Raw genomic sequence first — 57,671 nt, forward strand, 5'->3', positions numbered from 1 at the left:
AGAAGGGCAAGCACCTTTCTATTTTCGGCAGTTTTTAGCCTTTTTTTCATAGCCTGTTCTGGTTCAGAAACAGAATCGAAACCAGAAGCTGAAGGCCACGGAGAAGAAACAGAAAACCACACAGAAGAAAAGGAAAGCCACGCAGAAGCACCGGGCAATAGAGTAGAATTAACTGCCCGCCAGTACGAAGTTGCCGGAATTGAACTTGGTAAACCTGAAATGAAAAACCTGAGCCAGGTGCTGCAGGTTAACGGCGTTTTGGATGTACCACCACAAAATATGGCCAGCATCAGTGCCCCGCTGGGCGGCTTCGTAAAAAGCACCGACCTTCTGCAAGGGAAATTTGTAAAAAAAGGCTCCGTAATTGCCATTATTGAAAACCCTGAATTCATTCAGATTCAGCAGGATTACCTGGAAAATAAAAGCCAGTTAGATTACCTGAGCATGGAACTGGCAAGGCAAAAAGAATTGCGGGCCGAAAATGTAAACTCCGCTAAAACCTTGCAACAAACCGAAGCTGAGTATAAAACCATCCGGGCAAGAGTTAATGGCTTAAAAGAACGGTTGGCCATGATCGGCATCAGCCCGAAACAAATCCAAGCTGGCAATATTTCCCGAACTGCTCCGCTGATTGCTCCGATTACCGGCTATGTAACCGATGTAAATGTGAACATAGGAACGTTTGTAAACCCTACCGACGTTTTATTTATGATCGCCAATACCGAACATTTGCACGTTGAGCTAACCATTTTCGAGAAGGATGCGGCCAAAATAAAGATGGGCCAGAAAGTACGATTCACCCTGCCCAACGAAAACCAGGAACGCCACGCTACCATTTACCTGATCGGCAAAGCCGTTAGAGAAGATCGTACGATTCGGGTGCATGCCCACCTGGACGAAGAAGACCACGAACTGATCCCCAACACCTATGTAAATGCGCTGGTAGAACTAAAAGGGGCTTCGGTTTTGGCTTTACCACAAGAGGCAATTGTTCACGCTGATGGAAAGAACTACTTGTTTTTGGCCAAGGGCCAACGCAAGGAAAACAACGTGGTAATGTATGACTTTGAGCGGCAGGAAATAATGACCGGTGTATCGGAATTCGGTTTTACTGAGGTCTTTTTACCCGAGAATACTGCCGATACCGCAAAGGTGGTGGTTAAAGGGGCTTATTCGTTGCTTGCTAAAATGAACAATACCGAAGAAGAAGGAGAAGGCCACGGCCACTAATAAAAACGCTATGGTTAAAGAACTTGAAACTGATCTGCTGGCAAAAGGCATCCGGCCTACGGCTATGCGCTTGCTGGTGCTGGATTATCTTCTGAAACAGTCTGCTGCCGTTAGCCTGAACGACCTGGAAACGTATTTCCTGAAAGCTGACCGCATTACGCTTTACCGGACGTTAAAGAAATTTGAAGATAAAGGCATCGTTCATAAAATTGAAGACGGCACATCATCCGTAAAATATGCGCTTTGCCCGGAAAGCTGTTACGGCATGGCTTATTGCGATCTTCATCTGCACTTTTATTGCACCCAATGCCAGAATACCTTCTGCTTACCAAAAACCCGGATTCCGGAACTTCAATTACCTGAAAATTACCAACCGGAAGAAATAAGCCTGACCGTGAAAGGCAAGTGCAGCAACTGCAGCTGATAAAATGCAATGCAGTTGCACATGCTTACCACGTAGCTTTGTACAGCAAACAATTAAATGTCTGTTGTATGAAGTTCAATTGGGAAATGCCTTATAACCTTCAGCCATTTTATAAAACTGAGTTGGATAATTACCTGATAAACTGGCAAAACGGAGAGCCTGCCCTGGCCTTTCATCATCTGGAAAGAGCACATATCCTGGGGCAGGCTTTCCCGTATCAGCATACTTTTGTGCACTGGGAAATGCTCAAATTCGGTTTCCGGATAAAAAGCTGGCAAGAAGTAACCGGCCAAATCCCCCGTTTGTTGGTTGGTGGGGTTAAATCCTTTATCGGTAAAATTCCCGTAGGCAATACCGGTGGTGCTAATGTTCATCCGCTTCAACCAATGGAAATTTCTGCTGATCTGAAGGCAATACTTTCTAAATTAAAAACAAATGAAAATTAATACAAACCTAAGCACCATTGGCACATGTAGTTTATTTCTTACTGCTTTGGCCTCGCCTTGCTGCTTTCCCTTATTTGGCTTTATTCTGGCCGCACTTGGGCTTGGTACGTTCGAATTATTCGGCGGCTGGACGATGTGGGTTTTCCAGGTGCTGGTGGCTTTATCAATTGTGGGGCTGTTTATTTCATACAGGAAGCACAAATGTATGTACCCTATATTGATTGCCATACCAAGCGCACTTGTGATTTTCTATAGTTATCATTTTCTGGAAAACGATAACTGGATTTACCTGATGTACCTGGGTATGTTTGGCCTTGGAATTTCAGCAATTGTAAACCATTACCGCAACAGGTTACATTATAGTTGCTGCATTACACAAGAAAAAATCGTTAGCGAAATCAACTTAAAAAGTACCATTACCTGTCCAAATTGCGGGCATAGCAAAGAGGAAACGATGCCGACAGATGCTTGTCAATACTTTTATGAATGTGAAAATTGCCACCTGGTTTTAAAACCAAAGGCTGGCGATTGTTGCGTGTTTTGCAGTTACGGCACAGAGAAGTGTCCACCCATCCAAACCGGAGCAGGCTGCTGTTAATTAATTCTTATCCCGATTTTTATGAACCTCAACGATAAAAGAAATCAAGACGAGCCGAAAGGCTTGGAAATCACATCTCCACGCACTGCTGAGCATCCTGGCCCCCAAATTCCTAAAACCGGTCTTCAGTACGAACCAGGCGGCGATGCCTGTTGCAGTACGGATGCCAAACCGGAAAAGAAAACAGATGAAGATGGCCACGACCACGAAACCACTTCTTACCTTCCAGCTATTGGCAGTTTGGTTTTATTGCTCACTGGTATTGCCCTCGACTACTTTGAGGTAAGCTGGTTTAGCGGTTATATCAGGTTAGCAGTTTTTATGATTGCCTATTTGCTGGTAGGTGGGAAAGTGCTTTGGCATGCCGTAACCAATTTTTCCAAAGGCAATATATTCAACGAGTTCTTCCTGATGGGTATCGCTACGCTGGGTGCCATCTACATCGGAGAATATGCGGAAGCGGTAGCTGTAATGCTGTTTTACGTGATTGGCGAACACTTTCAGGAAGCAGCAGTAGCCAAATCCCGGAAATCCATAAAAGATCTGATTGATAACCGGCCGGAAATTGTAACGGTACTAAGAAACGGTATTGCTACCGAAGTTAACCCGAAGCAGGTGAACCTGGGTGATGTGATCCAGGTAAAAGCCGGGGAAAAAGTTGCCCTGGATGGGGAAATGCTCACCGAAAGTTCATCGTTCAATACGGCAGCACTAACCGGAGAGTCAAAACCGGATACGAAGCGCAAAGGTGAAAAAGTACTGGCTGGTATGATTAACCTGGATAAAGTAATCGAGCTGAAAGTTACTGCTGGTTACGAAGACAGTGCCTTGTCTAAAATCCTGCAAATGGTAGAAAATGCCGGAACCAGGAAAGCCAAAACCCAGCTCTTTATTACCCGATTCGCCAAAGTTTACACACCCATTGTAGTTTTCCTGGCTTTGGGTATAGCCTTGCTGCCATACTTCTTTGTAGACGATTACATCTTTAACGATTGGCTTTACCGGGCGTTAGTGTTCCTGGTAATTTCCTGCCCTTGTGCTTTGGTTGTCTCTATCCCATTGGGATATTTCGGCGGCATTGGAGCAGCTTCCAGAAACGGGATTTTATTCAAGGGTTCGAATTTCCTGGACTTGATCACAACCATCGACACTGTTGTAATGGATAAAACCGGAACGCTTACAGAAGGGGTTTTCAAAGTTCAGGAGATTAAAACCAATGGACTTGAGCAAGCTGATTTTTTAGCCACCGTGGCAGCTCTGGAAAGCAAATCAACCCATCCTATTGCCTCAGCCATTGTGCAGCACACAGGCCTGAGTTACCAACAAAAAACGGTATCGGAAACGGAAGAAATATCGGGCCACGGTTTAAAAGGTAAAGTTGATGGACAGGAAGTGTTGGCAGGCAACGGCAAACTGATGCACAAATACAACATTGCCTACGATCCGCAGATAGATGCCATTGTCGATACAATTGTGCTGGTGGCTATCGGAGGGAAATTTGCCGGTTATATTACCATTGCCGATCAGATAAAAGAAGATGCGCCAGGAACCATAGAAACTTTGCACCAAATGGGCATTAAAAACATCGTAATGCTTTCCGGCGATAAAGATTCTATTGTTCAGAAGATAGCAAAACAGCTTAAAATAGACCTGGCATTTGGCGGGCTGCTACCTCAGGATAAAGTAACCAAAGTGGAAGAGCTGAAAAACCAAGGGAAACAAGTTGCCTTTATAGGCGATGGCATAAACGATGCGCCGGTAATAACCCTGGCTGATGTAGGCTTAGCTATGGGCGGTCTGGGTTCTGATGCGGCAATCGAAACTGCTGATGTAGTAATTCAAACCGACCAGCCTTCCAAAATTGCTACGGCCATCAACATCGGGAAGAAAACGAAACAGATTGTGTGGCAGAATATTGGTTTGGCCTTTGGCGTAAAAGCCCTGGTTCTGATCTTTGGGGCATTTGGCGTGGCTACTATGTGGGAAGCAGTTTTTGCGGACGTAGGCGTAGCGTTTCTGGCAATATTAAATGCAATCCGGATTCAGCGCATGAAGTTTTAAATTATAACCTTCCATGTTAATTTTTGTACCTCCGAATTTTATAACTCTCTGCTAAAATCCTGTAACGCTTTCGGTAAGGCATGTCGGTATCTTTGAATAGAACTTAAATGCTTTAGTTATGAATTATTTAAAATTTAAAACCAATATTAATTGTGGTGGTTGCGTTGCCAATGTAACCCCATTCCTGAACAAGGAAGCAGGTATTTGCAAGTGGAACGTTGATACAACTAATGCTCAAAAAGTGCTTACTATTTCTACTGATAAACTTAGCGAAGAGGAAGTAATTAAAATTATTCAGGAAGCTGGATATAAGGCCGAAAGGTTATAGTCAATCCTTGCTTACCAATAAAAAAGGCAGCCATTTAGCTGCCTTTTTGTTTAATTCAAATCACTTCTCGTCTTAAAAGCTGAGCATTTATTGCCACGATTATAGTACTTAAGCTCATTAAAACCGCACCAACAGCAGGAGAAATCATAATGCCCCAATTGTACAGCACGCCTGCTGCCAGCGGTAAAGCAACAACATTATAACCAGTTGCCCAGATTAAGTTTTGGATCATTTTCCGGTAGGTGGCTTTACCGAACAGTATAAGCGAAGCAATGTCCTGCGGGTTGCTGTTCACCAGGATAATGTCTGCGGTTTCGGCCGCAACGTCGGTTCCGGAACCAACAGCAATACCTACGTCCGCTTGGGCTAAAGCTGGTGCATCGTTTACCCCGTCGCCAGTCATGGCTACGAACTCGTTTTTGGCTTGCAGCTCTTTTACCTTTTCCTGTTTCTGGTGAGGTAATACATTGGCAAGGAAGCCATCCATTTGCAGCTTTTCGCTCACGCTTTTGGCCACCCGTTCGTTGTCCCCAGTCAAGAGCAGGTTTTTGATACCGTTTTCTTTTAATACCTTAATAGCCGTTGCTGATTCTTCCCTTATCTGATCCCGTAGTTTAATGTAGCCTACTGGTTGCTGATCCACAAGCACGTAAACCGCTGTTTCGACACCTTCTTCTGCTTTATTCTGAGGCACTTCAACCTTAAATTCCTCCAGGTAATTCGGGCCTACCACTTTTACATCCCGACCCTCTACCGTTCCTTCCAGCCCTTTACCAGGCAAGTAATTAAAGTTTTCAGAAGCTGGCACCAGAATATTCTGCTCTTTGGCTTTGCGTAATATTCCCTGCGAAATGTAATGCTCTGAATGTTGCTCTACTCCTGCTGCCAGCCTGAGCATTTCTGTTTCAGAGATATTGTTACTAAATGTAACCACTTCGGCAACTTCATGGGAGCCTTTGGTTAGCGTACCGGTTTTATCAAAAATAATGGTGGTTATCCTGCGGGAATTTTCGAAAGCGGTACGGTTCCGGATCAACAAACCATTTCGGGCAGAAACGGCTGTAGAAATGGCTACCACCAGCGGTACAGCTAAACCTAAAGCATGAGGGCAGGATATTACCATTACAGTTACCATTCGCTCCAGTGCAAAAGCGAATTCCGCTCCCATTAGTAACCAGACTGCCAGCGTACCAAAACCTGCAAAAAGGGCAATATAGGTAAGCCATTTGGCAGCTTTGTCCGCAAGGTTCTGCGTTTCTGATTTGGTTTTCTGAGCTTCTTGTATCAGGTTAATTACCTTGTTCAGATAGCTGTCCTTACCGGTATTTTGCACTCTAACCTGCAGCGAACCGTTACCATTTATGGAGCCACCAATTACTTTATCGCCTTGTACTTTCTGGGCAGGTTTGCTTTCCCCGGTAAGCATACTCTCGTTCAGATAACTTTCTCCACTTTCAACCAAACCATCTGCCGGTACTTTTTCTCCCGGCTTAACCTGAATCAGGTCATCTTTCTGTAGTTCGGCTATTGGAATATTAACCATCTGGCCGTTTCGAATCACATGGGCTTCAGAAGGCATCATGCTCACCAGCAATTCAAGGGCTTTGGAAGCGCCCATTACTGATTTCATCTCGATCCAGTGGCCCAGGAGCATAATCACGATCAGCGTAGCCAGTTCCCAGAAAAAGTCCATGCCTTTCAGGCCAAAGACAATTGCGGTACTGTATACATATGCTACCGAAATGGCCACGCCAATCAAAGTCATCATGCCCGGCGATCCTCTCTTTACTTCATCTAACAAACCAGTTAGAAAAGGCCAGCCACCATAAAAGAAAATGACTGATGAAAGCACAAAGGCAATGTACATGGCGTATGGCACATCCAGGGTATAGCCCAGAATGTGTTGTACCATTGGGCTTAGAACAATAACCGGTATTGACAATGCCAATGAAATCCAGAAACGCTTTTTAAAATCGTCGATCCTCATAGCGTGGTGATCGTGGCCATGTTCGCCGTGACCAGCATGACCACCTGCTTTTTCATGGGCATGCACTGTTTTCTCTGCAAGATCCGTTTTAAGCTTTCCTGCTGTACTGTGAGCATGATGTTCTTCTGGATGATGATGGGTATGATCCATAGATTCTCAGCTATTTATTAAATCAAATTATTTAAGACCATTCATTTTGGCACCTCCACCCTAATAAGTAATGGTTACACCAGCTCCATATTTCATGTCGCTATCGTAATGGGTAGATAATGAAAAGTATTTGGTTACTATGTAGCGTAAGCCTGCCATGTACTCTTTATCGGTGTTAGCCATTAAGTTAAGGCGTAGACGGCTGGTAAGCGGAATGTCTTCCCGGCGCAGTTGCAGCCGGAATTTACCTTTGCTATCCACCCTGGCTTCAGCCTGTACCAACATCGGCAACATATACTGAACCCCGGCCACAAAAGCCTTCCTGTTATTTTGGTTGCTGGTCTGTCCTAAAAGCGTTTCTTCCGCTTCGTTTTCTACGCTGTTGTGATGATAGTCAAAACCGATGAACGGAAAGAGCCACTGCATTTTACCAAAATACCGGCCAAAGTAGGTTTCGCTTTCAATGCCATATTCCTTTTTGAAGCCGACCCGCCATTCGGTTATAGCTTGCCAGCGGGTAGTGCTGAGGGAAAATTCCCCATCGCTGCCATTTGTTTCAATGCCAATCTGCCCCGATTTTGTAATCATTCTTTCATCCATGTTCAGCATTCTCCAGTTCATTTTCGGATCGTGCAGTTCAGGATTGTGCGGTGAGTTTTCGTAAGAAAATACCCGGCCCATACCGGTCATCATGTGGTAAAGAATGTGGCAGTGGAAAAACCAGTCACCACTTTCGGAAGCTGCAAATTCCAGGGTATCTGTTTCCATAGGCATAATATCAACCACATTTTTTAAAGGCGCATATTCTCCTTGTCCGTTCAACACCCGGAAATCGTGGCCATGCAGGTGCATGGGGTGGCGCATCATGGAATTGTTGTACATGATTATCTTTACATTTTCGCCCTTTTTGATCAGGATTTTATCCGTTTCCGATACCGTTTTATTATCGATTGTCCATACATAGCGGTTCATATTACCGGTAAGTTCAAAGCGCAGTAACTTTTCCGGTCCGGGTTTTAAAGTGGTTTTTTCTGTAGCCCGCAGCATGCCGTAATTCAGCGTAACCAAGTCACCCTCATCGGCAGCCATATCCATATTATGGCCTTCATGCCCCTCCATGTTGTGGCCTTGCATAGATTGGGTTTTCTGCGTGGTATCAGTTTTTTGCTCCATTGGCATAGCATTTCCGGAAGCAGGCTTTGAGGTTTCTTTACCCTTCTTACCTGTTTCTTCTTCTCCGGTAACCTCCGGATACATTACCATGTTCATGTCCATTTGCTGCAGGCTCATCTGCATGCCCATAGGTTCCATGTCGCCATTCATCTTCATCATGCCGTTCATCATCTTCATACCTTCGAAATATTTGAGACGGCCTAAAGGTTTTGCAGGCATTTTATGGCCGCTGCCCAGCCACAAAGAGGTGGAATTGGTGCGGTCTTCGGCAGTAGCTAAAAATTCGTATTGCATATCCTCCGGAATGGTCACGATGAGGTCATAAGTTTCGGAAGGCGCGATGATGAGGCGATCTACTTCCACGGGTTCTACATCGTTGCCATCGTTGGCTACAACCGTAATTTTGCCTCCGGAATAGGTGAGCCAGAAATACGTGGAAGCGCCCCCGTTCACAAGCCTAAGTTTTACCTGGTCACCACCCTTAAATTGGGTTTGCTCATTTATAGGCTTGCCGTTGGTCAGGAATTTTTCGTAAGCCACATCGCTTACGTCCATAGCCGTCATCCGCTTCCATTCGTTGGTGAGTTTGGTTTTGAAGTGTCCTTTCCGGATCGCTTCGGCATACGCCTGGGCAGCTCCTTTCTGAATCCCAAACCAATCGTTAGCACTGCGCAGGAAACGGAAAACTTCTTCTGGTTTCATATCCGTCCAATCGCTCAATACTATTGGAATGGCCGGAATTTCTGGTTCATTAACCTTATTAAAAATCAATGCTCCGTACATACCACTCTGTTCCTGCAATGCGCTATGGCTGTGGTACCAGTAAGTGCCGTTCTGAATGATCGGGAATTTGTATAAATAAGTGGAATGGGGTTTTATGGGCATTTGAGTTAGCCAGGGCACGCCGTCGAAGCGATTCGGCAGAAAAACCCCATGCCAGTGAATGGACGTTTCAACATCCATTTTGTTGTGCACGTAAATTTCGGCGGTATCGCCTTCGGTAAAGGTTAAAACAGGCGCTGGAATCTGACCATTTATCGCTACAGCTTTCCTAGGTTTACCAGAATAATTTACAATGGTATCTTCTACATAAAGATCGTACCGGACTTTTTTAGGTTTATAAGTTGGCCCAGGACTTTCTACTTTATGTCCTGATGATTGTGCAGGCGCATTTTTTACGTCTTCGTTTAGAACTGGTGGCTTAGGTTTTTCTGCCTCATTCTCTACCTTTTTTCCGGCTGGTTTTGTGGGCCTAACGGTTGGTTTCGTTGCTGGTTTGGCTGCCTCCTTTGGGGTAGGCTTAGCAGCTGGTTTCGGAGCTGGTTTAGGTATAGCTTTGGGCTTTTGGCGCACAAGAGCCATACCACATTTCGGGCAGGTACCGGGCTTGTTGCTTTGCACTTCGGGGTGCATTGGGCAGGTGTAAATTGTCGATTGCTGTTGTTGCTTGACTGGCATGTTATGCCCTTCGTGCTGGGCAAATGTTACTTGACCAAAACTTAAAAACAGCAGGATTGCTATAATATTTTTCATTTTAATTCTTGTTTTCAAGGTCTTCCTGAATTTTTTCCGACCAATTAATCAGTGCCAGTTTTTCCTCGTCTGAAAGTTTGGCTTTAGGGTGCAATAGCAGATAGGATTTCAGAGGCATTTCATCATCCTGAATGCTATTTACTATGGATTTTAACTTGCTTTTTTGTCTCCGGGTAGAGTAATCGCCAAAAGTGCTGAAGTTTAATTCATCCTTACCTTCTCTGATGTGAGAAGCCAGCCACCAGCCTCCCGGCTGAATCTTTGCATACCAGGGATAATGCGTATTGTTGCTATGGCAGTCATAACAGCTGTTCCTGAAAATGGTCTGGACATTATCCGGGATGGCATAGACTTTAGTTATTTCGGAAGGCAAAACCTGCCCGTTTTCATTACGGGCAGGTTGAATGAACTGAATTGCAATGAACAGGATTACCAACCCCAACAATATTTTCTTTGTCCAGGTCATTCAGGTTTACTTTAATTCTTCTTTAACTACGCCGCAAGTAGGCATAGATTTGCCTAAATACGGATTTTGGATCGCTTTGCTTTCGCTTACCCAATAGCCGCCTTTGTTTTTGTTGTACATCGGGCAATGATCGTAATAAAGCGGCTGGCTGGTGCCAAAGGTTTTTACCAGCTGGTATACATCCTGGCTTAGGGTTTCGAAGTGCTCACGCTGGTGTTTCAGGTTGCCGGCGTTCGTGCTGATATGCTCCGCGTGCTCTTTGGCATCCTCTTCAATATCAGCGTAGGTTTTAGCTTGTTCGGGCGTAAGGGCACTTTTATTAAAGTTTTGGATAGCGTTTACCAGTTCTTTACCGCCGGAAGCAGCAAGTTTATCATTGTCCTTCGCCAGAGCATTTTTTACTTTTATGTAAGCATCCACTATACCTTTGATTGAAACTTCACTTTGCGCTGGTGTTTCATTAGGCTTGGCTACTTCTGTTTTTTGAGATTGATCAGATTTTGTGACCTGGTTCTTTGGAGAGTCGGCATTGCAGCTGGTCAAGAATATGGTTGAAAAAGCAAAACTTAGGATTAAGGCTTTCATCGGTTTTTTATAATTAGAGTTAAAAAATTTACAGGTAGCCGGAATCCTTTCCAAATGATCGATAAATCATATGGAATGAACATGGCTGTAATTCCAAAGCCAATAGCGTTACGTTCTACCAAAACTTCAGAATAAAGGTCTAAAAGTGATGGACGCTGTTTTTCATCTTGCGTTGGGCAAGATCCTCCTGGCAAATGAATAATTAAATTATTGGGATGGGTGGAGTAAAACTCCAGTGCAGTAAAATATGGGCACAGGGATTTGCCTCAGTTATTTACTGCGGTAGAACTGAATTGTAAATCAAATTATGAGGGAGCAAATAAATATCCTGATGTCCGGAATTTTTGGTTTTAGCCCAACATCGGGGAAAAGATTTACCGGTAAATCGGCGTGTGAATTGGCGTGAGAGCCTGTAAAAGTAAGATGATCAGGAACTATGAATTGGAAATCGTCAGGGGCAAACTGAAACTTCTGTAGCCCAGAACCTGATGCATAAAAGAAATTAGTCTGATCACAGCAGTCCTCTTTCTCCTTGGATGAACCTTGATGCGGGCATTTATCTTCGTGCTTCTGTAATTCAGAATTTATGAGAGCAACATGGCCTTTTTGGTCATGATTGGCGGCTAAGCCTTCATGATGGTGATCTACAGGACTTTCACTATGTACAAGTCCAGAACCTTTTCCCTGATGATGCCCAGGTGCCATGGATATGCTGCACCATACTTCTAAAGCATAGACATTGAAGATAGATGCAATCAATGCAAATACCATCAATTGTTTGCTTATTTGTTTCAGGTGCTTGTTCATAAACAGGTTTACATACCCAATTACAAAGAAAAGGTTTCTTATGGTGGTTTTCGTTACAGAATTTGGGAATTGTTTTGCAGAATTATACAAAATATAAAAGAGATTACCTTTTATCATTGTTTCCAACTTTCCTATGTTTTTAATATATTGAAGAACAAATTAACCGGCAAGTTTCTATGGGGAAGATTACATTTTTCTGGGCTTTAGATAAGAAATTGGAGCGAATATCCATAAATGACGCAGAAAGTGGCGCTAATGGTTATTATTGCGAGGGCTGCAAAAATGAAATGGAAGCCTGTAAAGGCCAGGAAGTCAGGCCTTATTTCAGGCACCATACAAAATTAGGTTCTAAGGATATTCAAGAATGTAACTGGTCAAATGAAAAAGCCAGGCATGCCATAGGAAAAGACATTCTCCAAATGGAGAAGCAAATTAAGGTTCCAAGCCTTTACATTGAAGTTCCTCCTGAATATAGATACAAGCGCAACGAAGTTGAATTTACTAAAATCAGGAGTTCACATATAATCCAGGCTTATGAGGTCCTGAAGGAAAAATATGTGTATGAAAATGAGTTTGGTGAGGTCAAATATGCTTCCGGAGAGAATAAAGAAATTGAAAAAAAGTATCTGTATGTTAAGCCAGATGCCCTTTTTCTGGATCGAGAGGGTAAAATAATTTTGTTGGTTGAGCTACATGCAACTCATAAAGTAGACCACGAAAAACAAGCAAAATTATTTCGGCTAGGAATAGATGCAATTGAAGTAAAAATTCCGAAGGCGCACGACAGTACAGAAATTGGAAACAACTTTAAGATTACTAAAAATACCAAATGGCTTTATAATCATGAACAAGCAACCACGAAATTTAACGCCAATACCCACCTTGCTGGAAAGAGAAGTAAGAGAACTATTGTGGACGGAGGAGACTTTATTCCAGAAGAGGCTTACGAGTGCAGAGCGTTCAGGATTAATGAAGCTATACGCACAATTAAAGGAATATTGGGAGGAGCTGAATTTAACGAAAGTAGAAACGCAATTGAAGGAGAGTTCCTTAGAATTGAACAAGCTAAAGAAGGATTTAGAGAAAGACTTTCCGACCGTAATTCAAGAGCAGAAACAGAAGCTAGGACTATTCTTGCAAGGCTTGAAAAGCTCGAAGTCCAGGAAATTGATAGCCTTACAAAACAGGAGGCTGAAATTGCAGGAGAAGAAGTTGGAGAACAAGAAGCTTATAGAAAACGCTATTCAGGATTGGAGCAAAGATATAAAAACAAGAGAAAAGAACTTGAACGAGAGGAAGGAACAGTTGCCGATTCAGAAAATGAATATGGAGAAGGAATCCAAGCTGTTAGAGACAGACTGGATGATGAGGAAAGCGACCTTAGAAGAAAATTTGAGCCAAGAATTGCAGAACTTAGAAGATCAATACAGCAAGTATTGGGATCAATTAACCTTACTGGAAAAAGAGGAACTGGACTGGCAGATAGAGAACGAAAGATTAAACTTGATGCAGAAGAAGCTCAGCGAGACCTTGAAACAGAAATCGGAAATCTTGAAGCAGAAAGAGGAGCTCTCGAAGCTACACAAGAAAGACTTAGAAGAGTTAGCATGGCTAGAAAAAAGTTCAGTGACATTCAAAACGCGACTCGTTAAATACGGCATGATTAAAGAAACTGATTTCCCTGAAGTCCAGATCAATTATGATATTATGGATTCTATTTAAAAATTTCCAAAACTAAAAAGCCTTCTTTAAAGGAAGGCTTTTTTATTAAGCATTGCAGCCATCCCGGTCAAGATTGTTAGGCTTACCGGCGAACCGCAATGCTTTCTATATTAACATATCAAATGCCTGCAAAGTTACAAATTTCCCTTTTGAAGCTTTTTTTTTAAATAAACCTCGATGATATTTTTGTGAGTTGACAAGAAAGATCTATTTAAATAGATTTATATAGCCTAAAAATGATCTATTTTAAAGGGTTCAAACACTTCATTTTTTTGCAAATTCTGCGAATTAGGAAAGTCAAAAAAAACAGCTGTAACTATTTGTAACAGCTGCTTTTTAGTTAAAATAAGACGTATGTTCTTTTTGTAAAATTCTCGCATTTTAGATCCCAGAAAATGGATAGATTTTGCAGTTTCAAATTGTAACTTCTCTTTTATTTCTATCCCTTTTGAAAAGCTCTTCATCGCAAACAATTTTTCATTTGGTTTAAAGCCATTACAAAAAGTAACCAACTGTTACAAAAGGTTACAATTAAAAATTTGGAGTTTCAGAACATAGTTCCGGATAATTTAAACCAGGAATACTGTTTCCTATAACCGAGCACCCATTCCCCGGATGAATGTTTCTACAAAGCCAATCATTTTAGTGGTAATCCGTTCCGCAACGGGTTTCCGTTCCAATAGTTTGGGCATAGCTGGAAGCATACTTAGCACTTCATCCCTAAGTGGTTTTCGTTCGGTAAACAAGTAATTTCCTAAAACAGCTTGTAACTTTACAGGATCTAGCTTTTCTTCGGCAGTCAGGGCATCAAACGCTTTCATTTGTTCCGCAGCCCAGAAGTTTTCAAAGGCCTCCTGAACATCGTCGGTATCTTCAATGTGTGGCAGGTTTTCTTCGATGAATTTCCGGATCAGTTCCCGTTTGCTACGAAGGGTGGTTTCACCTGTAAGGATTTCCAGGATGGCTCGTTTTTGCTTGTCTTGTTCTTCTGGTTTTGCGTTGCTTAGTTTGGCGAGAAGCTTTAAGATATAGGCTACATTGATCTCGTCGCGGTGAATTAATTCCAGCTCAAAATCCACGTCGTTCAGGATCGATTCTTTCTCTTTGGATGTGCCGGTTTTTACTTTATCGTACAGGTCCAGGTACTTGCTTTTATAGTCCTCGAAACTCTGCTCGCTCATAGCCAAATTATCGAAGCTGAAATCGGCAAAAGTAACCAGAATGTTTTTGATGCGCATCAACTCCCGAAAGGCTGTTACAAATTGTAACTCTTCGTTTTCGCTGGGTAAATTATCTACGCTGCTCACGGAGGGCGCTATTTTTAAAAGCTCGGCAAAAGCTATATTGAATTTGCTTACATAGTCTTCAAAAGGAGCCATAAGAATGGTTTCTTTGGCATCCTTATTAGAGAACAGCGCAATAGCATCATCAGTGGCCTGTTTCAGATTTCGGAAACAAACAATATTACCCTGCGATTTCTGCTCGGTATATAGCCGGTTGGTACGGCTATAGGCTTGTATCAGTCCGTGGTGCTTCAGGTTCTTATCTACATACAGGGTATTCACAGCCGGACTGTCGAACCCGGTCAGGAACATGTTTACCACCAGCAGAATATCTATTTCTCGGTTTTTAACCCGCTTCGAAATATCGTTGTAATAGTTGTAAAACGACTGGCTGTCGGTAGTGGTAAATTTGGTGCCGAAAAGGGTATTGTAATCGGCAATAAAAGCATCCAGCTTTTCGCGGGTGTGGCTGGCAGCGCAGTAAGTTTTGGTGGGCTCGGCGGCTAGTTGGATCGGCTCCTCCGAAAAATCAGGCAAAATTCCGGTAGCCCCTTTGTCTTCTTCGTTTTCGGTGTAACTAAAAATAGTGGCTATTTTCAGGTTGTGGCGGCCTTCAGTTTTTCGCTGCTTAAATAGCTCGTAATATTTTATAAGCGTATCTACACTGCCAACGCAGAACATGCCAGTAAGATCCTTGCCGTGCGTTTTCTTTGAGTGATTTTCGATTATGTAATCCGTGATCTTTTCCAGGCGCTGGGGCGATTCCAATAGTTCCTTAGTATCGATATCTTCTACTTCAATATCGAGGTTGGTATTGCTGCCTTCCTTTTCTTTGTAGCGGCCAATATATTCTACCGAGAATTTGAGCACATTCTCATCTTTAATGGCATCTGTAATCAGGTACTTGTGCAGACACTCGCCAAACAGGTCTTTGGTAGTACGCTTGCCCAGATCATTTTTGATTACGTTTTCGGCAAAAATCGGCGTACCGGTAAACCCGAATAGCTGGGCATTGGCAAAATAGCGCTTAATGCGGTTATGGGTTTCGCCGAACTGGCTGCGGTGGCACTCATCGAAAATAAAAACGATGCGCTCGTTTTGCAGAGCCTCCATTTTTCCAGTAAAACGTGCGTTACCAATGGCGTTGTTCAGCTTCTGGATGGTGGTTACAATAAGTTTAGTAGAGCCAGCAAGTTGGTTTACTAGGGCCCGGGTATCGTCGGTGCCATCTATGCTGCCGGCCGAAAAGCTGTTGAATTCTTTAGTGGTCTGGAAATCAAGATCTTTGCGGTCTACTACAAATACTACTTTATGCACTTTAGGCAAGTGCATGAGGATCTGGCTGGCCTTAAAAGAGGTAAGCGTTTTACCGGAGCCCGTGGTATGCCAAATATAGCCGTTCTGATCGCTGGATTTTACCTGGTTTATAATGGCCTCGGTAGCGTAATACTGGTACGGTCGCAGCACCATCAGTATTTTGTGCGTTTCGTTGAGTACAATGTACTTGGTAAGCATTTTTGCCAGGTAGCTGGGCTCCAGGAAAACCTTGGCAAAGGCTTCAAGCTGGGTAATAAGTTTGTTGTTTTTATCGGCCCAGTAAAAGGTTTGCTTAAAGCTTTGAGATTTGTTGTTGGCGTAGTACTTGGTGTTTACACCGTTGCTGATAACGAACAACTGCGCATATTGGTAAAGGCCATGCGAAGCTCCGAAAGAATGCCGGTGGTAGCGGTTTACCTGGTTAAAAGCTTCTTTCAATTCCAGGCCCCGGCGCTTTAGCTCGATCTGCACCAAAGGCAAACCGTTGACCAATAAGGTAACGTCGTAGCGGTTTTTATACAGGCCGGCCATGCTTACCTGTTGCGTAACCTGGAACTGGTTCTGGCTCCAATCTTCCTGTTGGATAAACTCCAAGTAAATGCTTTCGCCGTTATCTTTGGTGAGCTGCATTTTATCCCGGAGTATTTTGGCCCGGTCGAACACGTTGCCTTTATTCAGGTGGTTGAGCACGCGCTCAAACTCCTTAGCCGTAAGAGTAACCTGGTTATATTTTTCCAGCTGGGTTTTCAGATTAGCCAGCAAGGCCTGCTCGTCTTTTATGGACACAAATGCATAGCCGAGCGTCTGGAGCTGCTTTACCAGGTTATCTTCGAGTTCCTGCTCCGGTTGTTTGCTCATTGGTTAATTTTCAGTTTCGAAAAAAGCACGTAACTGTTCAGCATGTTGATCAAGATAGGCCTCAACCTCTATTACAATATATTCAACTAGCTCTTCTTTAAATTTACCATTGGTATGTAATTTCTGAAGCGTATCGGGATTGCCAAAATTTAACTCATTGCCATCGTAGTTTGGCAGCTCTTTTAAATTATACCAGTTATTTGTAAACCGTTCGCTTTTTGAAGTATAATCATTCTTTTTGCCGCTGGAACTGTGTACCCCAATAAATAAGGCTCCTCCTTTATGGCCTTGACCACTGAAGGACTCAAGACCAAAAAACATTTTTCTGCTTTCCATACCTTTCAATTTTATCCAGATTTGTGAATAACGCTCATTTGCTGGCCTTCCTGCATAAATTGTATAGTTAGAATTAAGGCGGTCTTTTAATTTGTTTAAAACACTTTGCCTAACATGCTCTTTTATTGCTGCACTCACTTTAGCAAAGTTCTCCGCAATATAAGATGACTCCCTGATATGCTTTAGCATCAACTCATTCAGGTTTTGCTGATGTTTTTTATCCATAGTTGAAGTAAGCTTTTGGATCAAGAGTTTGTATTGCTTTATTGATTCACGTAGTATGGGCTGATCGAAGGCTTCCTTTATACATCTCTCCAACCAATCTTGTATCTGGTCACGATAAGATAATATATAAAAATCTGTACCACTCTGAAGATCACCTTTACTATCTGACGAGGGATCGCCTCCTTTCAAGGTTAGGTAATAAACCTTATTCCTGTCCTTTCTGAAATTGCAGTATCGTTCTACCTGTACATTCTGGTCGCCTGCGTCAATTTTGTTTTCAATAGTAATACAGCTTCCTTTTTTATCCCAGATATAAATATCTATCCTCCCACCAGTTTTGGCCTTATCGTCTCGCGGTCCGATGTAATGCTCGGCTTTTACCTGAGCAGTTTTGTAATCAATGGTTTTATCCTTCAGCACTTTTAAGAAGTGCCGCAAAAAGATACTTCCTTTAAGATGAGAACCTTTTGGATTTAACAATTCGGCTAGGAAGGCAGAGTGTGATTTATTTTCGCAACGCTCCATGCTTAGCACAGAGAACACATTGAAAGTTTCTCCTCGTGCTTTTTTCAACTCCCACTGATGGTCGATGATTGTTTTGGTATGCCCCAATAAGTAGCCTAGTTTTTCCGCATTAGCCATACCGTTTTTAAACAAACATTTGCTGTAAAAGGCCTTTTTTGTACCGCTCAGTTTTATCTATCTGGGCTTGGCAATGGTTTATTTTTTTATCAAGCGCAGAAAGGAAATAGGCAATTTTAATAAGCTCTTGTTCAGAACTTGGAAGAGAAATTTCGGCACCATTTAAAAAATCATTATTCCCAATATTCATAGTGTTTTTTGCGCCTTTCTGAACTAATGGATTAAGGTAATTATATGTGTTTTTCCAATTAGAAAAATAATAATCCAGAAATAAACCTAAATATTGATTAGTCGGGGAAAATACTCCGTACAAAACTGAAACTATGCCAGTTCTATTAAGTTTGTTTTGCTTAATAATACCAAAAGGAAAATCACTTGTTGGGCTCTTTGTATAAATTACATCACCTGGATAAACAACTTTGTAGTTGGAAGTATCTTTTGAGGCATAAGATCTACCCAAATGCTCAATTTGATTTATTACTCCCTTTTCTTTTGCCACTGAAAAAACTTCTTCTATCTTACCCTTTGCATTTCTGGTTTTGTGCTCCTTTAAAATCTCCGCCAACTGCTTTTCCTCCCACTCCGGAAAATCATTGCCTTGTTCATCTTTCAAGCGAAGTTCCTGGGAAAAGATCTTTTGCATTACACCTTTTTTATATTGCTCTAGCAGACTTTTCTTTTTCTTTAAGGCTTGTAGTTTCTTATCTACAGCAATCAAAAAAGATCCTATTTTTTTCTGTTCAACCCTAGAGGTAGAAACATACATTTTCAACTCTCGCACATCTTTAAGATTAATTCGTGAGAAGGTTGATCCACCAGACAGTTTCGAAATCAGTGTTTGAATTAAATGAGTTTGAATAACAAAATAGATAAAGAAAGGATCTACTTTCTTAGCTTGAATCAATACAGTATCTTGGCCTAAAACAAATTTCTCTTTTTTGTAGAGTATACTTGCAATACCAATAGATTGATTTCGGCTAAAAACCAAATCTCCAATTTCTGGACTGCAATGATCCATCAGTGATTCATACTCTTCCGGTGCTACTCTTTTGTTTGGAGTAATCAAGTCTAATTCCCCCCAATTGATAGAGCCAGGTGAAATTACTGGAATCCCTTCCTCCACATATGGTGGCGTTCTGTGCTTACAATCGATTACATTAACTAAATCAGAAAAAACATTCAAAACCCATTCCCCTTCAAACTCTGGAAAACGCAAAGCTGGAATTTTCGCTTTTTGTATAGTTGGCTTCATGGTTTTGGGGATTAAAAGTTAGCGGAAGGCAGCACTTTTTCAGTGGTTTTCCCTACCGTTTCAGCCGCTAAGAAAGGCGGTTCAATGCCCAATTCTTCGCAAAATCCGGCTATAGTTTGGTCGGTTTCAGTTATCTGCGATTCTAGACTTTTTAACTCCAAAGATATAGCGTTTAAGTCAACTTGGTCTTCTGCCTCGAAAGTATCCACGTAGCGCGGAATGTTCAGGTTGTAATCATTGGCGGCAATGTCGGAAAGCAAGGCGCGTATGCTGTATTTCGGTTCTTCGGCCCGGCGGCGGTAGGTTTCTACAATTTTATTTATGTCTTCGTCCCGCAGTATATTCTGCGTTTTCACCTTCTCAAAATGCTGACTGCCGTCTATAAACAAAATATTGTCGGCATTTTCGCGGCCCTTCTTAAATACCAGAATACAAGTTGGAATACTGGTGCCGTAAAAGATATTGGCCGGCAAACCGATCACGGCATCCAAGTAGTTGCGGTCATCGATCAGGTACTGGCGGATGTGCCCTTCGGCTCCACCTCTAAACAATACGCCATGCGGCAAAACTACCGCCATAGTTCCGTTATCAGCTAGGTGATGGATCATGTGCTGCACAAAGGCAAAATCAGCTTTGGAGCTTGGCGCTAATTTGCCGTACTGGCTAAACCGGTCATCGGACATGTGCAACGGGCTGGCGCTCCACTGTGCCGAGAAAGGCGGATTAGCTACAATAGCTTCAAACCGATGCTCTAAATGTTGAGGATGCTCCAAAGTATCTTCCTGCCGGATATTAAACTTCTGAAAATGCACATCGTGCAGAATCATGTTCATCCGGGCCAAGTTGTAGGTAGTGCGGTTAAGTTCCTGCCCGTAAAAGTTAGAAACTTCTTCTACCTCTTTTGCTACCCGCAGCAACAAAGACCCCGAACCACAGGTTGGGTCGTACACCGATTTCAATTTGGTTTTGCCTGTAGTTACCAGCTTTGCCAGTACTTTCGATACCTCTTGTGGCGTGTAAAACTCTCCGGCTTTTTTACCGGCCCCGCTGGCAAACTGCCCGATCAGGTATTCGTAGGCATCACCCAGCACATCTGCTTCGGTATCTTCCAGCTTAAAATCTATTTTATCGAGGTGACCCAGCACTTTAGCGATCAGGTCGTTTTTTGCAGCTTCGGTACGGCCCAGCTTAGTAGAGGTCAGGTCCAGGTCTTCGAAGAGCTTGTTAAAGTCGTCTTCGCTTTCTGTACCCATGGTGCTCTGCTCAATATGATTAAGTACTTGGGTTAGCTCATCCAGAATAAAGTTACTGATTCCTTCTTCCTGAGCATTGGCATTTCCTTTCCGGGCCATTTCACTGAACAGCTCGGCCGGTTTCAGGAAGTACCCCAGGCTACCTAGGGCTTCTTCTTTAATTGCCTCAAGGTATTCCTGCCCAACTTCGGTAGCTTCGTTTATGTCCTGGTATTTAAGACCGTCTTCTGCCAAAATTTTGTTGGCATACAGCTCCATCTTTTCGGAAAGGTATTTGTAAAAGATAAAGCCTAGTATATAATCGCGAAACTCGTCGGCACCCATTTTGCCTCTAAGGGTATTGGCAATGTTCCAGAGTTGTTGTTCTAATATTCTTTTGTGGTTTTCGGACATTTCAGGGGGTAATATAAGGAAAACTGCCAGGCCAGAACTGGTATTCAAATGTAGGAATTTTAGCTGTATCTGTTGCCGAATTAGGCCTTAAAACTCTTAGCAGTTAATATTGGAGATGTAAATAATTTAGATTGAGAGATAAAGAAGAATCATCTTATATTGGTGGATTTACTCTATCTCATTAGTAGCCCCCAATACTTCAGCTTCAATAGCAATAGTTGGGTTGCCAGTGCTTTCATTTAGATGTATGACTTTCCAACCTACTCTTTCTAATTCCTCCACTTTATTTTGGAGTCTATCCAAAGAAGCAGCAAAACACAATAAGTGGGTAGGTCTGGAAAATCCGACATACATCATCTTTGCGGCTTGCTTTTGCCGTTTTTTGAAGGGAGTATAATTGCCTAAGATAGCATCTAAACAAAATTCGGTTTCATGCTTATGATAGCAAGTTTCAAGATATAAAGTAGCTGTATGGGTTTCACCTTTTACTGAGTGTATATTTGTCACTTCAAATTTCAGATCTTCATAGCAAAAAACATTATTTTTAGCTATCAGCGGTCCATCAATTGTTTCTAGTGTCGAAGTGTCATTTAAGAAGAACATGCTCTGTAACCCTAAAGCTTCTTTTGAAAAAATTTCACAAATTAGAACAGTTACATTCTCAATAATACCTTGGTGGACTTCCGTTACTTTGCCTTTAATAATGTTAATACACCATTGGTACAAAGATTTACTGAATTCCTCAGCTTTACTTGGTGAAACCAGAGCGAGATAATTGAGAAATCTCCGCTTAGTAAAATTTCGCCCATCTTCCTTTATGTCTTCTAACCTTATTACTCTCAGAATAGCATTAAGAATATTTTTCCTGATCGGATCTAAAGTAAGTGTCCCCTTGTCAAAATATTTCAGATAGCTTAGCAAGTTCGGGTAGTCTATTTTAGGCTTTTGTTCTTCCTTGTCGTAAGGCTCAAAATAGTCCTTAATTCTGAGCTTATCAGGTTCCGGAAGCTTACCATTCCAGCCAATTACCTTAATTGGATGATCTAATACTAAAGGAATTTCATTATTTGCTTGATGCTGCTTGATAAGATTAGCAAAGGCTTCAATTACCCTCCCTTTAGATTGCTGGTCAAATAAAATTATGTGAGGTTTTACCTCATTGGAGGTATGTAATCCATTAATTTCAATAAAAGATTCCGCGCCAAAATTTTGAACAACTTTGGCTACTCCAGGATTTAATCTGTGACTACCAGATAGAGTAAGCTTTGCTTCCCTATCAGTCCAACTGGATGAACTTGTAGATGACCCATCTGTAAAAATTGACTGATTTATATCTCCAATTCTTTGGAAAACAGTAGTATTTGAAGGGTCATAGAAAATAGTTTCTAATAGCTCAAACTGATGCTTTTCCATATCCTGCATCTCGTCGATGAAAAGATAATTAAAGCGTCTTTTTAAAAAGGAAAGTATTTGAGGATTACGGCTTAAATAAACGTTGGCAAAAAAATAGGCATCATCATAATGTAATATACCCTTGTTAAACACCTTTTTCTTTAATGAAATAAGCCATTGTTTGATTCTTGACTTTTCAGCCTCTGAAAAATCTACCCAAGCTTTGCTATTCTTTTTAGGCTTTTCAATTTCAACGTTTTTACCATTTATATACTTAACTAATTCAAAATTAGGATTATTAAATTGAATCCTATATCCTCCTAATAATCCCTTTGCATTTATAAACCACTTTGCATTCTTGTGCTCTTGGACGCTGAAATCTTTAATTTTGAAATTGAATTCTCTTTCAATAGTCTCCATATAGATCTCATTGTCAATTCTTAAAGGCCGCTTTTTATATAAATTAGCATAGCACGGTATTGCTAAAAATTTATCAACAAAAGATTGGATAGTACCTACAAAGCTCGGGTAGGAAAATAGTTTTGGGCAGTGCTTACCAATCTTTTTCTTAATTTCATTTACTGCCGTATTGGTATGAGATAAAACCAATATCCCTCTTCCTGAATCTAAAGGAAGTCGCTTTTCTAATATTAAAAGCTTGGCTAACAAAACTGTCGTTTTCCCACTGCCAGGTACAGCCTGAAGGTCACAAGTATCTAAATTCTTTAAGAATATTCTTCTTTCCGCATCAAAAACATTTATCCGGCCAAAAAGAATTTGCTCTGCACTCTCAATATCTAAATCAGTTACTTCCAGCTGCATATTCAATGGCATTTAATAGATAAAGAATACTTGCTTCTGTTTTAAGATTGTCAGCATTTTCACTCTCCAGGTTCTCAGCAAATCTTTGTGCAATAATCGATTTGGAAATCGCATCCTTAGCAACTCCTAAATCATTTGCGCCAGTCAGTATTTGGTCATAAATTTTATATGCAATTACTTCTTTGGAATCAGCCCAGTTATTAAAATGAGTTTCCAAACTTTGTATCGCATTATCATATGCTGTAAGTCTTACCACGCCTTCATCTATCTTCTGATCTTTTAAAGCTTCAAGAACAGACTTGAAAAATATCTTTCTAAGCTTTACAGACAATGAAATACAGTATTCTAAAGTCCAAAAAGGAGAAATATAGGATTTCACTACTTGGCCATTATATTTACTCTCTTTCGATAAGGTGTTTTGGCTTATGAGATCATTTATTTCTAATTGACTTAAAGGTACATTTGTTTTAACTCCACCAGGGCCTTCTATTTCTTTTGTGGGAATCTTTTCAAATGGCACAACATCTACATCTGTAATTACTGCCACAGGGATTTTCATTTCCGGTTCATCCTGACGCTGGAACACTTTGGCATATCGAAGGAAAGCAGTATTACCTATATTGATAACAGAAACTCCTTTTTCGGTAAGATTAATATTTATCTTTTTAGCCAAAGCTGGAATTAATAATTCCTCAGCCCAGCCTTCAACCAATATTACTCCGCGTGAAAAGAACAGGTTAGCTTTTGTAACGTCCAAAAATCGTTGAAGAAACTTATAATCTGTCTCCTCTAATTTAGTTTTAGAGGGACCCATTGGATAAGCTTGCCCGCTTTGACAAATTATTAAATTTTGTAAAGGAATTTTGGACCCAATATTAGGGCTATGCGTTGTAAATATAAGCTGGACTGAGCTTGCTTCTTTCTGCAAGGTTTCAATTACTTGCATCTGCACTTGAGGGTGTAAGTGTGCTTCAATTTCTTCCACCAACCCTAGCCTTAAAACATGATTGCTATTTTGCAGGTGAAGTAGTTCCGCTGCTATAAAAAGTAGATTATGGCTTCCAAGTCCTAAATTTTTACAATCATCGAAGAGTAAGCACAGAGCTTCTAATATGCTTTGGAGCTTACTGCCGGACATTGACAGCTTCGATTTTCTGTTGGAGAAAAGGCCTAAAAGTTTATCAATTGAATCTTTTAACTCCTTTCCTTTTAAATCAGAAAGTGTAATACCATTTGGATCCTTCCCATTAAAATATTCTCCAATTTCATGATTTAGCCTTTTGATAAGGTCCACAAAAGAATGATCATTATCTCTCCCTTTAAAAGCATCGTGGCCAGCTAAGATCTGAGACAGTCGAGAATTCCTTTTCGGGATTAATTCAGAATTCGCATCTCTTAAGGGCCTAAGATATGTTGCTTTTAAAAACTCCCTGGCCTCTGCAGTAAGCGGATAACCTTCAGTATCCGGACCGGCTTTTACTTCAAAAGGCAACACCCGATTTCCTTTTCGTGAAATGCGGAGAATTAGCTGCAATAATGGTTTTGCATTTTCGCCAGAGCCACTCCAACTTAGCCACTCTGTAAAGTTTTTTGCTTCATCCTCATTTAAATCTTCAAAAAGGCATTCAATTCTTAACTCATCCACATCTTCATAAAAATCGTCCAGATCAACCCTAATCCATTCTGCACTATGGGTTTTGAGAACTAATTTTATAGCATCAATTATCGCCGTTTTTCCAGAGTCGTTTTCTCCAATTAGGATATTAACCCCCTTTTGAAATGGCACATTTAAATTTGGCTTGCTTGGTTCTATCCGACCAGAAGATCCAAACTTTCTGAAATTCCATAGCTTTAGGTTTGATAGGTGCATTTTGAAGAAGGTAAACTTTTAATTAAATAATCTACTGAATACTTGATTATTACAAAGAGAAAGCTCGCTTCTTTCTTCGTTTCAAGCCAATTATCAATAATATAGGGCAAAAGTTATAAATAATCGGAAACCTATCAAAAGGGTTTTGTTAAATTTCAACAACCTCATTGAGAATAAAAGAAAGATTTGTTTGTAGCTATTTCACTTATTTACTATTAAGCAAAAAAATAGGGGCTCGATTAAAGCACCCTATTTGTATTTTCTGTCTCAAAATCCCTCGTCTGAAGGGACGGCTTTTTAAGGAAGTACCAAAGAAATATCGTAGCCACTACAACTACCATTACCAGCACAAACACTACCATTACTCCAGAAGCCTTCTTTGGCTCTTTAATACTACCATCGAATTGTAGATCTGCCGGGTTTATATCAAAAACTACATTATCCATTGCTATACCTTCTTTATAATGCTAACATATTTTTTTGAGGAATCAGTAAAAGCCCAGCCGTGCAATCCAGTAAAATAATAGTAAACTTTGTCGTGGTACTCGCCTTGTAAAAGTACATTGTACTTAAAGCCTCTATCAACCAATTCGGTGCTTGGGACCGGCCTGTTACCATTTGTAACAAATAGTTCTGCTAATATTTTTTCATTTTTCAGAACGGCTTCCAGCATTCCGGCAAAAGGAGCTTTTTCCCAAACCACTTCTTTTTGTTGATCAGTTCTGGTAATTTGTTGGTCTCCACTTTTAATAGTTTCAAGCAACTGTGATTTAATACTTTCCAGGTTCGTTTCATCATCCTCTGCCAGATAAAGCATCAGCGATACATATTGGGCCATACTAACGCCTAGCTCAGCAGCAGCCAGTTCAAACTTGTGTTTAAGTTCCGGACTGATCCTGCCAGCTACTGGAACAGTAATATCTTTTAACTTTTTCATTTCTTTCTTTAATCTTAACTCATTGAATTATGTCTGAATTTTCCGGCCTCAGGAGGGAAAACAACCGGATCGCACATGGCAAGTATTCGCTCAATTGTCCTGTCTCCGTAAATGTCTTTTATAACCGCGCTGCGATGGTTCGTAGTGAAATAAGTTTTTATGCCGTGGTTATTCATAACGCTTTCCCGGATCTCAATTATCTCGGGCATCACCAAGGTTTCAGGCCCGCCGTAATGCCGTGCTGGTCTCTCAGCAAGAATATCATCATAAGCATAATCTATCAACTCACATTTCATATTGCGTTTATTTGAATACCTATCCACCACAGTCGCACCATTCTGTTCAAACTCCCGAACAACTTTTTGGGCATTTACTAACCCGAAGGATTCCCCCTGGCTATAATAGCCTATCAACCGCTGAAATAATCTTAAAATATGGGTCTTCCCTTGGCTGGGTGCTCCCGAAATGATTAACCCTCTATTGATTCGCATTTTAAACTGCAGTAGTGCTTTTTTATCCTGAGCGAAGGATGCACATATTTTGAGCAACGGCTCTAAATTATTCTCATCTATAAAAAGGGTTGGAAGCCAGGTTTTAAAGCTTTCCTGTCTGGCAAGATATTCGTGGAAGCAAATAACTACATTGAGTAATTGCTCTGCTGTGAATCTGGCGAGCGGATTAAAATTCCCGCCCGGTGTAGTTACCGACCGCGAGATAGTTGAAGGATTTGTGTTGGTTAGTATTTCTTTGAGTTGTAACATTTTTTTTAAAATTTAATGCAGTAAGAAACCATTTTTCAATCGCGGAAGGAAGACAGACCATTTTTGAACTTCCAATTTTCCAGCCATTACTTTTGTAATACAGATAAAATTTATTTGCCTCAAGATCAAGGTCTAAACCTTTAGTCAAAGTTGATGGCACCTTACCCATTATGTTCCTAATGTCATCTTTGGTTGGTAAAAGCCCAGAATCCTTAAAAAACTCAACTTCTTTTTTTAATTTTTGAGCAGGCAGAATACTTTCACTTCTGTCATTACTTATGTCATTATTAAATACTATAAGGAGTGAATCAGGCTTTTCTTCCCATAAATGTCCACCCCCTTGGACATTCTTGTCCGTCACTTGGGTCTCAGATGTCCCGGGTAAAGGCAATAAATGGATCTCTCGCCGGTCTCCCTTTTCAGGGTTACTTTTAACCGTGATCAGCTTTAAGTCAGTTAATTTTTTGATAGCCCGAGAAATAGTTTTTGTGCTTTTATTAAGAAGTTGAGCCAGGTGGTTATTCTTAGGCCAGCAAAAGGTCTTCTTTCCACATAAAGCTGCGATCTCGCCATAAGCCAGAATTTCACCATCATTGAGATCCGGATGGAAGCGTACTTCCGCCGGAAGAATTGCTTTGTTTTTAGGTCTATTGAAAACTTTCATTATTTAGCCCTCCGGTTAAATGATTGTAAAGCAGCAAGTACATCCTGGCGGATAAAGTAAACCCGGCGGCCAATGCGTTTGTAAGGCAGCTTATTTGTCTTCATCCAGTCGTTAACGGTAGGGCGGGAAATTTTAAGAAGCTTGCAGACATCAGCGATTGTAATGATATCCTCGCCTTCTGTTGGAATTGGGTTTGCAAGCTGGACATTTTGCCCTTCTCTTTGGATGCGCAGTGCTGCCTGGTAAAAACAATTGGTAAAAAAGCTTTCTGCTTGATCTAGAAAGGATTTTAAATCAAATTTCTGGTTCATATATTTTTAATTTAAGCAGGAGTAAAAAGTGTGAAACAAAAGACTTAAGAACCAGGCCTTAGAAAGAATAAGGATCAAACCAGGATTGCCAATTATGAATCGATGCAGAATAAACACCTTAATCATAAACCGTTGCTTAACTTCTTTTATCTTTGATAAGGCACATTTAAGATTTTTATTAAAGCCATTAGAAGACAAGGTTCTTGCCAAGGCATTAACCACCTCGTAAGCAGAAGCTTTTTGATAAGTAATTTGTGATTTTTGATAGGATGAAGGCTGATGGTTGTCGGGGCTGGATAGCCCTTTTTTTGCGATCCTTGTGACTGGATTTTTGATTTTTTTAAAAAACATTTTTTATAGTTTTTAGTTATTAACTGTCGCAATATTAAAGCGTTAGCAGTTTCTTAACAAGGCAGCTTTTTTTTTCAACCCAGTTCTAAAGATCTTATCCCAATTCTTAAAAACTTAACCTGATTTTTGAATTTCGGGAAACCAAAACTTCGCCCAATTTTACGTCAGATTACTTTCTTAACTATTCTGCCTAGTAGTTAAATGTAAAATCACAAGGCAAAAAAAAAGATCGCTAACAGCGATCTTTTCTTGAAAAATTCTAAATAAACTTTTCTTATTTAAGAGGCAGCCTGCAGGCTTTCTTCCATTTTAATGAACCAATCTAAAGTATCGAGTTCATCTACCTTATATTGCCCCGCTGATTTGGAAAGTTGGATAGTGGTAAACCTCTCTCCATTTTTATCTCTAAAAGTTCCTATAAGGCGAGGATAAAGCCAATAAGATGAGCTCCTAATAGCCTTTGTACTAAAGTCTTCTAAATTTGGGATTTCGGTGGCTGATTTTAATACATCCCTAGTCAGCAGCCTAAAAAACATTACCAACTTCCCTGGGCATTTCAAAAATCTAATCGGAGCAGAAGGGCCTTCTTCTGTGAAAAGAGCACCAATTTCAGAAACAGGAATTGAAGGCTCAATCATTTTATTTTCTAATAAATAATTATGGATGGATCTTTTTGTACGTTCAGATGGCTCATTCATCCAAGGAAATCCATGCAACTTTTCCATTGCCGCAACTCTGGCACTCTTAACCTTCGGTTTAAAGGTTTTACTTTTACCTGCAGGCTCAAATATGGCTACCGATGTAGAATCATCTGAGTTGGCACTATCAAGGTCATGAATATCATCATTAGGTAAATCTATTGGTTCTGAATCAGGTTCTATTTTGCCCTGTTCGATCAACCAGCCGTGAAATCCTAAGTTTAGAATTCTGACTAGCTCATTCGTTACTAAAAAATGGCTCACACCTACGGCTAAATCAATAACCCTTAGTTCATATTTATCTACTTTCTCAAGCCATTGGAGCACCTCCTCTGGACTGGAAGTTGAAAGATAGGCGATAGCGAATTTCTCGGCTAGAAGAGAATAACTTAGATCCTCATTCAATAAACTGAATGGGTTATTGAGCGATAGCCTTAAATCTGTTTGTGTTTTTAAATGACCTTCTAAAGATTCCCGGAATGTTTCCTCCGTCTTAGCAATAGCAGTTCGGTCAAGGTACGATGGAAGTACCCAATTCGCAGTATTGCCCCCCATTTGAAAAGCCATTTTGGAAATCCTAAGCAGCTCTTTTTTAATTTCTGGATAATCCTCTTTCCAATAGTTAATTAGTTTTGTGTTCATTTATAATTTGTATTTAGTTAAAGTGTTTCATTTTAAAACTTGATTCATCTCTGACTTCTTCCATTGGCTGCAACAATGAAAAAAAGATGAATCAAAATGTGTGGACACTTTAGCTGCTTACAAAGTTAGAACATTACATGATTACAAATTCGAACTACTTATCCACATTTATTTTTTTCTTTGTTCTAATTTTAGAGGGCTTTTCTTTAAAGGCATCTTCATTCCAGGCCTGATGCATTTGCTGTTCTTTAAAAGTATCTGCTAGTTTCACATACTTTGCAAAATCCTTTTCAGATTTATGGCCGGAGAATTCCCGCACCACCCGCTCAGGCATTCCTAAGATCAGGGAGGTAGTAATAAAGGTCTTTCGAGCTACGTGGAAAGTTAGGACTTCGTGTTTTGGAACATATTCTTCCGTCGTGCTGCTTCCCTTATGCTTAAGTACTTTCACAGGTTCCTTAAACTCCAGGATTTGGCCTACTTCTTTAAGGTATTTATTTGACTTCTGAGAGCTAATTACCGGCAACGGTCTATCTTTTCCCTTGTACCTTTTCAGAATTTCCTGGGCAAAGCTATTTAGGGGAATCATTATAGGTTTAGAATCGCGATGCCTTGTCTTTACCGGAAGAACTTTTATCTGATCCTTTTTAATTGCCTCCCACCTCAGGTTCTCTACATCGGAAAAGCGAAGACCTGTAAAACAAGCAAAGCAGAAAACATCCCGAACCTGGGAATGGCGCGTATGTTCGAATTCATATTTATACAGCTTCATCAATTCCTCTTTGGTAAGCGTATAAATTTCTTTCTCCTTCTCTGCAAGTGCTTTCCACTTACGAAAATCCTGCAGCTGGTTATAATTCCGCTCATCGGTACAAAAGAATAAAAAGGTTTTAAGGATGCGAAGATGTTTGGCTATCGTATTATACCCTAAACTCTCTATCTGGCTTAAATATTCCCCATAGGTATTTGGGAAGCTCGATGTGAAGAGTGCGAAGTCATATGGCTTTTGCTTTGCCTTGGCAAATTTCTCCAAGTGGTTTTTAACAGTTACGTAGTTCTTTTTAGTGTTGGCAGCTTTAAGGTGATCTGCCAATCTTAGAAACTCCTCAAAGGCCTCTTCAAGGCTTACAGGTTTAGGACCTGTTTCTTTTAAGTTAAGTTTATCAATAATTTCTTTGAGCTGCTCCTTGGTAATATGTGCGCCAGCCAAAAGACTAGCTTCATTTAATTTTTGCGCATCATTAAGAACCTTCTCCAGATAGAGGTTCATCTCTATAGCACCTGCTTTGAAGTAGGTTGGGTTTACCCGCTGCTTGGCTGCGTCCCATTGCTTTTGGGTAACTTTGCGATTAACAAAGACTTTAATGGTGTTCTTTGGAAACCGTACATACAGAAAGATCTGAAGTTGCTTAGTAGCAATTTGCAAATCGGCCGCTTTTCGAGCTTCCGTGTCTGAAGAAGTTTGCAATCGGGTAAGTTCTTTATCGGAAATAGCCCGGTCTAAGTAAAGGTTAAAAGTGTAGCCCATTTTTGTACGTGATTTGAATACTGCGTACAAATATGCGTACAAGTTTTCTTTACTTCACTATACTTGCCCTATATTTATTTATCCACACTATTGCGCTAAACAATTGATTTACAGCGCTAAATTATAAGTAGTGTAAAATGATAAAAAATGAAATAAAGCAATCAGTAGTCCCCTATGGACTACAAGCTAAAAGCCACTTCAGGATTTCCGGAGTGGCTTTTTTGTTTTATTCAGCCTTCAGGACAGATCAACTGGTTAAATAAATACCCTCGCAGCTCATGGCTAATCAGAAAGGCCTGAGTAACGGAAAAAGGGAAGCCAGGGAGCAGATTTTGAAGAATATCACTTCTGCTTACGGGGAAGCAACGCACCGGAAACCGGTATTCTCCAGGCCGGTATCGGGAGAAGATTTCATTCGGGCAGATGTCCGGTAGCCTTTGCAGTAGGAGTCGTTACACATAAAAGAGCCGCCCCGCATTACTTTCTTTGATACAGTTGGCTCGGCCGGGTCATGGCTGCGGTCTGGCCCTTTCGGGTTAGTGGCTACTTGCGCTTTCAGGCTACGGTAGTAGGCAGCGTCATACCAGTCGGCGCACCACTCCCATACATTGCCTGCCATGTCGTGCAACCCGTAAGCGTTCGGGGCGAACGAACTGACCGGCGCTAAACAGGTGTACTTGTCCCAGTTGTTGTTCTGATTCGGAAACTGCCCCTGCCAGGTATTGGCTTTCGACTTTCCTTTCTCAGGTGGTTCCGCTCCCCATGGGTATGGCTGTTTATCGGCTCCTCCCCTTGCGGCAAACTCCCATTCTGCCTCGGTGGGCAGGCGCTTGCCGGCCCAGGTTGCATAAGCCACTGCATCCTCCCACGATACCTGTACCACCGGAAAATTTTCCTTGCCGGCAATGCTGCTGCCCGGTCCTTGCGGGTGCCGCCAGTTAGCCCCTTTTTTCCAGGACCACCATTGCCGGGAATCCTGCAGCCCTACTGCATAAGCAGGCGGCGTAAAGACCAGGGAGGCGGCAACTAACAAGCTATCGGCGGGTTTTGGGGTGCCAAGCGGTAACTGTTTCCTGAGTTCCTCCCAATCCGGCGCCCGTTCGGCCGTAGTCACATAACCGGTGGCTGCAACAAAGCCGGCAAATTGGGCATTGGTTACTTCGATGACATCCATCCAGAATCCATTCACTTTTACCGGATGTAAAGGATATTCGTCCTGTCTGCCTTCCGAATCGCCGGCACCCATATTGAACGTTCCCCCTTCAATCCATACCATTCCTTTATGCGATGCTTTCCCCTTCCTTACATGACCTGAATTGTTTGTTGCGGCAAAGCGGGTAGGCATGGATTGGTGGCAGGAAGGCGGTTCCCCGGCCGCGGCAATCGCTTTCTCATCCTGTACCTTTTCCTGTTGGCAGGAAGCTGCCAGGCAAAGCGCACCGCATAAAATTAGAGAAGCCGGGGTTGCAGAGGTCAATAGGTGGTGGTTCATATTTTAATCAGGCTTTTTTATATTTAACCTGTGCAGATCTTTCCGGTTTTAATCTCCGCCTTGTACTACTTCCAGCGCCGCTTTTCCCAGGAGGGCCCTGTTGGTGGAGTCCAGCTTCGCTTTAAAGAAGTTCTCTGGCCCCAGTGCTTTAAGAGCTCGGCCTCCAAGAAATGAAATATAGCCTACGGCTTGGGTATAGGCGATCCAGCCGCTTAGCATTTCGTGGAGCTTATCCGGGTTTTGAGCGGCAAGGTCACGCTGCTCCCGTGGATCTTCCTTTACATTGAAGAGTTGCCACCTCCTTCCTTCCCCAAAGGGAGGCATCAGGAACCGGATTTTCCAGTCGCCTTTTAGGTAAGCCTTGTTTTCCAGGCTTTCGATCCCAAAGCCGGCATTCTGATTCCGCACGACAGTTCCTTTATTGCCTAACATTTGGTTAAAAGAAGTTCCGGTCATGGCAGCTAACTTGTGGTTTTTGTACGTGTTAGGCCGCGTGATGCCGGTAATTTCGAGCAGCGTAGGCATGATATCGGTGCCTAGAATTTTGTTTGTGGCATCTGTTCCTTTCAGGGTAACGCCTGGTCCGGAGATAATGAAGGGTACCCGGACGCCGCCTTCGCCCGTGGTAGTTTTGAAATAAGAGTAAGGCGTAGCGGTTACCTCTGCCCATGCCCCTTGCAGCGAAACAAAGGAGTTTCGTTTGCCCATATTCTGCAGGCTGTTGTCGAACGGGGTCATGTCCTTTCCATAGAAAGAAGGGTCTTTGGGGTTGGCGCCGTTATCGCCGATGAGGATAACGAGCGTATTATCCAGCTTGCCTGCTTTCTGCAGAGTCTCCAGCACCCGGCCAATGTTCAGGTCCAGTATTTCGATCATGGCGGCATAGAGCTCCATCCGGCGGGCTTCTACCTTTTGCTCCTGCGCGGAGAGCTCATTCCACTTTTTATACAGGCCTGAACCCGGGTTCAGGGGAAGATCTTTGGCTATCAGGCCAAGCTTTTTCATGTTGTCCATGCGTACCTGGCGGATGTGGTCGTACCCTTTGTCGTATGCGCCCTTGTGCTTATCCAGCCACTTGTCGGGCACATGCAAGGGGTCGTGGGGAGCCGTGAAAGCCAGGTAACCAAAGAAAGGCTTATCGTCCTTCTGTTCGGTGATGTACCGGATCATTCTGTCGGCATAATAGTCGGAAGAATAAAAATTATCCGGCAGCTTTTTTACCTGCACGCTGTCGTCGTAGTATACGGTGTGTATCTCTTCATCAGGGCCTAAGGCGAAGATATTACTGAAGTGGCTCACGCCGCCACCCAGGAAGGAAAAGCTGCGCTCAAAGCCTTCCTCGAACGGCCGCCGGCCTTTTTCGAACCCCAGGTGCCACTTGCCGCTCATGTAGGTATGGTAGCCGTTTTCCCGCAACACCTCAGGAAGCGTCATGACCCGGTCGTTCAGATAGCCCTCATAACCAGGCTGCATGTACTGGCTGACTGCCTGGTAAGGGGACATGGTACCAATGCCGCTGATGTGGTTGTCCATGCCGGACATGAACATGGCCCGGGAAGGAGCGCAGAGTGGCGTGGTATAGCAATGCTGCACAAGCAATCCGTTATCGGCCAGGCGCTGAATGTTGGGGGTGCGGATCTCCCCGCCGAACGGCGACACGTCCGAGTAACCCAGGTCGTCTATCACGATCATGAGAATGTTCGGTCTGTTCTGGTTGGTAGGTTTACCGGTATTTGCTTTGGTTTTGGCTTCGTTGGTGATTTGTTTTTTACGGGTTTCGCAGGAATAAATGCTGAAGAAAAATCCTATACCAAACAGGTAGAGCAGAAAGGATGCTTTTCTCATGTCTTTTGTAATTATAGTATACTTTTAATGCTCGCCTTACCAACATGACACGAATAAAAATCCATCTGGCGCAGTTAGTATGCTCCATGTTTTTTTACGGGTGCTAATAAGGCAGGTTCTATAATCCGGCTGAAGCCCTTTACAGCAGTTATACCTAAAAAACACGGGTGTGAAGTGCCGGGTGAAGCCTGTTGAAAAAGAAAGATCAGTTTGTAAGATTGCATCTCCGCGGACGGGAAAGTTTTTTCTTACCGCATTAAACTTATTTCCTTATTAAGGTCCGGAGGGTAAGGTGCGGCTTTTTTATTCTAAAAAGCGGGTGTGGTTACCGGCTAATGTCTTTTATTGGCCGTATGGTAGCAGAAATTTAACAGAACTTTTATCTGAAAAAGGAAATAAACTTCGTCTTCTGTTTTATTTTTACCGGTTAATGTTCTATCTTCCTTTTTATTAATGTTTTAGTAAAGCGTTTCTCCAACTTTAACCTTCAGTTCATAACCATGAGGCAGACTTTTACCCGAAAATGCAGTTTTTTAAAATGGGCTTTATGGCTTGCGCTATTTCTTCCAGCCATTTCCAGGGCGCAGACCAGTATCACGCCCGGCGGCAATGTGCTGCAGGATTTTAACAGCATGAGCATAAACTCCCCTACGGGAAGCGTGCCTGCCGGCTGGTTTGTAAGCAAGACCAATGGCGTCCGGAACGTTACGGCTTTTCCAACTTCCACAGCAACCGAGCGCATAGGAGGCAATAATATTTCGAGCTCTGCCAGTAACGGGATCTATAATTTCGGGGACGGTACTACCAACACGGACCGGGCCGTTGGCGGGCTGGCTTCCGGCTCCGCTTCGCAAACCGTAAACATTTACACGCAACTTCGAAACACAGGCACTGCCCAAATCCCGAACTTTACCATCAGTTACGATGTGGAACAATACCGGAATGGTACCAATGCGGCCGGTTTCTGGATAAAGCTGTATTATTCCACCAACGGAACTTCCTGGACCGCCGCCGGTCCTGATTTTGAAACGATTGTTGGACCTAATGGAGACAATAATGGTTATACGCCCGCGCCGGGTAACGTTTTCAGTGTAACTGCTAAGCAATTGCCTGTTTCTTTAAATCAGAACAGCGTACTTTACCTGGCCTGGAGTTATTCCGTTGCGTCCGGTACTACTACTTCAAGCGCACCGGCTCTTGGTTTGGATAATGTGAAAATTGAAGCGGGCGGAACAATCAGCACTACGCCTAATCCGGTGCCGGCAATTACGGGCATTTCGCCAAATACAGCAGCGGCCGGCAGTGCGAATGTTGCCTTTACCGTAACCGGAAGCAATTTTACGGGCAGTTCGGTTATAAATTTCAACGGCGTGGCTAAGGCTACCACTTTTGTGAGCGCCACCCAATTAACGGCTACGTTAACGAGCGCCGATCTGGCTACTGCCGGAAATGTACCAGTTACGGTTACCACCCCAACGCCGGGCGGCGGAACCTCCAATACCGAAACTTTTACCATTACGCCAGCCGCTCAACCAATTACCTACCTCAGCATTGTGCCGGGCGATAGCGTGCAGGAGAATTTTACGATCGGTACTTCGACTACTGCTTCATTGCCTTTGGGCTGGTACGTAGGAAAAGATAATGCTGCGGTACGAACCGTTACTTCTTTTTCGGCAGCAGTTTCGGAAACCGAACAACGGGCCGGCAACAACATGTCTTCTTCGGCAACCAGCGGAATCTATAACTATGCCTCCGGCGATCCAACCACGGTAACTGACCGGGCAGTAGGCGGCCTGTCCTCCGGCAGCGCGGCGAAAAACGTGAACATTTTTGCGCACCTGAAAAATACCAGCACTTCCAATATTCCGGAGTTTACCATCAGCTACGACGTGGAGAAATACCGTAACGGAACCAATGCTGCCGGCTTCCGGATCCAGTTATACTATTCCACCGACGGCACATCCTGGAACAGCGCCGGCACCGCTTTCGAGACTGCCTTCCCGACCGATGCCAATAATAACGGAAGCACCCCGGCACCGGCACAAACCGTATCGGTGAAGGATGAAAAACTGCAGGTAGCACTTAGCGGCGGAAACGAGCTTTATTTAGCCTGGAATTATTCGGTTGCTTCCGGTACTACTACCTCCAATGCGCAGGCCTTAGGAATTGACAACATTAAAATAAAAGCCAGCGGTGTGCAGGTGCCCAACCCGGTTCCGGTTATTACAACGCTTTCGCCTAACAATGCTGCCGCCGGAAGTGCCGGGTTTACGTTAACTATAAACGGTAGCGGTTTTGTGAGTAATTCTGCGGTAAGCTTTAACGGAGCTACGAAAACTACCACTTTTATAAGTGCCAGCCAGCTTACCGTATCCATTAGTAGCGTGGAACTGGCTACGGCAGGTTCGGTTCCGGTTGTAGTAACGAATCCAACTCCGGGCGGCGGAACTTCCAACACGGTAAATTTCACCATCACGCCGGCAACCCAGCCTACCATTTCAACCACCGGCACTTTAACTGCCTTTAGTACTACTGTTGGAATGCCGACTGCCGCGCAAACCTACCAGGTTTCCGGTGCCGGGCTTACCAATGATATAACTGTAACCGCTCCGGCCGGCTTCCAAATCTCTTTAACTTCCGGTTCTGGTTATGGTAATTCACTTACGCTGAGCCAGACAAACGGCAGCGTGAGCCCTGCCACCATTTATGCGCGGTACAATCCGACCGTTTCGGGAACGGTTACCGGGAATATTGTGCATGCCAGTGCGGGTGCTGCTTCCAGAAATGTAGCCGTAAGCGGTTCTGCTTTAAGCGCCGAGCCCACTACCCAGGCAAGCCTGAGCTTCGGTACGGTTACCGCCAGTTCAATTGTGGTAAACCTTTCCGGCGGAAATGGCCAGAAGAATTTGTTGCTGGTGCGGGAAGGCAGTGCGGTGAACGCGACGCCGGTGGATGGTACTACCTATAATTCGGCTGCTTTCGGCAGTGGCACGCAACTGGGCACCGGTAATTATGTGGTTTATGCCGGCAGCGGCAATAGCGTTACGGTTACCGGTTTGCAAGGTGGAACTACCTATTACTTCGCAGTTTTTGCTTTCAATGACGATAATAATGCCGGCGGCGAAAATTACCTGACCACTGCTCCGGGAACCGGTAACCAGGCCACTGGATTAGGCGCGCCGAATACGTACACGTGGAACGTGGCCAGCGGCAACTGGACCACTGCTACCAGCTGGAGCCCGGCCCGGACTACGCCTGCTGTAAACGATATTCTGGTCTTTAACGGGGCTACGCAACCGACTCCTGCTGTTAACCTCGATTTTAGTTCGGCAGTAACCATCGGCCAGTTGAAGTTCATAAACAGCGCCAACCCGACCTTTACCGTTGCCGCCAACAGGACTATCAATATCGACAATGCAGTTGCCGGTACAGATTTCCTGGTGGAAGTGAACTCACACCTGATCGTTTCGAACTCGGCTACCAGCGCATTAACCATTCAGCTTGCTTCCGGTGAAACCGGGGTGGTTAACGGGGGTATTACTTTCAGGGGAGCAAATACGGCCACGCACCGCTTACTGGCAGCCGATAATAATTCCCTGGTTTTTGAAAGCGGCAGCACCTTTGTGACAGGAACCAACTTCAGCGGAAATGCTTTCGGAACTACCAGTCTGAATTCAGTTTGGTTTAAAGACGGTGCCACGTACATTCACCGCAACGGCAGCAATCCCTTTGGCGCCGGTGCCCCGAATGCGGTGGTAACGTTCGCTTCCAATAGTCATTACCTCTTCGATTCCCAATCCGGTTTACCATCTCTATCCGGCAGAGTTTACGGCAACCTGGAATTTGACAATCCGGCCTTTGTGCAGAACATGACCGGAGGCAGCGCCTTAACCGTGAATAACCTGACCATAACGAACGTAACCACGGCTAATTTCAACCTGACGAACGGAATTACTATTTTAGGCGATTTGCGGATCGAAACCGGCGATGTAGGCTTTACGCCCACAGGTTCTGCCAGCGCCAATGCTTCGGTAGAAATAAAAGGCGATATTATTCTGAACGGCGGTACCTTAACTTTCAACCCTGCCCAGGCTAATAATGATTTTCTTTCTTTCACGGGTACGGGCACTCAAACAATCCGTGGAACCGGGGCAATAACCATTGGCAATAACGCCACTACTACCATTGCTGCCGGCACTACCATAAGCCTGCAACGCAACCTGGCTATCGGAGCAAACCTGAACGTAAACGGCGCTTTCAATATGGCCCCAACCGCTACCATTACGTTCAACGGTTCCGCAGTTCGTACTATTGGCGGCAGCGGTACGGTAGCGTTCAGCAATATGACGGTTGACGGTGCAGGCGTTGGCTTGAACAATGCCCTGCAGGTTGGTCGCTTGCTTACCCTGAACAGTAATCTTGCTACCAATGGCCGGAGCTTTACCTTGCTTTCGGATGCGACGGGTACGGCCCTGGTGGTAAATAACGGCGGCGCGGTAATCGGAACGGCTACCATGCAGCGTTACATTGAGCCGGGCTTAAACAGTGGCCTCGGATACCGGCATTACGCTTCTCCGGTAGTAAGTACCACAGTGGCCGATCTGGCTACCTCCGGCTTTGTACCAACCGTAAATGCTGCTTATAATACAGCCGTTAAGCCAGCTGCCATCAGGCCTTTCCCCACAGTTTTCGCTTATAACCAAAGCCGGTTGAATGACGACAGTGCCCGCTTCTCCGAATTTACGCATGGCTGGGAATCGCCGGCTTCTCTGGGTACTGCTTTGGTACCGGGTCGGGGATATACCGTCAATATTGCCGCCTCCGGAACTGTAGATTTTACCGGAACCTTAAACAACGGAACTGTAAATGTGGGTATGCTTTCCAGAGGAACAACAGCAGGTTCCGGCTGGCATTTGCTGGGCAACCCGTATCCAGCGCCAATCGACTGGGACCGGGTAAGCTTGCCGACCGGCGTGGATAATGCACTTTACGTTTTCCGTTCCAATGGGCGTTATACCGGTCAGTATGTAAGTTATGTAAACGGCATTGGTCCGGCGGGCGCCGACCTGCTCCCGGCCATGCAGGCCTTCTTTGTACGGGTAAACAGCGGTTCGCCAAGTTTCTCGTTCAGCAATGCGGCCCGGTTAGCTTCTTACGCCGATCCTGCCTTCCATCGTATCGCTAAACCTGCCGATACCCGGCCGTTATTGCAGCTGAACCTGAAAAATGCAGCCGGAAGCGCCGATGAACTGTACGTGTACCAGCAGGCCGGAGCAACCCTGAACGATGATGCCGCTTTCGATGCTTATAAAATAGAAGGAAACGGCCCAACGATGCCTACTTTATATGCCATGACTCCTAACAATAAAGCGTTATCTATTAGTGGTTTGCCGGTGCTTACCCAGGAGACTATTATTCCATTGGGCGTTTATGTTGGTACTGCCGGAAATTATACCTTCCAGACTGTGCAGCTGGTGAATTTCCCGACTTCTACAGAAGTGTTTCTGGAAGACCGGCAAACCGGTAGCATTCAGAACTTAAGAGCAAACCAGGCTTATACCTGTCAGCTTGCCGCCGGAAGCAATACAACCCGCTTTGTTTTGCGTTTCCGTCCGCAAACCCGCGTTTCCGGAACGGCAGAGGCTCTGGTAGCTTCGTTGCAGGAAGCCGTGGTTTACCCGAACCCGGCCACGGAGCAGGGCTTTACCCTGCGCGCAGGCGGCCTGAAAGCCGAAAAGCTTCAGGTGATGCTTTACAACCAGGTTGGCCAGTTAATTGAAAGCAGAACTATTGTTCCGGAAAACGGTACGGTAGAGGCGAAATTCTTAAGCAATAAACTGCCTAAAGGAATTTACACGCTGAAGCTGCTCACTTCCGATAGCCAAGTTGCTAAAAAAGTAGTGTTGCAATAAACCTGCAGGGCAGGAATCTTTTAGCTGTATTTAATAAAAACCGGTTCCCTTTTCGGAACCGGTTTTTTTATGCTTTTACCTATCGTTTTCCAGGATGGGAATAAAATCGTTTTTCTAATCTCCGATAAGCCGGCAACTCTCAAAAGGTTATCCGGGAATTCAATGAGATGTATTGTAATTGGCTGTAAGTGAGAAAACTGTATGAATATTACGGGGTAGGCTTCCGGTGCTTTGTTCCCATAAAACGGAAATCGTATACATAACTATGTGTTATTAATTACGAAAGATAAAGAGGTTGCGCTATGAAAAAGTTAAAAGTGTTTATAGCAGTTCTTTCCACAGCCTTCCTGGTAGAAACGGCCGTAGTGCCTGCTCAGGCCTTCCGCTTAGCCGATAACGTTAAGCAGGAGCATAAGCAGGAGCAAAAGCAGGAAAGCAAAAAGAAAAAAGGCTGGAGCCGGAAAGGTAAAGGCGCCGCCATTGGTGCGGGGGCCGGGGCTGCTACCGGAGCCGTGGTTGGCGGTACAAAAGGCGCTTTAATCGGCGCCGGAGCTGGTGCGGTTGGCGGAGCTATTATTGGTAAGAAACAAGACAAGAAAAAAGACCCGCAACGCCACGAACAGTACTCCGATAAAAATAAAAAAGACTAATGCTAAGCGTGTAAAAACCCTGTCTCAGAGGGCAGGGTTTTTATATGTTTTAAAATGCTAGTCTTTCCGGCTTAAAAAGCCCTGATCTGCTTTAACCTGAACTTCTGAAATATTAGTGCTGAAAGCCTCTTTCGGTTATGAAAACAAAAATAGAACACGACAAAAAGTATCAGCAGTTTACCCTGAATCTGGGCGATGACGAAGCGGAACTGGCTTATTCGAAACCGGATGAAAAAACCATTGCTTTTACCCATACCTACGTACCGGAAGCGGCCCGGGGAAATGGCATGGCAGACCGGTTAATTGAAGCAGGATTGCGCTACGCCGAAGCTCATAATTTAAGGGTGGTGCCCGGTTGCGAGGTGGTAGAAGTGTTTTTTCAAAGGCATCCGGAATTTGGTCGCTTATTGAAGTAAAAGGATTATTCCGGTCTTGCTGCCTGTTTAAAAATATAGGTCACCCCTTGAACAGCCTTCGTGGTTTGTTGTTTATACCATTGGCTTACTTCCTGGTGCTGTTTGCTTAAATAATTGAACCACATAAAGTAAGCCTCGTTACAAAATCTAAATGAGATTATATTTTTAAAGCATACTGTTATGAAAAATCTGAAGATCTTAACTGCCATGTTGCTGGCCTTCGCATTTAATATTTCCGTTATGGTTTCTTCTTCTGCCGAAATTAACCCTCAGGCAAAGCAGGATACCACCATCAGAAACAAAGAGCGGATCAAAAAAGGTGGTAAAGACGTAGGAACCGGCGCAAAAGATGTTGGTAAAGGCACCAAAAACGTAGTTGTAGGCGGCGCTAAAGCTACCGCCAAAGGAGCCAAAAAAGTAGGTAAGGGTGTAGGCAAAGGCGCCGAGAAAGTAGGGAAAGGCGTGGGCAAGGGTGCCAAAAAGGTAGGTAATACGGCCGAAAAAGCTGTAACCAGCGACGATAAAAAGTAAAAGAATCGTAAAATGGAATTGAACGGGGATAATCCCTTTTTTACATAGCGTTTAAGGCCCTGCTCAATCGGCGGGGCTTTTATTTTTGTGAGGTTATTCGGGTTATGTTAATAAATTATCCGGCAAGGTTGCTTTTGGAGATGCTATGCTTTTCGGCTAAAAAAGTCAGGTATAAGAGAGTGAAGGGTTGTTAGAATGTGAAAAAGCAATTGCTTACTTTTTCTGAAAACTGAAATAACCTTAACTTTCCCGGAGAATTTAAAACTAAAACACTTTACCCGCATGCAATTAGCTAAATCGTTTTTTCTGGAGCTGGAAAGAGAGAGTAAAAATACCCGCAAGATGCTAACCGCTGTGCCTGAAGACAAATTCAGCTGGCAACCGCACGCCAAAAGCATGAGTTTAATGCGCCTGGCCGCGCACATTGCCGAAATTCCGGGCATGTTCGTAACCCACGCGCTGGCCAGCGATTCCCTGGATTTTGCAACTTTTAACTTTCAACCTAAAGAGGTAAAGTCTTCCGGAGAGTTGCTGGAATTTTACGACGAAACTTTGCAGCCTGCCCTGGAAGCGCTTAAAGCTGCTTCGGAAGATGACCTGATGAAGCATTGGGTGATGCGCCAGGGCGAGATAGAACTGGTGAATCTGCCGAAGTTTGCCATTATCCGTTCCCTGTGCCTCAACCACATTGTGCACCACCGCGGGCAATTATCGGTTTATCTGCGCCTGTTAGATGTTCCGGTACCCGGCATGTACGGCCCCTCCGCCGACGAAGCTTTTTAATTATCAGTTGCTGTACCGGTGTTGAAATCCGACCGGTACAGCAACGTCCTTTGGGTGCTCCCGGTTAAACCTCATGCGTGCGAAAACGCTATATTTTCTTTCAAAAAAGCCTAAGCCTTATATTTCTTCCTTTCCAATATGGTTTCCTCCTTTCCAGGTTCCCGGTAGCAGGCATTTTTGGCGTCAACTTTTTCTCCGGAAATAAATTAAAACTTCCGGAAAGCTTCCCTGTTTAATTCCTGCTTACGCTTCAGAAGTATTTATTCATAAATCATAAAAGGAGGTATTATGGCATTAAATTTTGAAGATTACGTGAAAGACGCGAAAACCTGGCTTCATCACGCGCAACAGGCTTTGGGCATTCAGGATGAACAGCAGGCCGGCCGTATTTTCCGGGCGGTGCTTCACGCCATTCGCGACCGGCTGCCGGCCGAAGAAGCCATGCACTTAGGCGCCCAGTTACCCATCATCTGGAAAGGAATTTTTTTCCAGGGCTTTAAATTGCGTCCCGAGCCGGTGGTGATCCGCCACGAAGAGGAGTGGCTCGATTTTATCCGTTCCAAAGACCAGGCCGCAGCCATCGATTTTCCAACCCTTGATCACGTACGGCTGGCTTTTCAGGACATTATGAGCATGCTGGAAACGCACCTTTCCGAAGGGCAGTACCTGCAGATCATTCAGGCGCTGCACGCCGAAATTGTGCACGTGCTCGATGAAAATGTAGTGGGCTACTAAAGCCGAAACGCTATCGTTTTACAGGAAAAAAGCAGCCCTATAGGCTGCTTTTTTCCTGTGAAGATTGCTTTATTAAACCCAGAACCTTCACAAGTTCTGGCCGGAGATTCACTTGCATACTCTATTTAAATATAGCTGTTTGCCAGTTTTTAGTCAAGATACCAATATCCAGATACTAATATCCATTTACCAATATCCGGATACCAATGTCAATCTACTTATTTAAACCGGGGCTTGGCGCGTTCGTACTGCACGGGCCATTTTTCTTCCTGATGTAGTTCGGTAGCTGCCGTTAAGCCGAAATACGGGTTTCGGAGAAATTCGCGGGCAATAAAAACCATATCAGCCTGCCCCGTCCGGATAATGTGGTCCGCCTGGTGGGCATGCGTGATCAGACCAACGGCACCGGTTAAGATGCCCGTTTCGCGGCGGATCTCCTGGGCAAAGAAAGTCTGGTAGCCAGGGCCGGGTTTTATCTGCTGCACCGGCACATTTCCTCCCGAAGAACAGTCGATCAGGTCCACGCCCATCTTTTTTAATTCTTCAGCCAGGCGGATCGATTCAGAAAGCGTCCAGGAAGCGGGCGCCTCTTCCACCCAGTCCGTAGCCGAAACCCGCACGAAAAGCGGTAACTCTACGGGCCATACTTCCTTGACCGCGGCCACTATTTCCTCCAAAAGCCTGATCCGGTTTTTAAAGCTGCCGCCGTAATTGTCGGTGCGGGTATTGGTAAGCGGCGATAAGAACTCATGGATCAGGTAGCCGTGCGCCGCATGAATTTCAATAACCTTAAACCCGGCCCGTAAGGCTCTGGCAGCAGCTGCTTTAAAATCCTGCACTACTTTCCCGATCTGTTCCGTGGTCAGTTCCAGAGGCGGCGGCGTGTGGTCGTTCAGCGGGATCGGGCTTGGAGCGTAAACTTCTGCCCAGCCGCCCTGTTCCGGGGTTAAGTGCTCGCTGCCGTTCCAGGGCTCACTCTTGCTGGATTTTCGGCCGGCATGCGCTAATTGAATTCCCGGAACGCTATTGTTTGCTTCAATAAAAGTCGCGATCCTTTTCAGGAATTCGATCTGTTCGTCTTTCCACAAGCCCAGGTCTGCCGGTGTTATCCTGCCCTCCGGCGAAACCGCCGTTGCCTCCGCAATTACAAGTGCTGCACCGCCAACTGCCCGGCTGCCTAAATGCACCAGGTGCCAGTCGTTGGCAAAACCGTCTTTCGAAGAGTACTGGCACATCGGCGATACAACTATCCGGTTTTTAAACGCAATGCTTTTGATTTTTATGGGGTCGTATAAATGGTTCATGCAATAAATGTAAATCCTTCTGTTGTATTGTAGTTCTTTTACCGGCTAAAGGTTGCTTTCATTTAATTTTCCTCCATATTTCAGTTCCGGTTAAGGAAAGTGCCTGTTCTTAGGATCGGAACATTATTCTCCTAAGCTTTAGCTGAAACAATGCGTGTTTTGTTGGTTATTTGTTGGTTAAATGCATGCTGAGCTGTATTAATTATAATTTTATATATTTTGAAGTTTGTTCTAGTAGCAAGCATTTCTGAAGTTTTGATTTTTTAACAGATTGCCCCTCGTTTTTGCTTTGTTTTTAACGCTATAAAGCACACAATCAGTAACTTTTCATTTTTCTTGTTTAAAACTTGAATATTTTGTTAAAATGCCTGAAACGCGCTCAGGCGTTATTTTTTTTGCGAAAAAATCAGGATATTTGTTTGATTTGCTATTGTTATACTGCAATTATTGATAATAAAGGTTGTGGTAGCATAATATAAAGATTTGAATGTTGGTTGTGTATGAATAGAATTGTACTTATTAAATTATTTTTTGTTTTATCCGTTCTCAATGCATTTGCTCAGGTGAAACCAAATTTGGGTACCATGGGTAATTTCACGGTGCTTGCCGGGAGCAGCATTACCAATACGGGTAACAGTATTATTTACGATAACGTTGGCATCTGGCCAGGCAATACGATCACCGGTTTTCCTCCGGGGTATATCAACGGTTCCCAGCACATAAACAATGCTACTTCCCAGAATGCCCATACCGATCTTACCATTGCCTACAACAATGTAGCCGCCCAGGCGCCTACCGTTAACCTTACCGGGCAGAACCTGGGAGGGCGCAACCTGACTGCCGGCGTTTACCGGTTCAACGGCAACGCCGATCTTACCGGCACCCTGACCCTGGACGGCAGCGGCAATGCCAATGCAGTTTTTATTTTCCAGGTGCTGGGAAATTTAACTACCAGCCCGAATGCTATCCTGAATATGCGCCAGGGAGCCCGTTCCCCCAATATTTTCTGGCAGGTTACCGGGTCAGTAAACATGGCAGCCGGAACCAATTTCAAAGGCACCGTAATGGCCGACCAAAATATAACCATGGGGAATGGCGCCATTTTACAGGGGCGCCTGTTAGCGCGCAACGGCTTTGTTTCCCTGGATAATAACCCGCTCACCATCCCGCCTCCGCGATTCAATTCTGATATTTCCATTGAAAAAACCGTTAATGCAGGCCCCTATTCCGTGGGCGACCTGATCACGTACAAAGTAGTAGTAAAGAACCTTGGCCCGAGTAACGAAACCAACCTGCTGGTAAACGATATCCTGCCGGCAAGCCTTACTTACAAAAGCTTCCAGACGAGTAACAAAACCACTTATAATCCTGCAACGGGATTCTGGTCCATCGATGTGCTCAATAACGGCGCTGCCGATACCTTAACCATTACGGCCACCATTATTGCTCCTAATTTTATCACCAACACCGCTACTGTTACCGGCGATGGAATCGATAATAATCAGTTGAACAATGCCTCTACGGTTACGATCTGTGCCCGGCCTGCAAAACCGACCGCTATCCTTGGCCCGGATGTGCTTTGTATCGGAGGAATCGGAAACACCTATTCAATCCCCGCTGTAGCTGGTGCCACCAGCTATACCTGGAGTGTGCCAAGTGGCTGGACCATCATGTCCGGGCAGAACACTACTTCCATTAATCTGTTGCCAGGTCCGGATACAGCCTCGGCCATCGTGTCGGTAATTGCTTCCAATGGCTGCGGCGAAAGTCTGCCAAGCATCAAAAAAATATTAGCGTTTCCTCCCCCGCCTGCAGATCTGCCGGCAATTACAGGTAATGCAGTGCCCTGCCAGTTCACAACCGGCAACGTTTACAGCATCCCCCAGCAATTAGCAGTTTCAAATTACACCTGGTCAGTGCCTGCCGGCTGGACCATTACTTCCGGCCAGGGAACGCCCAGCATTACCGTTACCGCTGGGGCAAGTGCCGGGGTAATCTCGGTAATTGCCTCCAATGATTGCGGAACAAGCAATCCTTCCAATCTGAACGTAGAACCGGCATCTGCCGCACCGGTAGCACCGGGGCAGATCAGTCCGCCATTTGCCGGAAACCCATGCGTAGGGCAGGTAAGTTTAACCTACTCTGTTCAGCCGGTACCCAAGGCCTCTTCCTATACCTGGACCGTGCCGGCTGGCTGGACCATTGTTTCCGGCCAGGGTACTCCCTCTATTGTAGTTACGGTGGGCAGTAATAATGGTACCATTTCTGTATTTGCTTCCAATGGTTGCGGCGACAGCCCGGTCAGCACCATGACCGTAGTGCCGGCAACCAACCCCCCTTTAACGGCTGGTCCTATTACCGGAGAATTTATTCCTTGTATCGGGCAAACCAACGTTACGTATTCCGTTCCGGCACAACCGGGAGTAACCACTTTTAACTGGACCGTGCCACATGACTGGACCATTGTTTCCGGCCAGGGCACTAATAGTATTAATGTTTCACTTGGGACGGCAGCCGGTACGGTAGATGTATCGGTTTCGAATGGCTGCGGAACCAGTTCGGCCAGTACGGCAGTGGTAACGCCCTCATCTACCGTGCCGCCAACTCCGGGCGTTATTGTAGGTAGCGCCGGTGGTGCCCCTTGTGCCGGGCGCGCGAATATGACCTATACGATTCTTCCGGTAAGCGCAGCCTCTACGTATACCTGGACAGTGCCAACCGGCTGGGCTATTACTGCAGGACAGGGTACGCCAACGATCACCGTAACGGCCGGCAATGCAGCCGGTTTAATTTCGGTGGTGGCGGCAAATGGCTGCGGCTCGAGCACGGCCAGTACGCTGGCGCTTACGCCTACTTCCACGCCGCCGCCGGCTCCGGTTTCTATTGCCGGGAACGCTATCCCTTGTGCCGGAAGTTTGAATAATGGTTACTCCATTGCTTTTGTAAACGGCGCTACCAGTTACATCTGGGCCGTGCCAACCGGCTGGACAATTACCTCCGGGCAGGGAACCACTTCTATTCAGGTAATTGCCGGCAATACGAACGGAAACATCAGTGTAATGGCCATGAACGATTGTGGCGTCAGTACGGCAACGCTGCTGCCGGTTACCGCTGCCAGTGCCGTTCCGGCTATGCCAGGCGCAATAACCGGTGGTTCGGATGTCTGCATTAATCAAAATGGGATTACATTTTCCATTCCGGTGGTTGCTAATGCTTCCGGTTATACCTGGAGCGTGCCAAGCGGCTGGACCATTATTTCCGGCCAGGGAACCCCTACTATTACTGTAAATACAGGAACGGCCGGCGGAACAATTTCGGTAGCGGCCACTAATGGTTGCGGCGGCGGCGCTCCCAGAACGTTTACCATTATTCCTAATGTAAACCCGCCGGTTGCACCGGGCGCAATTTCCGGGAATATTGTTCCCTGCACCGGTCAAAGCAACGTTACGTATTCCATTGCAGGTTTAACCGGCATATCGAATTATGCCTGGAGCGTGCCCGCCGGCTGGACGATTACTTCCGGACAAGGCACGACCAGCATTACCGTTACAACCGGCAATAACAGCGGGGCAGTTACTGTGCGCGGGGTAAACAGCTGCGGAAACGGTGCTATCAGCACGCTTGCCGTTACGCCTTCCAGCGCAGCAGCACCAGCGCCGGGAGCAATTGCCGGAAGCAGTGTGCCATGCATCGGACAAACCGGGGCAACTTACGCTGTAGCAGCTGTTGCCGGAGCATCTTCTTATAACTGGACCGTTCCAACCGGCTGGACGATTACTGCTGGTCAGGGCACGCCTTCTATAAACGTAACGGTTGGCACTACGGCCGGCACCGTTACGGTAACGGCGGCTAATGGCTGCGGTACGGGCGTGGCGAGCACGCTGGCGGCAACACCAACCTTCAGTAATCCGGCAACTCCCAGAAGCATTATTGGAAACAGCGTGCCTTGTACTTCGGGCGGAAATATCACCTACTCAGTACCGATTCAGGGAAATACGGCTGCTTTTACCTGGACCGTGCCAGCGGGCTGGCTAATTGTTTCCGGCCAGGGTAGCGGCAGCATAGTAGTAACTCCTGGAACAGCAGCGGGCAATATTGAGGTAGTTGCTTCCAATGGTTGCGGGGCAAGCGCACCTGCTATTTTGCCGGTTATGGTAACTACCAGCACTCCACCTGCGCCTGGTGCAATTACTGCGCCTTTCAGTGGCAGCCCGTGCGCCGGTCAGTCGGGCTTAACGTATTCTATTGCTCCCGTAACCGGGGCATCGGCTTATACCTGGACGGTACCGGCCGGCTGGACCATCGATTCAGGACAAGGAACTACCAGCATTACAGTTACTACCGGATCGGCAGCCGGAACGGTATCGGTAAGAGCGGAAAACGGCTGCGGCAGCAGCACGGCCAGTACCCTGTTCAGTACCCCTACTTCTTCTACTCCGATCACTTCAGGCATTATTTCCGGACCGGTGGCCCCTTGCGTGGGGAACACGGCTACCACTTATGCAACCGATGTCGTGATTGGTGCTACGGGCTACACCTGGACCGTACCAGCGGGCTGGTCCATTGACGTAGGACAGGGAACAACCAGCATTACTGTTACACCTGATGGCACTGCCGGGCAGGTTTCGGTAGTGGCTTCGAACGGTTGCGGCGCAGGAACAGCAACTACGCTAACAGTTACCCCAACCACCACCACGCCGGTAATTGTTGGCGGGGCTATAAATGGTAATGCCAATGTGTGCTCCAATGAAACAGGATTGGCTTATTTCATAAAACCAGTTGCCGGTGCCGAAAATTATTTCTGGACCGTGCCGGATGGCTGGCTGATTACTTCCGGGCAGGGCACCGATAGCATTACGGTGGAAGCTGGCAGTACAGATGGATATATTAAGGTAATAGTAGCCAACCAATGCGGAAACGGAACAGCAGACAGCCTGGCCGTAATCATCCGCTCATCGCTGACATTTACGGGGAAAATTCAAGATGAAAGCTCTCCGTGCAAAGGCCTGAAATATTCGGTAACGCCGGTGCCGGGAGCCACTTCTTACGATTGGGTGCTGCCTGCCGGCTGGAAGATCACTTCCGGGGTTGGCACGCCGGTTATTACCGTGGAGGCCGCTCCGGGAAGAGACACCATTTCGGTAACGGCTAAAAATGCCAGCTGTACAAGCGTTCCGGTAAGCGCCGTAGTCGATGCGAAAGCTCTGGCGGCTGACCTGGAGATCCCGAACGTGTTCTCGCCTAACGGCAACGACATAAACGAGCAGTGGGAAATCAAGAACCTGGAAAGCTACCCGGATAACGAACTGACGGTCATTAACCGGTGGGGTAATGAAGTGTACAAACAGAAAGGCTACCGTAATAGCTGGCAGGGCGGCAGCCTGAGCGGAGGTACTTATTACTACATCCTCCGGGTGAAACTGTGCAACAACGAAGAGAAAACCTTTAAAGGGTACGTGATGATCGTGCGCTAATTAGCGGATAATCGGAAAGAAAGATCAGGAGTGAAATTTTTATAAAAGAATGCGCCGTATAGTTATTTTTTTGGGGATTTGGATGGTGGCCGGAAGTGCGTTTGCGCAGCAAAGTGCCCAGTATACCCAGTACATTTTTAATGGGTTGGTAATTAACCCGGCATACGCCGGCAGTAAGGAAATGTGGAACCTGAGTGCGATCTACCGCGACCAGTGGGCCGGTCTGGAAGGAGCGCCAACCACGCAGACCTTCAGCGTTGATGGGACGGTTAAGAAAAACAAGATCGGGCTGGGGCTGCAGGCAATTAACGACCGCTTAGGCGCCCAGGGGCAGTTAAGCGTATTGGCCAGCGCCGCGATCCGTATGCCTTTAAGCGGAAAAAGTAAACTGAGTTTTGGTCTGGCTGGTGGCGCTACGCAGCATTCGCTCGATGGCACAGCCCTGAAAGCAACTGCCTCCAACGACCCGGATATCCCGAATTCGAAGATCACCGAAATTGTGCCATCCGTGAAGGCCGGTTTCTATTTTCATACCGACCGCCTTTACGTCGGCTTATCGGGCGCAGACCTGGTGCCGGTTAAAAATGAATTCGTGCTTACGCCGGAAAGGCATTATTTCCTGACTTCCGGTTATGTTTTTGACCTGGGGGAACACGTGAAATTCAAGCCCAGTTTTTTACTGAAAGAAGATTTTAACGGCCCTACCAACCTGGATCTGAATGCCTTTGTGCTGTTTGCCGAGCGGATCTGGATCGGGTCTTCTTACCGCACGGGGGTAAACCTTTTCAAGAAAACCGGAGCTGCTAAAAACGTGGACCTGGCAAACGCCTGGGCCGGCATTGCCGAAGTTTACCTCACGCCTAAGATCAAGCTCGGATATTCCTACGACGTAACCCTGACCGGTTTGAGCAGCTACCCGAGCCATGAATTTTCCCTGGGGTATTACATCCTGAAAAAAGAAGGAACCAGTTTACTTTCACCCCGCTATTTCTAATTACCGAAGCTTTAAAGATGAAACTAAGAGCACTTTTTTTACCTTCTGCCCTACTGTTTTGTATTGGCTTCGCACAGCCCGTTTTGGGCCAGGCCGATCTGAAAACTGCCAACCGCCTGTACGAGGAAATGGCTTTTGCCCAGGCAACCGAAGCTTATAAAAAAGTATTGGACAAAGCCGAGCCTACCTTGGAGGTAACCCAGCGTATTGCGCACAGTTACCGGCAAATGAACAACAGCAAGGAAGCTGAATTCTGGTATGCCCAAGTGCTGGCTTTCCCGGAGGCTGCCAGCGTAAACCTGTTTTATTATGCCGAAGCTGCCCGCCGCAACGGGAATTATGCCAAAGCCAAACAACTCTACCTGCAATACGGGGCTCAGGTGCAGGCCGAAGCCGCGCTGGCTCATAAAATGGCAGCTGCCTGCGATGAAGCCATGCACTGGCTGAAGAACCCGAAAAGCATCGAACTGAAGAAAGAATCCATTAATTCGGGCAATTCAGATTTTGGTACGGTCTTTTATAAAAATGGCATCGTCTTTTCTTCCGACCGGGAGAACCCGAAGAAAGGTGCCCAGCAGGAAGTTTATGCCTGGAACGGAAGGCCCTATCTGCAGCTTTATTACGTAGAAAAGGGCAAAGACAAGAACTGGGGACAGCCGGTGGCCATGCCTGAAGAACTGAATACCACGTATCACAACGCCTCGCCTACTTTTTCGAAGGATGGGAATACGGTTTTCTTCACGCGGGTAAACAAAGAACAGTTCCGCCAGCGCAAAGCCAACACCGACCCGACCAGCTGGATAGAACACCCGAAGAAAAATGACCTGGTCAGCCGCCTGGAAATTTACAGCTCCGAGTTTAAGAACGGAAAATGGACCAAACCGAAAGCCTTTGCCTACAACAAAGCCCGGGAATATTCGGTGGGCCATCCGGCGCTTTCTCCCGACGGACAGGTACTGTACTTTGCTTCCGATATGCCAGGAGGCTTAGGGGAAACCGATCTGTACTATTGCCTGAAAATGCGTGATGGCAGTTGGGGCAAGCCGGTAAATTGCGGCGCTACGGTAAATACCGCCGGCCGTGAAGCTTTCCCGGCCGTAGCTGCTGACGGTACGCTTTATTTTTCCTCCGATGGTCACGTAGGAATGGGCGGGTTGGATCTGTTTTCGGCCAAAGGAGAAAAAGAGAACTGGAAAGAAGTGGCAAACCTGCAGGCCCCGCTGAATTCCGGCAACGATGATTTCGGAATTATCTTCGAGCCTAACGGCGAGAACGGGTATTTGTCTTCGAACCGCGACAGTGAGAACGGCACCGATAATATTTATTCCTTTAAGCCTTACCGGATTCCGTGCACGCTGGAAGGTCGCACAGTAGAACAGGCCGTAGCTAAGCATAACCAGGACCCGCCGAAACCGGTAAGCAACGTAAGGTTAAAACTTTACCATCCGAACGATACGGCTGCTATTGTGGCTTATTCCGATGCTGACGGAAGATTCAGTTTCAATATTGAGCAGGGCATAAAATATACCATAAAAGGCATTAAGAGTGGTTACCTGACCAAGTCAGCTGAGGTAACCCCGGACTGCAAAAGCGTGCTCGATATGATCAAGCTGAACATGACACTGAACAAGAACGTGGTGAACAATTCTTACATCGTAGAGAATATTTATTATGACGTCGACAAGCACGAGATCCGGCCGGATGCGGCCAAAGAACTGGATAAACTGGCGGTAATGCTGCGGGATAACCCGGAAGTTAAGATCGAACTGAGTTCGCATACCGATAGCCGGCAAACCAACGGCTATAACCAAATGCTTTCCCAGTTACGGGCCGATGCCGCCGTGGAGTACATTATTTCTCAGGGAATTGACAAAAAACGCATTACAGCCAAGGGCTACGGCGAGTCGAAGCTGCTGAACCGCTGTAAGGACGGTGTGAAATGTTCTGAACAGGAGCATCAGCTGAACCGGAGAACCGAATTCAAATTGATCCGGTAAAGCATTTTCGCTGGAAAAACTTTTACTTATTTTATTTGTAGTAAGCCTGCGTTTATTTAAGCGCAGGCTTATTTTTTCATAATAAATTCATAATTAATGAATATCCTTAATGGAAAATTAGATAAATATTAAAAATAAATATAGGGTCATTTATATTTATCTTGTCTTTTGTTTAAATACTTTGCAAAATTTGCACATATTTGTGGTGTTAAGTTTTGTGTACTGATACCTGCTTTATCTTCTTTTAGTTAGCTGTTTAAAGTTCAATGTTTTTTGATTCATAATTGATTCATGGGTAAGAATATATTCCTGTCTTTGTTCTTTTTGCTGCTTGCCGGCTATATTCCAGGCGTAGCCATGCCGCTCTTAACCGGCACAGAAAAGGGGGCGCTTTTTCCCGGTAAAAAAAATACTGCCCAAAGGGCTACAGGTTCAGGGAAGAAAGTTTTATCCGGAAATCAAAAAAAAGGCTCTGTCGGCCCGGACCTACGCATAAAAAAAACGGCAAATAAGTTCTTTTACGATTTTGGCGAAAGCGTAACTTTTACGATTAAAGTATATAACGAAGGAACAACACTGGAGCGAAACGTTTTTGTGGAAGATGCCCTTCCTACGGGCTTAAGCTATTTAGGTGCCAGTCCGGGTTATGATAGGGCAGCAGAAAGATGGATAATCAACGCCCTCGCCATTGGTGATTCCGCCACGTTTACAATCTTTGCACGAACTACCAAAGGTGGTCAGATAACAAACGTGGCTTATGCGAATTTAGACGGGTCTATTGATGCCACGCCTGCTAATAACAGTTCTCCTGCCACGATCTGCGTGCGGCCGCCTGATCCAGGCATTATAAAAGGGCCATTGAATCTGTGCATAAAAGATAGTAGTACGTATTCGGTTACCAATGTTCCCGGCGTAGGCTTTACCTGGTTTGTTCCCCCTACGTGGACGATCATATCCGGACAGGGAAGTAATGCCATTCTGTTAAAACCAGGAAACGATACCTTAACGGCTTATGTGTATGTAAGAGGAAGCACCACTTGTGGTACCAGTACTTTAGACTCCTTAAAGGTTATTGCCACCAGAAAGCCGGATAGTTTGTCGGTAATAACCGGCGATACGGTGGTGTGTGAAAATGCGATAGGAAAGGTTTATTCGGTAACTGAAAATTCGAACGTTGAAGATTATACCTGGAAAGTGCCGGCCGGGTGGGTAATTACTGCCGGGCAGGGAACGCATGCTATTACGGTAAATACCAGTGCCACCGGCGGGGTAATTTCGGTGGAAGGCGCGAACATCTGTGGCTTGAGTCCCAAGAGCGAACTTCCTGTAAAGTCGGTGAAATTGCCGCTTACGCTTGGTAATATTATTCCGCCTTTTGCCGGCGATCCCTGCGTGGGGCAGGATAGCCTGGTTTATACTGTACTTGCCGCAACCGATGTGACCCAATACAACTGGACGGTACCAACTGGTTGGACGATAGTTTCCGGGCAGGGTACTGATAGTATTACCGTATTTGCAGGCACAACGGGCGGTTTGATTTCGGTGGTGGGCGAGAATAACTGTGGCGAAGGCCCGGTAAGCAGTTTGCAGGTAACGCCAGCCACCAAAGCGCCCGACCAACCGGCTGTAATTTCCGGCGATATTTTTCCTTGTATTAATCAAACGGGTGTAATCTACAGCGTTGCGGCCCAGGCCGGCGTAAATAAATATAACTGGACGGTCCCGGGTGACTGGACAATTGTGGCAGGCCAGAATACGAACCAGATTACGGTAAATGTAGGCAGCCTTGCCGATTCCATAAAGGTTACGGCTGCTAACGGATGCGGAACCAGTATAACCAGTGCGCTTGCCGTAACTCCGCAAACAGGCGTGCCGCCTGCTCCGGTTGCAATCATAACCGGTCCGGGCGGTAGTCCGTGCGTTGGCCAAGTGAATTTTGTGTACTCCGTGGCTGCCGTAGGCGGCGCTTCCGGGTATACCTGGTCACTGCCTAATGGCTGGACCATTGCATCAGGACAGGGAACAAATGCCATTACCGTTTTGGCTGGTAGTAACGGAGGGCTTGTTTCCGTGACAGCCGATAATGGTTGCGGCTCCAGCCCTGCCGTATCGGTTCCGGTGCTGCCGGTCGCCTCGCCACCTGCCGCTCCGATAGCCATTTTGGGCGACCCGGTGCCTTGCGTAGGCAATACCAATAATATTTACAGCGTGCCGGTAATTCCCGGCGCCGTTAGCTATACCTGGACCGTACCTGCCAGCTGGACCATAAATGCCGGTCAAGGAAAAGACAGTATAGATGTTACTCCGGGTACTACCGGCGGCGTGATTTCTGTAATTGCGGAAAACAGCTGCGGAAGCAGTACTGCGATAAGCATGGTGGTAAACAGTGCTACGGCCGAACCGGCCAGGCCGGGAGCCATTAACGGAAATGCCAATGTTTGCCTGAACCAGAACGGCCTTACGTATTCAGTAGCAGCAGTGCCCTTTGCTTCGGCCTATTACTGGACCGTACCGCAGGGCTGGACCATAAACTCCGGGCAGGGAACCAACTCAATTTCTGTTCGGAATATCACATCGGGAGGCACTATTTCAGTAACTGCCGTAAATGGCTGTGGTTCCAGCCTCGATACTACCTTAACGGTTACCATGAGTACCGTTGCCCCTGGCCCGGCCAAACCTATAACCGGAAGCATTAATCCTTGTATCGGGCAGACCTCCGCTGTTTATTCTACCCAGCCGGTGCAGGGCGCTTCCAGCTATAACTGGACCGTGCCGAACGGCTGGCAGATCATTTCCGGGCGGGGTACCGACAATATAACCGTTACTATAGGAGCTCAAAGCGGAAACGTTTCGGTAGCGCCGGTAAACGGCTGTGGAAGCGGCGCTTTCAGCACCCTGGTGGTTACGCCATCGAACAGGACCGTGCCGGTGGTAGGGCCTGTTTCCGGGAGCGGAGTGCCTTGTATCGGTCAAACCAAGGTGAAGTACCAGGTTGCCGCTATTCCGGGTGTCAGCGTTTATAACTGGATCTTACCGCAGGGTTGGATCATAACCAAAGGTTCTGGCACTAACAGCATTGAAGTTGAGGTAGGCAATACTTCCGGGCAGGTAGAGGTTACCGCGGCTAATAATTGCGGCACCAGTTTACCAGTGAATATTCCTGTAAATCCTGCATCCAGCGCACCGGATTCTTCGGGCAGGATCTCCGGTCTGGCGGGGCCTTGTCTGGGAAGAACTATTACGTATGTAACCTCTGGCGCAAGCCGAACCGATACCTATACCTGGACCGTGCCGCCGGGCTGGAACATTTTGTCCGGTCAGGGGAATGATACGGTAACCGTGAGGGCGGGCAGCGCGGCTGGTAACATTACCGTAATTGCTTCGAACGGTTGCGGAGCGGCCCCCGCTGCCACCTTTGCCGTAACGCCGAATACCACGCCGCCGGTGCTAACCGGTTTGATCTCGGGCCGTGACCGGGTTTGTGAAGGCGAGGAAGATTTAACGTATTCCATTGCCAGCGTTTCCGGCGCGAGTTCTTATAATTGGACGGTGCCTAATAGCTGGCAGATCATCTCCGGGCAGGGCACTACCAGCATTGTGGTAAAGGCCGGCGATACGAACGGGAATATAATGGTAGATGCCTTAAATGATTGCGGCCGGAGCGCTACAGTTATTTTTGTGGTGAACGTGAGAACGCTGCCGGTAATTACCGGGAAGATGAAAATTGAAAACCTGACCTGTACCTCCCGCAGCTATTCGGTTACGCCGGTTGCAGAAGCTACCAGTTATTTCTGGACCGTACCGAAAGGCTGGGCCATAACCAAAGGACAGGGAACGCCGGCCATTCAGGTAACGGTTTCAGCCGACACCGGTTCGGTGGCCGTAGCTGTGCAGAACGATGGCTGTTCCGGCAAACCCCTGAAACTGAAAGTAAGCGGCGATATTACCCTGGATGTACCAAATGCCTTCTCCCCGAATAACGATGGCATAAACGATGTGTGGGAAATTCCGGAACTGGATAACTACCCCGATAATGAGGTTACGGTAATAAATCGCTGGGGAAATGAAGTTTTCCGTACGAAGAATTACCAGCAGAACTGGAACGGGAAAGACCTGGCGGCCGGCACCTACTATTATATACTGCGGGTGAAGCTTTGTAACGAGGTAGAGAAAACCTTTAAAGGGTTTGTAATGATTGCACGCTAAACTTTAAAGGAAGATGAATTTACGAGGAATGCGACAGATATTGCTTATTTTTTGCCTCTGGCTGGCTGCCGGTGCGGTCTATGCCCAACAAAGTGCCCAGTACACCCAGTACATTTTCAACGGGTTGATTATTAATCCGGCTTATGCGGGTACCAAAGAGATCTTAAATGCCAATGCCATGTACCGGAGCCAGTGGGCCGGCCTGGAAGGTGCGCCTACCACCCAGACCTTTGCGGCAGACGGGGCGCTTAAAAACAACCGGCTTGGCGTGGGGCTTCAGGTTGTGA

Annotated in this window: 40 protein-coding genes and 1 pseudogene (1 of these 41 running past the window's edge); 19 read left to right on the forward strand and 22 right to left on the reverse strand. The window is 45.2% G+C overall.

Annotated elements, in window-relative coordinates; genetic code table 11:
• Window positions 1-219: 219 nt before the first annotated feature.
• The 7 genes and pseudogenes from F0P94_RS07165 (at window position 220) to F0P94_RS07190 (ending at window position 5,087) form a co-directional block, all read left to right on the forward strand.
• Window positions 220-1,230 carry an efflux RND transporter periplasmic adaptor subunit gene (locus tag F0P94_RS07165; protein WP_225307144.1) on the forward strand — a complete coding sequence of 337 codons (1,011 nt, stop codon included), beginning with the start codon at window positions 220-222 and terminating at the stop codon, window positions 1,228-1,230.
• Between the two features lie 10 nt (window positions 1,231-1,240).
• Window positions 1,241-1,654, forward strand: coding sequence for a Fur family transcriptional regulator (locus tag F0P94_RS07170; protein WP_150903194.1), 414 nt, complete (start codon window positions 1,241-1,243; stop codon window positions 1,652-1,654).
• Window positions 1,655-1,722: 68 nt separating this feature from the next.
• Entirely contained in the window at window positions 1,723-2,100 is a 378-nt protein-coding gene (locus F0P94_RS07175) for a DUF3703 domain-containing protein (protein WP_150903195.1), read from the forward strand.
• Window positions 2,090-2,428 (forward strand): annotated as a pseudogene (locus F0P94_RS19855) (MerC domain-containing protein); the annotation flags it as partial. The gene F0P94_RS07175 and the pseudogene F0P94_RS19855, both read left to right, overlap by 11 nt.
• 57 nt (window positions 2,429-2,485) lie before the next feature.
• Window positions 2,486-2,698, forward strand: a complete 213-nt coding sequence (locus tag F0P94_RS19860) for a GDCCVxC domain-containing (seleno)protein (RefSeq protein ID WP_225307154.1) — start codon at window positions 2,486-2,488, stop codon at window positions 2,696-2,698.
• 21 nt (window positions 2,699-2,719) lie between these two features.
• A complete protein-coding gene (locus tag F0P94_RS07185; RefSeq protein ID WP_150903197.1) occupies window positions 2,720-4,759 on the forward strand; it encodes a heavy metal translocating P-type ATPase in 2,040 nt (679 codons plus the stop codon).
• A 118-nt stretch (window positions 4,760-4,877) separates the two neighbouring features.
• Entirely contained in the window at window positions 4,878-5,087 is a 210-nt protein-coding gene (locus tag F0P94_RS07190) for a heavy-metal-associated domain-containing protein (RefSeq protein ID WP_150903198.1), read from the forward strand.
• A 55-nt stretch (window positions 5,088-5,142) separates the two neighbouring features.
• On the opposite strand, the gene F0P94_RS07195 is transcribed toward F0P94_RS07190, so the two are convergent.
• The 5 genes from F0P94_RS07195 to F0P94_RS07215 form a co-directional block, all read right to left on the reverse strand.
• A complete protein-coding gene (locus tag F0P94_RS07195; RefSeq protein ID WP_150903199.1) occupies window positions 5,143-7,224 on the reverse strand; it encodes a copper-translocating P-type ATPase in 2,082 nt (693 codons plus the stop codon).
• Between the two features lie 60 nt (window positions 7,225-7,284).
• A complete protein-coding gene (locus F0P94_RS07200) occupies window positions 7,285-9,930 on the reverse strand; it encodes a multicopper oxidase domain-containing protein (RefSeq protein WP_150903200.1) in 2,646 nt (881 codons plus the stop codon).
• A 1-nt stretch (window position 9,931) separates the two neighbouring features.
• Complete coding sequence (locus F0P94_RS07205) at window positions 9,932-10,396, reverse strand: heme-binding domain-containing protein (RefSeq protein ID WP_150903201.1); 465 nt, start codon at window positions 10,394-10,396, stop codon at window positions 9,932-9,934.
• Between the two features lie 6 nt (window positions 10,397-10,402).
• Window positions 10,403-10,816: a DUF3347 domain-containing protein gene (locus F0P94_RS07210; RefSeq protein WP_262714326.1), complete on the reverse strand. Its 414-nt coding sequence runs from the start codon at window positions 10,814-10,816 to the stop codon at window positions 10,403-10,405.
• 465 nt (window positions 10,817-11,281) lie between these two features.
• Window positions 11,282-11,914: a hypothetical protein gene (locus tag F0P94_RS07215; RefSeq protein ID WP_191906958.1), complete on the reverse strand. Its 633-nt coding sequence runs from the start codon at window positions 11,912-11,914 to the stop codon at window positions 11,282-11,284.
• Between the two features lie 50 nt (window positions 11,915-11,964).
• On the opposite strand from F0P94_RS07215, the gene F0P94_RS07220 reads away from it, so the two are divergent.
• Window positions 11,965-13,440 (forward strand): hypothetical protein, encoded by a 1,476-nt coding sequence (locus F0P94_RS07220; RefSeq protein WP_150903204.1) that lies wholly within the window; start codon window positions 11,965-11,967, stop codon window positions 13,438-13,440.
• A 660-nt stretch (window positions 13,441-14,100) separates the two neighbouring features.
• Here the strand turns inward: F0P94_RS07220 and F0P94_RS07225 are convergent.
• The 16 genes from F0P94_RS07225 to F0P94_RS07300 form a co-directional block, all read right to left on the reverse strand.
• Window positions 14,101-16,968 (reverse strand): type I restriction endonuclease subunit R, encoded by a 2,868-nt coding sequence (locus F0P94_RS07225; protein ID WP_150903205.1) that lies wholly within the window; start codon window positions 16,966-16,968, stop codon window positions 14,101-14,103.
• 3 nt (window positions 16,969-16,971) lie between these two features.
• Complete coding sequence (locus F0P94_RS07230; protein ID WP_150903206.1) at window positions 16,972-18,171, reverse strand: PDDEXK-like family protein; 1,200 nt, start codon at window positions 18,169-18,171, stop codon at window positions 16,972-16,974.
• Window positions 18,172-18,178: 7 nt separating this feature from the next.
• The gene (locus F0P94_RS07235) at window positions 18,179-19,423 is read right to left on the reverse strand and encodes a restriction endonuclease subunit S (protein WP_150903207.1); all 1,245 of its coding nucleotides are present in this window, start codon (window positions 19,421-19,423) and stop codon (window positions 18,179-18,181) included.
• Window positions 19,424-19,434: 11 nt separating this feature from the next.
• Window positions 19,435-21,069, reverse strand: coding sequence for a type I restriction-modification system subunit M (locus F0P94_RS07240; RefSeq protein WP_150903208.1), 1,635 nt, complete (start codon window positions 21,067-21,069; stop codon window positions 19,435-19,437).
• Between the two features lie 168 nt (window positions 21,070-21,237).
• A complete protein-coding gene (locus F0P94_RS07245) occupies window positions 21,238-23,283 on the reverse strand; it encodes a UvrD-helicase domain-containing protein (protein ID WP_191906959.1) in 2,046 nt (681 codons plus the stop codon).
• Window positions 23,264-25,153, reverse strand: a complete 1,890-nt coding sequence (locus F0P94_RS07250) for an ATP-dependent nuclease (RefSeq protein ID WP_150903210.1) — start codon at window positions 25,151-25,153, stop codon at window positions 23,264-23,266. Before F0P94_RS07250 ends, F0P94_RS07245 begins: the two co-directional genes overlap by 20 nt.
• A 239-nt stretch (window positions 25,154-25,392) precedes the next feature.
• Complete coding sequence (locus F0P94_RS07255; protein ID WP_150903211.1) at window positions 25,393-25,599, reverse strand: hypothetical protein; 207 nt, start codon at window positions 25,597-25,599, stop codon at window positions 25,393-25,395.
• A 2-nt stretch (window positions 25,600-25,601) separates the two neighbouring features.
• Window positions 25,602-26,090 (reverse strand): hypothetical protein, encoded by a 489-nt coding sequence (locus tag F0P94_RS07260; protein WP_150903212.1) that lies wholly within the window; start codon window positions 26,088-26,090, stop codon window positions 25,602-25,604.
• A gap of 14 nt (window positions 26,091-26,104) precedes the next feature.
• The gene (locus F0P94_RS07265) at window positions 26,105-26,851 is read right to left on the reverse strand and encodes a P-loop NTPase family protein (RefSeq protein ID WP_150903213.1); all 747 of its coding nucleotides are present in this window, start codon (window positions 26,849-26,851) and stop codon (window positions 26,105-26,107) included.
• Entirely contained in the window at window positions 26,769-27,515 is a 747-nt protein-coding gene (locus tag F0P94_RS07270) for a helix-turn-helix domain-containing protein (protein WP_150903214.1), read from the reverse strand. The genes F0P94_RS07265 and F0P94_RS07270 overlap by 83 nt, the downstream gene beginning before the upstream one ends.
• The gene (locus tag F0P94_RS07275) at window positions 27,515-27,826 is read right to left on the reverse strand and encodes a helix-turn-helix domain-containing protein (RefSeq protein WP_150903215.1); all 312 of its coding nucleotides are present in this window, start codon (window positions 27,824-27,826) and stop codon (window positions 27,515-27,517) included. Before F0P94_RS07275 ends, F0P94_RS07270 begins: the two co-directional genes overlap by 1 nt.
• Window positions 27,827-27,832: 6 nt before the next feature.
• On the reverse strand, window positions 27,833-28,177 hold the full coding sequence (locus tag F0P94_RS07280; RefSeq protein WP_150903216.1) for a hypothetical protein: 345 nt from the start codon (window positions 28,175-28,177) through the stop codon (window positions 27,833-27,835).
• A 278-nt stretch (window positions 28,178-28,455) separates the two neighbouring features.
• A complete protein-coding gene (locus tag F0P94_RS07285; protein ID WP_150903217.1) occupies window positions 28,456-29,517 on the reverse strand; it encodes a hypothetical protein in 1,062 nt (353 codons plus the stop codon).
• Window positions 29,518-29,671: 154 nt separating this feature from the next.
• A complete protein-coding gene (locus F0P94_RS07290) occupies window positions 29,672-31,045 on the reverse strand; it encodes a site-specific integrase (protein ID WP_191906960.1) in 1,374 nt (457 codons plus the stop codon).
• A 352-nt stretch (window positions 31,046-31,397) separates the two neighbouring features.
• Window positions 31,398-32,537: a formylglycine-generating enzyme family protein gene (locus F0P94_RS07295; RefSeq protein WP_150903219.1), complete on the reverse strand. Its 1,140-nt coding sequence runs from the start codon at window positions 32,535-32,537 to the stop codon at window positions 31,398-31,400.
• A gap of 48 nt (window positions 32,538-32,585) precedes the next feature.
• Window positions 32,586-34,382 carry an arylsulfatase gene (locus tag F0P94_RS07300; protein ID WP_150903220.1) on the reverse strand — a complete coding sequence of 599 codons (1,797 nt, stop codon included), beginning with the start codon at window positions 34,380-34,382 and terminating at the stop codon, window positions 32,586-32,588.
• A gap of 500 nt (window positions 34,383-34,882) precedes the next feature.
• Between F0P94_RS07300 and F0P94_RS07305 the strand changes: the two genes are divergently transcribed.
• The 6 genes from F0P94_RS07305 (at window position 34,883) to F0P94_RS07330 (ending at window position 43,409) form a co-directional block, all read left to right on the forward strand.
• The gene (locus F0P94_RS07305) at window positions 34,883-40,294 is read left to right on the forward strand and encodes a T9SS type A sorting domain-containing protein (protein ID WP_150903221.1); all 5,412 of its coding nucleotides are present in this window, start codon (window positions 34,883-34,885) and stop codon (window positions 40,292-40,294) included.
• Between the two features lie 302 nt (window positions 40,295-40,596).
• Window positions 40,597-40,944: a glycine zipper domain-containing protein gene (locus F0P94_RS07310; RefSeq protein WP_150903222.1), complete on the forward strand. Its 348-nt coding sequence runs from the start codon at window positions 40,597-40,599 to the stop codon at window positions 40,942-40,944.
• Between the two features lie 137 nt (window positions 40,945-41,081).
• A complete protein-coding gene (locus F0P94_RS07315; RefSeq protein ID WP_150903223.1) occupies window positions 41,082-41,360 on the forward strand; it encodes a GNAT family N-acetyltransferase in 279 nt (92 codons plus the stop codon).
• A 180-nt stretch (window positions 41,361-41,540) separates the two neighbouring features.
• A complete protein-coding gene (locus F0P94_RS07320; RefSeq protein WP_150903224.1) occupies window positions 41,541-41,891 on the forward strand; it encodes a hypothetical protein in 351 nt (116 codons plus the stop codon).
• A gap of 282 nt (window positions 41,892-42,173) precedes the next feature.
• Window positions 42,174-42,674, forward strand: coding sequence for a DinB family protein (locus F0P94_RS07325; protein ID WP_150903225.1), 501 nt, complete (start codon window positions 42,174-42,176; stop codon window positions 42,672-42,674).
• 288 nt (window positions 42,675-42,962) lie between these two features.
• Window positions 42,963-43,409 (forward strand): DUF2267 domain-containing protein, encoded by a 447-nt coding sequence (locus tag F0P94_RS07330; protein WP_150903226.1) that lies wholly within the window; start codon window positions 42,963-42,965, stop codon window positions 43,407-43,409.
• A gap of 218 nt (window positions 43,410-43,627) precedes the next feature.
• Here the strand turns inward: F0P94_RS07330 and F0P94_RS07335 are convergent, their stop codons facing one another.
• Entirely contained in the window at window positions 43,628-44,713 is a 1,086-nt protein-coding gene (locus F0P94_RS07335; RefSeq protein ID WP_150903227.1) for an NADH:flavin oxidoreductase/NADH oxidase, read from the reverse strand.
• A gap of 584 nt (window positions 44,714-45,297) precedes the next feature.
• On the opposite strand from F0P94_RS07335, the gene F0P94_RS07340 reads away from it, so the two are divergent.
• The 5 genes from F0P94_RS07340 to F0P94_RS07360 form a co-directional block, all read left to right on the forward strand.
• The gene (locus F0P94_RS07340; protein ID WP_191906961.1) at window positions 45,298-50,187 is read left to right on the forward strand and encodes an ice-binding family protein; all 4,890 of its coding nucleotides are present in this window, start codon (window positions 45,298-45,300) and stop codon (window positions 50,185-50,187) included.
• 49 nt (window positions 50,188-50,236) lie between these two features.
• Entirely contained in the window at window positions 50,237-51,181 is a 945-nt protein-coding gene (locus tag F0P94_RS07345; RefSeq protein WP_150903229.1) for a PorP/SprF family type IX secretion system membrane protein, read from the forward strand.
• Window positions 51,182-51,198: 17 nt separating this feature from the next.
• The gene (locus F0P94_RS07350; RefSeq protein WP_225307145.1) at window positions 51,199-53,178 is read left to right on the forward strand and encodes an OmpA family protein; all 1,980 of its coding nucleotides are present in this window, start codon (window positions 51,199-51,201) and stop codon (window positions 53,176-53,178) included.
• A gap of 291 nt (window positions 53,179-53,469) precedes the next feature.
• Complete coding sequence (locus tag F0P94_RS07355; RefSeq protein WP_150903230.1) at window positions 53,470-57,384, forward strand: T9SS type B sorting domain-containing protein; 3,915 nt, start codon at window positions 53,470-53,472, stop codon at window positions 57,382-57,384.
• Between the two features lie 13 nt (window positions 57,385-57,397).
• Window positions 57,398-57,671: the 5' end (the start) of a PorP/SprF family type IX secretion system membrane protein gene (locus tag F0P94_RS07360; protein ID WP_225307146.1), read on the forward strand. The gene runs 686 nt beyond the window's last position; the window shows 274 of its 960 coding nt (coding positions 1-274); its start codon is at window positions 57,398-57,400; its stop codon lies beyond the right edge, outside the window.

It is taken from the genome of Adhaeribacter soli, from assembly GCF_008727925.1.
GTDB classification, from domain to species: domain Bacteria; phylum Bacteroidota; class Bacteroidia; order Cytophagales; family Hymenobacteraceae; genus Adhaeribacter_A; species Adhaeribacter_A soli.

Bases quoted from the DNA above. Each gene is read 5' to 3' on its own strand.
- F0P94_RS07335 (WP_150903227.1), bottom strand. From the start codon at position 44,713: ATGAACCATTTATACGACCCCATAAAAATCAAAAGCATTGCGTTTAAA.
- F0P94_RS07170 (WP_150903194.1), top strand. From the start codon at position 1,241: ATGGTTAAAGAACTTGAAACTGATCTGCTGGCAAAAGGCATCCGGCCT.
- F0P94_RS07240 (WP_150903208.1), bottom strand. From the start codon at position 21,069: ATGTCCGAAAACCACAAAAGAATATTAGAACAACAACTCTGGAACATT.
- F0P94_RS07290 (WP_191906960.1), bottom strand. From the start codon at position 31,045: ATGGGCTACACTTTTAACCTTTACTTAGACCGGGCTATTTCCGATAAA.
- F0P94_RS07310 (WP_150903222.1), top strand. From the start codon at position 40,597: ATGAAAAAGTTAAAAGTGTTTATAGCAGTTCTTTCCACAGCCTTCCTG.
- F0P94_RS07315 (WP_150903223.1), top strand. From the start codon at position 41,082: ATGAAAACAAAAATAGAACACGACAAAAAGTATCAGCAGTTTACCCTG.
- F0P94_RS07345 (WP_150903229.1), top strand. From the start codon at position 50,237: ATGCGCCGTATAGTTATTTTTTTGGGGATTTGGATGGTGGCCGGAAGT.
- F0P94_RS07265 (WP_150903213.1), bottom strand. From the start codon at position 26,851: ATGTTACAACTCAAAGAAATACTAACCAACACAAATCCTTCAACTATC.
- F0P94_RS07295 (WP_150903219.1), bottom strand. From the start codon at position 32,537: ATGAACCACCACCTATTGACCTCTGCAACCCCGGCTTCTCTAATTTTA.
- F0P94_RS07350 (WP_225307145.1), top strand. From the start codon at position 51,199: ATGAAACTAAGAGCACTTTTTTTACCTTCTGCCCTACTGTTTTGTATT.
- F0P94_RS07340 (WP_191906961.1), top strand. From the start codon at position 45,298: ATGGGTAATTTCACGGTGCTTGCCGGGAGCAGCATTACCAATACGGGT.
- F0P94_RS07325 (WP_150903225.1), top strand. From the start codon at position 42,174: ATGCAATTAGCTAAATCGTTTTTTCTGGAGCTGGAAAGAGAGAGTAAA.
- F0P94_RS07190 (WP_150903198.1), top strand. From the start codon at position 4,878: ATGAATTATTTAAAATTTAAAACCAATATTAATTGTGGTGGTTGCGTT.
- F0P94_RS07205 (WP_150903201.1), bottom strand. From the start codon at position 10,396: ATGACCTGGACAAAGAAAATATTGTTGGGGTTGGTAATCCTGTTCATT.
- F0P94_RS07330 (WP_150903226.1), top strand. From the start codon at position 42,963: ATGGCATTAAATTTTGAAGATTACGTGAAAGACGCGAAAACCTGGCTT.
- F0P94_RS07305 (WP_150903221.1), top strand. From the start codon at position 34,883: ATGAGGCAGACTTTTACCCGAAAATGCAGTTTTTTAAAATGGGCTTTA.
- F0P94_RS07200 (WP_150903200.1), bottom strand. From the start codon at position 9,930: ATGAAAAATATTATAGCAATCCTGCTGTTTTTAAGTTTTGGTCAAGTA.
- F0P94_RS07260 (WP_150903212.1), bottom strand. From the start codon at position 26,090: ATGAAAAAGTTAAAAGATATTACTGTTCCAGTAGCTGGCAGGATCAGT.
- F0P94_RS07235 (WP_150903207.1), bottom strand. From the start codon at position 19,423: ATGAAGCCAACTATACAAAAAGCGAAAATTCCAGCTTTGCGTTTTCCA.
- F0P94_RS07185 (WP_150903197.1), top strand. From the start codon at position 2,720: ATGAACCTCAACGATAAAAGAAATCAAGACGAGCCGAAAGGCTTGGAA.
- F0P94_RS07355 (WP_150903230.1), top strand. From the start codon at position 53,470: ATGGGTAAGAATATATTCCTGTCTTTGTTCTTTTTGCTGCTTGCCGGC.
- F0P94_RS07250 (WP_150903210.1), bottom strand. From the start codon at position 25,153: ATGCACCTATCAAACCTAAAGCTATGGAATTTCAGAAAGTTTGGATCT.
- F0P94_RS07320 (WP_150903224.1), top strand. From the start codon at position 41,541: ATGAAAAATCTGAAGATCTTAACTGCCATGTTGCTGGCCTTCGCATTT.
- F0P94_RS07165 (WP_225307144.1), top strand. From the start codon at position 220: ATGAAAAACCTGAGCCAGGTGCTGCAGGTTAACGGCGTTTTGGATGTA.
- F0P94_RS07275 (WP_150903215.1), bottom strand. From the start codon at position 27,826: ATGAACCAGAAATTTGATTTAAAATCCTTTCTAGATCAAGCAGAAAGC.
- F0P94_RS07285 (WP_150903217.1), bottom strand. From the start codon at position 29,517: ATGAACACAAAACTAATTAACTATTGGAAAGAGGATTATCCAGAAATT.
- F0P94_RS07245 (WP_191906959.1), bottom strand. From the start codon at position 23,283: ATGCAGCTGGAAGTAACTGATTTAGATATTGAGAGTGCAGAGCAAATT.
- F0P94_RS07230 (WP_150903206.1), bottom strand. From the start codon at position 18,171: ATGGCTAATGCGGAAAAACTAGGCTACTTATTGGGGCATACCAAAACA.
- F0P94_RS07280 (WP_150903216.1), bottom strand. From the start codon at position 28,177: ATGTTTTTTAAAAAAATCAAAAATCCAGTCACAAGGATCGCAAAAAAA.
- F0P94_RS07225 (WP_150903205.1), bottom strand. From the start codon at position 16,968: ATGAGCAAACAACCGGAGCAGGAACTCGAAGATAACCTGGTAAAGCAG.
- F0P94_RS07270 (WP_150903214.1), bottom strand. From the start codon at position 27,515: ATGAAAGTTTTCAATAGACCTAAAAACAAAGCAATTCTTCCGGCGGAA.
- F0P94_RS07220 (WP_150903204.1), top strand. From the start codon at position 11,965: ATGGGGAAGATTACATTTTTCTGGGCTTTAGATAAGAAATTGGAGCGA.
- F0P94_RS07255 (WP_150903211.1), bottom strand. From the start codon at position 25,599: ATGGATAATGTAGTTTTTGATATAAACCCGGCAGATCTACAATTCGAT.
- F0P94_RS07195 (WP_150903199.1), bottom strand. From the start codon at position 7,224: ATGGATCATACCCATCATCATCCAGAAGAACATCATGCTCACAGTACA.
- F0P94_RS07175 (WP_150903195.1), top strand. From the start codon at position 1,723: ATGAAGTTCAATTGGGAAATGCCTTATAACCTTCAGCCATTTTATAAA.
- F0P94_RS07300 (WP_150903220.1), bottom strand. From the start codon at position 34,382: ATGAGAAAAGCATCCTTTCTGCTCTACCTGTTTGGTATAGGATTTTTC.